Origin of the sequence: Lysinibacillus sp. NPDC094177, assembly GCF_050279145.1 — a bacterium.
Taxonomy (GTDB): domain Bacteria; phylum Bacillota; class Bacilli; order Bacillales_A; family Planococcaceae; genus Lysinibacillus.
Window position 1 is genome coordinate 315236 of the sequence record NZ_JBNNTW010000005.1, and the last position, 56452, is coordinate 371687.

A 56452-nucleotide genomic window follows, 5' to 3' on the forward strand; every position below is an offset into this window, starting at 1 on the left:
CCAGTGTTCGTAATCGTTAACGTTTTCGTTTCTTGTGTACCACCCGTATAACCAGCTGTCAGCGCCGTAAACGTTTGATTGCTAATTGCACCAATCATGTAAGTATGCGCTACTGTCGTAAAGCTTTGATTACTACCATAGCTTGTACCTACAGAGTTTGTCGCATACGCTCGGTAATAGTACGTTGTATTTGGACTTAATCCACTTAGGCCAGCAATAAAAGCACCAGTTGTCCCAGTTTCCGTTCTTTTACTATTACTTGTCGTCGGATTAGTAGTCGTTGCATATACAATTCCACGTTCTGTAATCGTTGCCCCTCCATCTGCTGTAACATCTCCACCAACAGTTGCCCCTGTTGTTGTCAAATTAGATGTGATTGTACTTGTAGTAACTGTAGGGGCACTAGCAGGACTAGCTGTCGTCACCGACTTCATTGTATACGTACTTTTATTTCCCGCTGCATCTTTTACAATGATATTAAAATAATAAGTTGTACTTGGTGATAAACCCTTTACATCAAGCGTTGCTAAATCTTTCGAAAACCCACTTCCTAATGCTGTACCGTTTGCTTCGATATTGCTAACTGTATTAATATTATTACTGCTAGATTGATAGACACGATACTCTAAATCACTTTGAGCAGTAATATTATCCGTTGCTTTCGTCCAGTCTAACTTAGTGCCAGTCGTGCTGACATTTGAAACACTAATCGTTCCGTTTGAAATTGTAGGTGGTATAGAATCTGGAGCAGTAGCACTCACATTGGCAATTGTGATGTTTTCAAAATTCAAGTTTGATGGTTGTGTATTATTATCATTAATAGCTGCATCAAATTGCCATGTAATTTCTAAAGATGCGACCCCGTTGTAATTAAATTCAGTACCTCCATTTAAAAGCGTGCTCAATTTATAGATGTCACCATTTCCAGAAATCTCTGTGTTACTAGAAATTGTGTGTGATCCAAGAGTACCTCCATTCGTATCTTTTACAACTAAGGAAAGCTTATTAAATGTGAGTTTAGTAAGGTCTTGAAAAAGACTTATTCCTAAGTCCTTAAAAGTGAATGTTTTACAAACATTCACTCCTTCAGCCTTAATAATCAAAGTTTGCTGAGCCTTGTCCGTAAAATTAGTTGTATATAACTGTGTTGTACCTGGGTCAACTGAAAAACCATTGCTTATAACAAACTTATTCGAAAAAGTTGCAAAACCTGTACCTGCACTGTTATTAGCTCCAACTGTACCACCGAAATCATACGTACCATCAGCAGTTCCATTCGCATCAGCCTTTACTTCTATGGCAGGAGCATAACCAATCGAAGCCATGGTAAAAATTATTACCAGTAAAATATGAAAATAAAATCTCATTTTTTCACGATAAGTTTTAACTCCAATCTTGTCTTTTTTCAAAGTTTTGGATAGATTCACAGTTCCACCCTTTCAAAATTCTTTTTAACCTCTAGGTGGAAACTCACCCTGTAAGCAAATAATATAATTCATCGCCAAGAAGGGCTGCATATTATTATGCGGTTGACTTCCACCTGTCAACCCTAAAGCTTGCAGGTTCATTTGTACATTTGGATTGGTATCATATAACGATGGCTGCTTAGGTGGTCTCCCAGCTCCTACCCCCTCTGCCCAAAGACAATCAGTCGGATCTCCCGATGTTCCAGCTCCTTGTATAGCTTTTGGTGTATGAGTATGAGCAGGTATTTGTGACTGCAAAAGAGTCACAGTTTGTGCACCAACCACTTGGCCAACCTGTCGTGGCGTTAATCCTGTTCCTTCCCCTTGATTCATTGGTGCTGACCCTATCAAATTCGGTAACGCAAAGGTTGTCCTACCATCCCCTCCATATTGGACACCTAATATCGAAAATAGAGCTGGATTTTGCTGAATATTCATCAATTGACCGTTACAAAACGCCCAACCACTTGGCGCAAAGTTCCCTGAAAAAATTCTTATTTCACCAGTATATGCGTCTGCCATTCGTACCACCTCCTTTTTCTTAATTTCTTGATGGATAGATACCTTGAATAGCAATACAAAAACGTATAGCTAAATAAGGTTGCATATTATTATGTGCTTGTCCGCCCCCAGCAATAGATAATGTGGCTGGATTCATAGTTACGGTCGTACCAGTTGCATATAAGTTATCCTTCTCGGCCCATACATTCTCTTGAGGAGAAGTTACACTTGCAGGGCTAGATGAGCCATGAACTTGATGATTATGTTGAGGCATTTCACTCGTTGTTAAAGTATGGGTCTCTTTACCCTCCTTTTTTCCTAATGGGAATGAAGGACTACTAACATGGATTGGTACGCGGCCACGTAAATCTGGTAAAGCAAATGTATTTACACCATCCCCTCCATAAACCGTACCTAACAGCGAGTATAATGCTTGATACTGTCTAATAGGGAGCAATTGCCCTTCACAAGATAACCAGCCTCTTGGTGCATAATGAATCGAAAATAATCGAACTTCGCCTAAATATGGTTCTGCCATTTAAATCCACCTCTATTCTTAAATTTATGGCTGGGGAGGAAAATATCCATTTAACGAAATAATGAAAGAAATAGCTACCGATGGCATCATATTGTCATGTGGTTGATTGCCACCCACAACTGAGTTAGTATTTGCGTTCATTACAACTGGCGTTAAAGGATTCCCAGCTCCATCTTTATCATTTGAATAGTTCGAATATCCGCTCGTTGTTGCCCACAACATATTACTTGGCGATGATGTACTTCCTAAAGCAGTAGTAGCTTGAACAGTGTGTGTATGAATTGGCATTTGATTCGTAGTTAACTTAACCGTCTCTGTACCACCTACATCACCTAAATTGTACTGCGGACTAACATGAATAGGGACACGCCCCCTTAAATCTGGTAACTTGAAAGTATTTTGGCCATCCCCTCCATATATCGTTCCTAATAAAACAAACAGCGCTTCATTTTCTGAAATTTCAAGTTCTTTACCATCGCATAAAGCCCAGCCTTGTGGAGCATAGTTTCCAGCAAACATACGGATTTCTCCTAAATACGACTCACTCATTTATTTTCACCTCCTTTGAATTTAATAGAAAATTCAATCTTTTTACAAGATGACTCAAACCTCATAGCAATATAAGGGACGATTTCTCCTGTAACGAAAAATCCACATCGTTCATAAAGACGCCTAGCAGGATTGTCCTGTAACACATGCAGTGTAACAGACATTTTCTGATTAACTGCATAACTTTGTAATTGTTTTAATAACTCAGTACCGTAGCCTTTTCCTCTAAAATCAGGTAATAAAGAAATATCTATTAAATGAATATTCCCACTTTTGTTTTCGATCATCACCCTACCAATTTGCAATCCCTCATGATAAATAATTTCATGCTTTGCTTGTGGGAAATTGTGTTGATAAGATCTCTTTTGTGCTTCGTATTGCATATGTAACAGCGCATGCAACTGCTGTTCATCTAGTGCCAACATTGAAAATTCATCTTTACGCGTAGTAATAAATAACTCAAAAAGAAACGCATCATCTTTGGATACAACATTTCTAGTCTGCAACATAATACATCACCATTTCATCAAATAGTTTTAGTAATCAAACCTATCATACATGTTGAACAACTAAATTGGCTCGACACCAAAATCTGCACTTGACAGCACTTTCTACAACAGTCGGACCCTTTCCTAGGAGCGTCCCTTGAGCCTCCTCGTCACTTACGCTCCTGCGGGTTCTAAAGTTGTTCGTTAATCCCCAAGGAGTCGCCGCCTTTCGTTCCATGTACTTACATAGTTTTTAAGTCAAGTACATGTTTTGGTAAAGAGCCACTAATTTTATATATTTTATTTAATTTTTTCTAAATAAAATGCAAGTATTTCTTTCCCACAAAATGCGCATTCGATTGGTAGAGCACAAAGAAACTGACACGTAAAACCAACGAAGATAAGCATTAGTTGATTGTTTTTATATGTCCTTCAGTGTGCAGAAATTTTTGTAAATCCTTCATCATATGAGTGTCAGCTCTTCTTTTTGTCTAAATTTTTATATTTTTATATTTTTATATTTTTATATTTTTATATTTTTATATTTTTATATAAGTATAAAACAAAAAAGTTAAATTTAGGTTATTTTTTTAAAAATTAGTACCAAGACCTATGCGTTATCTCGAAAGCGAGTCTTCAGGATAATGGCCCGTTTGTTGAATTGTCATAATCCATCTTGTCAATGCAATTGTATCAAACCTTTTTACAAAATATCGGGCTTTATTACAAATGATCAATCTTTATTAAAGGCTCTTTTCATAATGATTGTTGTTTCTCAAATAAATATTGAATATGTTACTTCTCACTCCGTTTATTCAATAAGATATATTTAATCTTTTTAATAACATTTGAAAGATATGAATAAGCCAACGTGCTAAAGGTGTGCTAAATGGAAGAAAAATAAATGCATAAATTGTTCCCCAAACTAATACATCTGTATACGTTCGAAGTCCTCCACGAACAATATACTCCCCAAATAAAGCACCTATTGTTCCACTGTATAACGTTACGGAAAACGCTGAAACGAAACTTATCAGCCATAGGTTTTTATTAGTTGGTTTCTCTCGACTTACAAAGTAAATCCCTAATATCAAGAAAGTGAGTGCGAACGAAACGATTGTGGCAAAATACAGCCACGCTTCCCCAAATAAAGAGGTAGTACCTCCAGCCAACATTTGCGCGAACAACATAAACCCAAAAGAAATAGCAATCGATAATCCCATACCAAATGTAACTCCTATAAAAACCCCCTTTATAATTTCCATAAATCTCCACATTTTTGAAAACTTCCCTATAATTATACGTTATTAAATGTTCCATTGTTAGAATAACAACAATCCTTGAGAAAACAGCCAAACAAAAAGACAGATATAATCTATAAAACGCGGATGAGACTCCCCCTTCATTATTTGTACTAATTTATGTACACATCCCTCAACATAAATAGTAAAATCATATCATTACACTTAAAGGAGAGCATGTATGAAAAAACATAAGTTCATATTGTTCACGACACTATTTTTTATCTTGTTACTAAGCGGTTGCAGCGAGAATAAGAATGAGAATGAGAATGAGAATGAGAACAAGAAAAAAGCAATAGAAGAAAATACTACTGACCAAATAAAACAAGAAATCCCAGAACCCTACACAAAAGCAATAACAGCCATTAATAATAAAAATTTTACATTAGCTAACACATATTTAGATTTAGTTATTAAGGACTTCCCAGATAGCGAATACATACTTCCGAGTCAAATACTAAAAGGCTCAATGCAAATTTCCCAATACTTGGTTGCTAGCGACCTTTTGGATATTTTCACTTCAAGTGCAGAACCCGATAGTCCACTGTTTGATGATGAAGATAGAGAAACATTACAAAGCCATTTAAATACACTACAAGATATTTTTGATAAATTTTCAGAAGAACAGAAAACAACATTCAACTATATAGCTCAGACATTTGATGTAAAAAAAGATTATAGTGATTACTTTAAAGATATTGAGGGGTTTTTAGGGGATAGCGAATATCCGGACACGCTTTCCTTCTTTGAAGAAGTTGGCTATCCAGTCCCTACCAACTCTGAAGTAAGGGAATTTACAGATACGCTATACGATCTTTATGTTTGCACCGTGATAAACAAAATCATTAACGATGGCGAAAAGCTAAACGCTGAACAGCTTAACTATAATTATCTGTTCTTTTTTTCTAACGTCGGAATGACATTAAAAGAAACGAACCCTGAAGTAGCAAATACTTTACTCAATTTTATTTTAGATATAACATCTGACGACCCTTACAACGAATACAGAATTTCCATAGAGGAAATAATGGAGAAATCAACTAATACCGTCAGCAAAAATGAGAATTCCGGCTCAAAACAGGACAATACTCAATCGAAAACTACGGAGGATTCAAAGTACGACCCATTCGAATGGGGTACCGGGATTAAAGAGGAATTCGAAAATGAAATGATTCAAAATGAATACGTCGATTCAAAGGATAACCTTTTTTATAAAAATGGCTATATCGGAGAAGACAATCAAGGCTACTATGAGGCTTTTACAATTGACGATAACGGAGAAGAACGATACATCGTTGTCGTTAATGTAAAAACAGGTTGGTATCACGGCTAACTTATATTCATAGTTCATTTCATTATTTCACCTATAGTGCACCGGGTCTATGATGATAAAGCAACAAGGGAGTGTGCTGGTTGCAAAAGTTTAACATGTCAATTACGCAACATTCAAGACCATGGCCCAAATGTTTAGCGTGTTGAGAATGCTGCCAAAGCACCCCAGTTTTTCCCCTCATAAGGCAGCTAAATGCGCCTGAAGTTTACTTATTTGCAAGATACCTCGAAAAGTAACAATCTTTGAGAAAACAGCCTTATTAAAAGACGACAATTATTAGTATTCATCGTGAAACTGCCCTTTCTAGGAACACTATTTAAATGATAAAAAAAAGAATTAATTAATAAAAATTATTCAAATATAGGATGCACCGAAGTCTGCTCAGCTAATTGTATGCGTTATGCGAATAGTTACACTTAACCTTTATGCGGCTTAGTGCAAAACCAGTCACGAAGCGACTTAGTAATACTTTTTCTTGTGTAGAAAATGTGTAGAAACTTTTCACTCCCTATCCTTTTCTAACGGATTCTCAAAAAAGAAAAAGCGCCTCAAACCCTTGATATTAAAGGATTTGAAGCGCTTTTCAATTGGTTCAAACTTGTTCTTTCTGAACCTTGATATGTCCCATTAAATAGTCTCTCAAAAGTAGTGACTAATACTGATTCACTGTTGTTGAATTCAGCTGGGGATTCTTGTCTATAATTTTCGTTTTTCTCTATCTTACAAACAGGTATTCCATATAAATTTGCTTGTGTACAAACTTGTTCAACTAATTGATTATCTGGACATAAATAGACCACTGGTTCTTTAATCTCTTGGGCTTTTGAATAGAGCATAAGTAATCCAATTAAAGTTTTCCCCGCCCCTGTATCCATCAGACCTACTATATCTCTATATTTCTTTGTTAGGTAATAACTCGGTCTTTACGTTTTTTAACACTATTGCAATCGGGTCGTCAACAAGCACTTCAACTGGTACTTCAACAAGCTCCTTACCTATTCTTTTATTTTGAATATGGAAAACGTGAACTTCTCGTTCTAATATTCCAATACCAGTACCCTTAGTCAAAATTATGATTAACTCATTTTTTCCATCTTTATTGATGTCCTCATAGATAATTTGAGGTGACCAAGTAGGACTGGTTGTATTCATCCAATAAGGTCTTGTAAGAACACCGCCTTGAAAATAAATTTTAAAATCTGTATATACTCCATTCATCTTTTTAGTATAAAGGGTAACATCTGCTTTATCAGACTTTGCAATTTCATCATATTCATTTATCATTGCTTTAGTATTTGTTAAAACAGTAAAAAGGGAAATAGCAATAATTAACATAAGAACTTTTTTCATAAGAAAAGCACCTCATATTCAGTGTTCTCTATAACTGACTGTTTATTCCACTAAACTGCGCCGTTAGCTTAATAGGAGTAGCACCAACAAAACGCGAATTTCGTACGCAAAATTTCATAAAGAAAAAGCCGATACCCTATATGCTAATAAGAGATCGGCTTCTTACTGTTAAATTGTCTGTAGTGGTCGTAGAGAGACTAATGGCACAATTTCTTTATTTTAAATGATCAATCTTTATTGCAAAACCTAATGAGTAACTTTTCTATTCATTAATCCAATCAATTAATTCTCTATCAAAAGTATCTGGTTCTTCAAACATTGGATTATGGCCACTTTTTTCAAAAATGACCTTCTTCACTTTTTCATATGAATAATCAATTACATCCCAGAGCGAAATAGGAGCGACTAAATAATCATACCTTCCTAACCCTACAAAAATAGGTTTATCTACATGAGCCATAGATTGGATTAGATTTCGTTCAGCAAAAGCTACACCCCAAAGATAATCAATAACCTCCATATTTGTATATACGTCATCCCACATATAAGCAGCATCGAACGTATAATCATAAAAGCTATGTGCTCCCATGCGAATACACATATGCACAAATCGTCTTTCAGGATCATTGTGAATATCATTCTCTAAACATGCAATATCATGCTCAAATTGCTTTGTACGCTCAGCACTGGCAGTTTCGTTAAAAAATGAAAAGCTTTGCTGCTGTCTCTCTTGACTGTTTGTTGGTGCTGAATTTAATAAAATGACCTTCTGAACATACTGAGGATATTTTTCGGCATATGCCAAGGCCATAAATGCATGTCCAGAATGTCCTAAAATGATAAAATCCTCAAGCTTTAGCAATTGTCTTGCTGTTTCTATATCCTCGACAATCTTATCTAAAGTATAATCTTCTTTCTTTAAAGAGCGTGGAGACTTCACAAAACCTTTATGATCTAAAAAGATAAATTGAAAATGTTTATATAAATTTTCCGAGAACAAATGTGGATAATATACACAGCTACCCACTACCAATATCGGCTGACCTTGTCCCTTAACACAATATTTTAATTCAAATCCTTCACTAAAGATGCTTTGATAATTACTCATAATAATAGTCCTCTTTTCTTTTTATATAGAAGAGCTATTAACGTTATGCTCTTCTTCCTATCACTCCCTTTCTTTTTTACATTCCCGTGTTTTCTCCATAGAACGCTCCAGCATTTTAACTCACCTCTATTATTATTTTCTATGTATATATAAAAGTTGAATTTTTAAAATAGGAACTTATTTTCCAAGTATACAATAATGGTAGAAAAATTAGAAAGATAGAGGATACAAGAAAATAGATTAGCGATTATAACACATCATTACATTAAGAGAGAGTGGTCAATTGGAAGAAGCGAATCAATTTATGGTGGCACTTGTTCAAGAAGAGCCTGAAAATGGATACTACTAATTATTGTCGCAAAGATATCATCCCCACTTTTCATCCAAAATGCTTGTTATATACGAGCAATATGATAAAATAGGAACGTGCATTCGCTCTCTCTTAATTTTTTCACGGGAATATTTTTTCATTAAAATAAATTGGGTGCGAGAATATATCTTAGAATATAATATTTAATGTCGGATAATCTGTTTCTTTTTACAGTTCGACTCTACCAGAGTTTGGTTAAATTAAAGATATTAATCTTAATATGAGATACAAATCTAAAGAGCATGTTTTGAAAAAAAATTGATCAAAACATGCTCTTATTTGAATGTGGTAGATTAACTTCTTAAAATTTGATTATTTTTGAAATCCTTATTGTACTCACCACGTTTCTGCAATAAGAACCCCTGAATTTTCCTAAATAGAATATTGTAAAGAAATTACTGTATTTTTATATTGATTGCATCCGTTTGATACCATTATATTTCTCATTGGAATATTGTCAATTTGAGTCATCCCTAAATAAGATATAGCTTTAAATTCATTTTTAAATCTGTATAATCCTATTGAATGTAAGTTCTTTCCCAATCCTGTCCCCAGAAAATTAGGATGAATGCCTATCCAAAAAATGCGTCCTTCATTATCTGTATTTGGTTCTATATGAGAAAAAACTACACCAACAGGTTCATTGTTAACTATATACACTGTAAACATGTCCTTTACTTGAGACGGGAGTTCGGTCCTCATTCCAGTTAAAAACTTTTCTGCATCAATAAAACTTGTACCCATCACATCAGATAAAAAAGAGATAGAGTTATTCTCAGAAAATGACCATACTTCATAATCTGGTATTGAAACATTTAATGGTGACATTAAAGATCTCTTATATACAACCCTTTCACCAACAATTTCCATTTTAGTCCAATTTAAGCTTTCAAATAGAATTTTAGGACACTCAAACCTAAATTTTTCAGTCTACTACTTTGTAATTGATCTAAAAGTTCATTTATAAGCACATCTATTTGAGAAGCAAGACGAAGTCTATCTCTAAAATTTCTAAAATAATTACACGATCACTTTTTATGTAATGTACGCCAACTCTTTGTAACTGTTGAAGCAGTTTATCAACGAGTTTTCACCTCTTTTTATTTATAAAATTTTTCACTTTGCATCAATTTCCCTCTTCCATTATCCTGTACCGTTAGTAATCCCTCTATAAAATAATATTTTTGGAGGAATGTATTTTGTTCATGTCAAAAGAATAATTACTTACTGACTTTTGGGATAATATTTATTTCTTCTATATGCATATCTTCTTTAGTTTTATTACAGAAGCCAATTGGAGAGTAGTTGTATAGGTGGCGGGGTTGCGGAACAATCTAAAATCGTTCCATGCAAAGATCTCAAATATGGGTCTTAGTCTAAGCCTCTTCATTAATTAAACATATGCTTTACTATAACCTAAGAAGTGAGATAAAAAGTGATAAATCCAATGCATTTCAATATAGGACATCAAATGTTTCTTGGTTTTAATCCCTAACTTTCCCTTGTTTTGAAAACAAATGGTTTACCTGTTTTCCTAGTTACAAAGGAATAGGAGGATTCCGTGATGGTTCATGCCGTTCAAGGAGCCAGTTAAACAATTCTGATAGATGCTTTATAATATACAACGATAACAATTAAGTATTTACATAAAAGAAAAGCTCCGACGGAACCCACCCCCAGCTGACCTTCACTTCTCTTTCAAACTTGGACTTCGATAGGAACGACACAGAAAAAGTTAACTAGTAAGAACTAGTTAACTTTATATCCAGACGCATTCAATAGTCCATTGAAAAACATTAAGTTACATACTCTTCAGATAGTGAAAAATCACCTGAAGTTTTTAAAAAAATAAGTCATTCCAAAAGGAGTTACTGCCCGTGCGTCGCCGGTTTCTTGAAGTATGACGCACCCTACTCGTGCGTCGCTGGATTCGCGAAGTACGACGTACCCTGCTCGTGCGTCGTTGGATTCGCGATGTACGGCGTCTCCTGCTCGTGCGTCGTTCGTTTCGTGAAGTACGACGTACCCTGCTCGTGCGTCGCTGGATTCGCGAAGTACGACGTTTCCTGCACGTGCGTCGTTCGTTACTAATAGGATCCTGGTGCATGAAGTGACCTAACCCTGAGTTGTTAGCTATTTCTACTGCCTTCTGTATAAATAACATATTCAAACCTCCTTTCATCTTTAATAGAGAAAGAAGGTAGATTCCTTTTTCAAAAAAATCAAACCCATACCTCTGCCCTTTTCTTTCCCTTATCGTAATATATGAGGTTGTACTAAGGATGTTAGAGATAATCGCATAGTTTTCGAAAGCAAATTATAGACTCTATATCTTTTTGTGGAATCTTACATTTTTGTTTTATACGAATAATTTAAAAATGAAAGGAAAGATTTCGCGTGGATAACGGCATAATAATACCTGAATATCAGCTTTTTATTCATCCTTTAGATTTAAGCGAACTTCGTAAAGATATATGGTGTGACGATCCTATCTCTGCCAAGCTAACGATTAACAAAAGAAAGTATGATATTGATATCGTCTATCGTGGCTCCCATATCCGGGATTTTCGAAAGAAGTCGTATCACATTTTGTTTAATAAGCCAAGTACCTATAGAAATGCCAAAGAAATTCATATCAACGCAGAATATAAAGATCCTTCTCTATTAAGAAATAAACTATCGCTCGATTTTTTCAATGAAATAGGGTGCTTATCGCCAAAATCCCAATTTGTAAATTTGAAATTGAATGGGAAAAATGAGGGGCTTTATTTGGAATTAGAATCAGTGGATGAGTATTTCCTTAAGAATCGGCAACTACCGCAAGGACCAATATTCTATGCGGTTGATGGCGATGCTAACTTTTCGTTGATGAGTGATCTTGATAAAGAAGTAAAGAAATCACTTAAAGCTGGCTATGAACTAAAATATGGGACAGAACAAGATGAATTTCATTTGCAAAAAATAATTCTTGAAATTAATACCATTTCAAAAGCTGAATTTGAAAATGCAATTGTGAAATATCTCAATGTTGATCAGTATATTAGTTGGTTGGCTGGCGTTATTTTCACCCAGAATTTTGATGGTTTTGTTCATAATTACGCATTATACCAGAATAGTGAAACTAGGCTATTCGAAGTCATCCCGTGGGATTACGATGCAACATGGGGAAGGGATGTAAACGGGAAAGGGATGGAAGAAGATTATTTACGAATCGAAGGATTTAATACGCTTACCGCAAGAATTCTCGACGTAAAAACATTCCGACGTCAATACAAAAACTTGCTAAAGATTATTTTAAATAATCAATTTAATGTAGACTATTTGAAACCGAAAATACAAGGTATGCATGATTTAATAAGACCTTATGTTCAAAAAGATCCATATAAAAAAGACGATATCCATTTATTTGATAAGGAACCAGAGTATATATTGGATTATATTGAAGCACGGGCGAAATATATAAAAAGGAAATTAGATTCATTAGATTAAAGTTATTGAATCATCTTACAAAACCCTCTTTCCATGTGGTAAGGGGGTTGTTTGTCGTTTGAATTAGCACACTATTTTCTGTACTGTAAATATAGTAAAATCGTTAAAGTGGTATTCTTATGGGTCTTTTCATTTCAGTTATAGTTCATCAGCTAAGCGATTTACTTATTGATATAAGCTTCAAAAGCAAAATACAGAATAAATGTAGTTGATTAACCATAATTCTTTAATTGTCCATACAAAATAAAATATGAGTAGAAACCCTATCATTGTTTTTATATCATTATTTTTCACTTTTACTTTCTAAACTTTGATTCCATTTCATCCTCCTAAAATCTGATCATTTATTATGGAAGAACCCACCTTATATAATATGACACCTTCATTTCATTGACAGAAAATATGAAATAACGGCTGCTTTAAAAGCACCCGTCATTTATACTATAGTTTATAGTGCCTTAGAAGCCTGCTGAATTAATGCAGCTACCATTTTATCCATTTGTGCAAAACGATCGTCTTTTGTTTGACCATTTACATATCGATAATAGATTTGCTGACATATTACAGCTAATTTAAAGTAGGCAAATGTAATATAATAATCGATGGCTGAAACATCCCGCCCGCTTTTCTCTGCATAGCGGTTAATGAATTCCTGACGTGTGTAAAACCCTGGTAAAGTCGTTATTGGTGGTTCTCCAAATGCGTATAAAAGCATTTTGGGATCATCTGCATGCATCCAGTAGCTCATGGCCACGCCTAAATCTGCTAATGGGTCCCCTACAGTTGTCATCTCTAAATCAAAAAGTCCAATCATCTCAGAGTAATCACTTGAAAACATAGCGTTATTAAGCTTGTAGTCATAATGAATAATGGTTGCTTCGTGATTAGAAGGTACATGATCCTTTAACCACTTTGTCAATGCCTCTACTTCAACATGCTCTGCCGTTTTCGCTTTGTCATAGCGCTCAATCCATCCATGTACTTGCCGTTCCATAAATCCTTCTGGCTTCACCATATCCTTTAATTGCGTTTCTTTATATGGAATTGCATGAAGAGCTACAAGTGAATCGACCATCTTTTCCGAAATGAGACGAGCTAATTCCTCCGTATTTTCAGTACCAGGTGGGAAATGCGTGTCCAGTACTATCCCCTTTTTTCGTTCCATCAGGAAGAAATCACTGCCGATAATATCTCGATCATCAACGTACACATAAGGTTTCGGTAAAGCGGATAAAAATGGATGCAATGCAGATAAAATGGTGAATTCACGTTTCATGTCATGCGCTTTTTTGGCGACTGGTCCATGCGGAGGTCGACGAAGAACAATTTCAAATTCACCTACTTTTAGGCAGTAAGTCAAATTTGAATGTCCAGCATTAAACTGCGAAATTTCTAGCTTCCCCTCTGGTAACTCTGGAAATTGGTTCTTTAAAAATGACTGTAATTTCACTTCATCAATACGTTCACTTGCCCTTACTTGTATCGTATCCATTGTACCCCTCCTATCAATTATGCCTCGGCATAATTGTTGCTGACGCTTCGTTTTCGCTACAAAAGACATTGGCTAAAAGAAGTTAAACGATTGAGCTCATACCGCCATCTACAACTATGACATCCCCCGTAATATAATCTGAGGCAGCTGCGGCTAAAAATAATGCTACGCCTTTTAAGTCATTTTCAGATCCTAAACGCTTTAACGGAGTCACTCCCATTAAATAATCTTGTCCACGCTCAATTAAGACTTTTGACATTTTTGTTAGGAAAAATCCTGGGGCAATCGCATTCACATTGACGCCATATGGCCCCCATTTTACGGCTAAATCTTTCGTTAGAGTGATGACTGCGCCTTTACTTGCGTTATAGCCAATTGTATCCATGAAATCAGGTAATGTACCACCAAGCCCTGCAACCGAAGCGATATTGATAATTTTCCCACTCTTTTGTTCTAGCATTATTTTGCCAACAGCTTGGCTCATTAAAAATGTACCATTTACGTTAACGTCAAAGACTTTTTGCCAAGCCTCATAAGGCATTTCAACAGCAGGAGTACCCCAAGACGCCCCACTGTTATTTACTAAAATATCAATTTTGCCGAATGACTCCAGTGTTTTTGACACAACGTTCGCTACGTCCTCTGGCTTTGTAACGTCACATGTAAGAGCTAATGTTTGTACACCTAATTCAGCTAATTCTGCGGCTACCTCTTCGCATGCCTCGACCTTCCTTGAGCACAGTACAATGTTAGCACCTGCTTCAGCAAAGCCTTGTGCAATTTGGGCTCCAAGACCACGCCCTCCCCCTGTTACGATGGCAGTCTTCCCCTTTAAGCTAAATAAATCTAGTACTGTCATTTAACCAGCTCCTCATGTTTTTTAGCATGCTTTTTCAGCTCCAGCTTTGCAACAGTGTTACGATGCACTTCATCCGGCCCATCTGCTAATCGTAATGTTCGAGAATTTGCCCATTGTGCCGCAAGCGTCGTATCAGGACCTACCCCAGAAGCACCGAATGCTTGAATTGCTCGGTCAATCACTCTTAATGCCATATTCGGCGCCACTACTTTAATCATGGCAATTTCTGCCTTTGCCTCTTTATTCCCTACTGTGTCCATCATATACGCTGCTTTTAGCGTTAACAGTCTTGCCTGCTCAATATCAATACGGGACTCCGCAATACGCTCACGTATCACACCTTGTTCTGCAAGTGGCCGATGGAACGCACGTCGCTCCTGTACACGCACACACATTTCCTCTAATGCACGTTCGGCAGCTCCAATAAGACGCATACAATGATGGATTCGACCAGGGCCCAAACGACCTTGCGCAATTGCAAAGCCTTTTCCTTCTCCCCACACTATATTTTCAACAGGTACTCGAACATTAGTAAACGTCAACTCACCGTGTCCTTCTGGTGCGTGATCATAGCCAAATGCAGTAAGCATACGCTCTATTTTTACTCCAGGAGTATCCATCGGCACGAGTATCATCGACTGTTGTTCGTGGATAGGTGCTGTAGAATCTTTATGTTTCCCCATAAAAATTGCGATTTTACAGCGAGGATCCCCAGCTCCTGTTGTCCACCACTTATGTCCATTCAAAATATAATAATCGCCATCACGTTCAATACTTGCCTCAATATTTGTTGCATCACTTGACGCGACTGCAGGCTCAGTCATTGCAAAGCAGGAACGTATTTCTCCACGTAATAATGGCTCTAGCCACTGTTTTTTCTGCTGTTCTGAGCCGTAACGCACAAGCACCTCCATATTTCCCGTATCTGGCGCATTGCAATTAAACACTTCAGGAGCCAGTAAAGAGCGTCCCATAATTTCACATAAAGGTGCATATTCTAAATTCGTCAAACCTGCACCATATTTGCTATCTGGCAAAAATAAATTCCATAAGCCCGCTTCTTTTGCCTTGTGCTTTAATTCCTCTATAATTGGTGGAATCGCTCCCCAACGATCCTCCATTGCCTCTACTTGTGCAGCAAACACTGCCTCATTTGGATAAATGTACTGCTCCATAAAATTTGTCAGCTTCTCTTGAAGTTCTACTACTTTTTCGCTATAAGAAAAGTTCATAAAAAAGCCCCCCTTTGTTTGAACATCGGAATTATAAATGAATGAATATTCATTTTTATTCTTACATTAAATGTTACCGCTATAGTTCTTGTAAATCAATGTCTATTAAATGAAAATTTGAATTATAAAGAAAATTCATACTTAAGACAGTGTATTGAAAAGATAGAAAATCACATTACAATAAAAAAACACAAGTCAAAACACTATTTCACCATAATAAGTATCATCAAATCTGAAAAGCATTTTTTAGTAATAATTAAATGACTTGATGTTTTCATAGCCGCTTTTCAGTACTTCTGTAGCTCATCACCCTATACTTTTTAACAAACATCATCCACAACTTTTGGTGATAAGCTACATCTTTGTAAAATTAGTAAATTAGGTAAAGAAACGATTAATAGGATAAAAAAAGAGTAACTTCTCAATCAAAAAAGTTACTCTATCAATCAAATTAATCTATAATTTTATTTTTATGTCTATTAGCTAACTTCATAGCGAGGAATTGGGGAAATAAATTCAATACACTCACAATTACTAATAGTTGAGAAGGTGAAAATGGTTTAAAATATCCACGATCCCACCCTATTCCTAACGTATCCTCTATTCTACCGAAAAAGTAAAAAGAAATTAGAGCTGATACAATATTACCAATAGTAAAAGGAATTGAGTTGCATAGAAATTTCCCAAGAAAAGCTAGAATTGAAGTCCCTACAATCATTAGTAAATAGCCAAGCAGTGAACGGTTAGCAAAATCTTGGTACATTGAAAAATAAACAAAAGGAAAACAGTATAAACAGACTATTAGAATACCCATTACTATTTTTCTCATATGTCACCTCTCTTATAAATAGAACATAATATTGGACAGCATAAGACTATTAATTAGATTGCTTTGTTCAACCTTGCATGTTTTAAGCTTTCCGTAATCTAAAGTGTTTTGCCTATTTCCATAATATCAGTCAGCAATTGGCGAATGGCCAAAGGTAAATGACGATTTTTTAAGTACACCAAATAAACGTTTCGTCGTAAATTGGGACAATCTATTTCTTTTTGTACAATAGTTTTAGCGGTAGGACCTTTTAAATAATTTTCAGGTAGAATGGTAATCCCTAAATTTTCACGAACGAGAGATACAGCCGTTTCAAAGCGTTCAATTTCAAATTGGATATTAATGTTTTGGTCAGCCTTTTCAAATGCATCTAGAATATCATGTCTCGTTTGAAAGCCCTCTGTACTAATAATAAATGGCTCATCACTTAAATCGGCGATTGTCAGCTTCTCTTTTTCCACTAATGGGTGATTTAATGGTAAAACGGCTACAAGTCGTTCTTCATATAAGCTCTTAACTTCGAGATCCTCATCATCTATTATCTGATTTGTAATTATTAAATGTGTTTTATAGCTTTTGAGCGATTTTTTGACACGCTTACTTCCTAAAATATCCACTAGATGAAACATCATTTGTGGATACTCCTTTTTATACTCTGTAATGACTTTTGGTAGCCAATGCTTAATCGATTCCATTACGCCTATCGTTACTTCGCTTGTGCCACGTACAATTACCTCATCCATTTCTATTTTTAATACTTCCATGTTTTTCAATATAACTTTTGCTCGTCCATATAAAAGCTCACCTGCTTCTGTTAATTGAAGATTTCTCGTATTCCTTTCAAGTAACGGTGAACCGATTTCTTGCTCTAATTTTTTAATTGCAGTACTTAGAGAAGGCTGAGAAATATGTAGTTTTTCAGCTGCCTTCGAGAAATTCATTTGCTCCGTAACTGCTATAAAATATTGCAATTGTTTAAAATCCATAACATCATCCCCCCTCATTTATAGTTTAAAACTATAGATTAATAACAATTATATATTAGCATTTATAATTATGCGAATATATAATTTATTCATAACAATATTTGCACTACAATAATATTGGAAATGGAGTTGATAAAGATATGTATACAATGACAGATCAGAAACAATGGAAAGGCCGTATAGATTCAACTACTAATACGAGTAGTTTTCGTTTACATCAAAAAGTGAAAAGAATTCCTATTAATGATGTAAGCGCTTCAGATAATAAGCAAGCCGCAATTGTTGGCTTTATTTGTGATGAAGGTGTACGTCGTAATCAGGGACGTGTAGGGGCAGCGAGTGGACCTAATGCTCTGCGTGAAGCATTATCTAGCTTACCTTGGACATTTAATGATGAACAGCAGATTTTAGATGTTGGCAACGTTCTTTGCCTTAACCATGCGCTAGAAGAAGCACAGCGTGAACTCGGCGAAATTGTCAAAACATTGCTAAATAAAAAATTACAATGCGTCGTACTTGGCGGTGGACACGAAACACTATACGGACATTATTTGGGCGTTCGTGCAGCGTTACCTAAAGATGCGAAAATCGGAATAGTCAATATCGACGCTCATTTCGATTTACGATCATTTGATGAGCAACCATCTTCTGGCACAATGTTCCGTCAGATTTTAGAGCAGGATCCACATGCAGATTACTTTGTTCTTGGCATACAACGCTTTGGTAATACGAAAGAGCTATTCGATAAAGCCAATGAATTGCATGTGAAGTATGTGTTAGAAGATAATATGACGCCAGAAAATGAAGCGCATATCATGCATGATCTTCAGCAATTTATGGATAATCATGATTATATTCTTTTAACACTATGTATGGATGTACTAGACGCTGCATGTGCGCCGGGTGTTAGTGCCCCATCACCGTTTGGACTAGATCCAAAGACTGTACGCACGATACTTCAAAAAGTAACTTCGCACCCAAATACACATTCTTTTGATATTTGTGAGGTAAATCCATCACTGGATGAGAACGGACGGACAGTTAAATTAGGTGCTTATTTTGTTTATGAAGTACTAAATCACTTACTTAGGAGACAAGGTACATGATCGAAATTAATCAAATTACAACAGTATTTCTAGCAGTTGCGCTATTCGCATTGGGCGGCTGGCTCATCAATAAAATCGGTTTTTTAAAGCGTTTTTGTATACCAGCACCTGTTGTTGGTGGCTTACTTTTCGCCGCATTGGCGACTATTCTAAAGACAACTGGCGTAGTAGAATTTTCGCTTGATACGTCATTACAAAGCTTGTTTATGATTACTTTCTTCACAACAATTGGTTTAGGGGCAAGCTTTAAACTTGTAAAGCTTGGTGGAAAATTATTAATTATTTATTGGCTGGCTTGCGGTTTCCTAGCATTAATGCAAAATGTTATCGGTGTATCCCTTGCATCGCTAATGGGTATTCAACCGTTAATCGGTATGATGGCTGGTGCTGTTTCTATGGAAGGTGGTCATGGTGCAGCAGCAGCATTTGGACAAACTTTAGAAGACTTAGGTATTTCATCAGCCATGACAATCGGTGCAGCAGCGGCTACATGTGGTTTAGTTGCTGGTGGTTTAATCGGTGGTCCTATTGTAAAGTACTTAGTTGGTAAATATAATTTAACGCCAGATGTACAAGAAACTGAAGAAATTGATTTTGAAAATAAAAATGAACAAATTACATCCGATTCATTCTTTACACAAGTATTATTAATTACGTTCTGTATGGCAGTAGGTACATATGTTGGAACATTATTCTCAGAAGCTACTGGCTTCGTACTACCTGGCTATGTTGGTTCAATGTTTGTAGCTGTATTAGTACGTAATATTATGGATAAAGTAAAACCTGAAGCGGTTAATATGAAAAGCATTTCTTTAATAGGTGATGTGACATTAGGTATCTTCCTTTCAATGGCACTCATGAGTATTAAATTATGGGAAATTGCTGATTTAGCACTTCCACTATTCATCATTGTTTTCGCACAAGTATTCTTCATTGTCGTATTTAGTATTTTTGTATTGTTTAAAATCCTTGGAAAAAATTACGATGCTGCGGTTATGGTTGCCGGTTTTGCCGGACACGGTTTAGGGGCAACTCCAAATGCGATGGCCAATATGTCAGCAGTTGTGCAACGTTTCGGACCATCTAAAAAAGCTTTTCTTGTAGTACCAATTGTAGGAGCGTTTTTAATCGACGTATTTGGTATTCCAATTATTATTACGACTATTAATCTATTCAAATAATAAATAAGGCCATGCAATTGTCTTTATTAGACAGTTGCACGGCCTTATTTTATTGGCTTATAGATTATTGTAATATTTCACTAACAGTTACAAATTCGTAGCCTTGCTTTTGCAAGTACAGAATTACGTTTTCTAAACCATTTGCTGTCGTTTGATGAATATCATGCATTAAAATAATGCTGCCATCTTTCACTGACGCTTTCACATACGCTAAAATTTTATCAGCATTGCGATGCTTCCAATCTAGCGTATCGATTGACCATAGAATAGAAGGCATCGTAATGACAGAACGAACTTTATCATTCGTTGCACCATATGGTGGGCGGAAAACTGTTGGATATTGACCGATTGCTGCATAAATAGCATTGCTAGTTCGATCAACCTCTTGTTTAACATTTGCTGTCGATAAGGCTGTTAACTTTGCATGGTCCCATGTATGATTGCCTATTTCATGGCCAGCCTCATAAATTTGCTTGACGATCGCTGAATTTCGAGAGACATTGTTCCCAACCATAAAAAATGTAGCCTTTGCATCATATTTCTTTAAAGTCGCTAAAACTTGTGGGGTAACTTTTGCATCTGGCCCATCATCAAATGTTAAAGCCACACGCTTCTTTTGCCCTTTCGCTACTGGTACACCTTTATTGTATACTTTGTTATCAAGTATTTGGATATTGGCCAGCTCTGAAGCTTTAACATAGCCTTTTTGTTCACCTGCTTCTACATAGGACCAGCCTGCTAGCGTTGTATATTGCTGAACCTCTGTTTTATTGGCAAGCGTACCAAGAACCTCGCCACTTGGGCTAGCAGTTATACGAAGCACAGCGCCATTAGCAGCATTTACTCGTTTTTTTGTCGCAACAGGTTTCTTTAAAGAATTCGTTGCAACATAACCTGTTTGATGTCCATATTGAACAAATGACCAACCACCAGGCGCTGATCCATAAACAAAAATAAGAGTGTTTTCATTCAGCTGCCCTGTTTTTTGTGCACTTGGACTAGGATATGTAAATAAAGTTGTTCCATCTTTTTTCGTTACTACATATTTTTCGGATGTTAGGCTCACTAATGCTGCCGTTTCGACATATCCCTCTAGCTGTTGCACTTTAATTCGAGTCCATTCATCACTTACTGGTGTAGCTGTTACATAACTACCCTTCGCTATTTGACCGATTACCGCACTTTCTACGGAAGGTTCTACATAAACTGTTGTGTTATTAGCTACTGATTGAATAACGGGTGTACCCTCAGCATTTGCAGAAGTATTACCTACAAATACAAAACTGATTAAAAATGTCAAAATAATAGCATAAGGTAAAAGTTTTTTCATTGTTCTACACCGACCTTTTCATCACAGGATGTCTTTTCTCATATGTTTTTTTCTATAAAAGTATAGGATTCGACTCTAATTATAGAATAATAGATTCTACCAGGAAATAGTAGGAATCAACTAGTTTTTGTGAATAAAAATTTCATTATTAACGTTTTATGGTTGCTAGGATTAACGGCATATTATTGAATTGTTTACAGGTGCTTTTTAAAAAAATCTTTCACCTTTTCTTCATCCAAAATTCCCTGTATAGCGTGGGCAATAGCTGATGAAATCCAATTATTTAATGAGCATTTAGCACCTCCCCTCTTAAATCAAAATGATCGATTGTATTCCCAAGCATGAATACCGTGTTAGCTTTTTGCCGACCTTCATTTATCAAAGGCTCCCAAGACGCCTTTTTAGAGTACATTTGCAGTGCACCTTATTCATAAGACGGTTGAAACGATTAAAAAGTTATTATTTTTTTCATATTTTTTCCTCCTATAGCGCATCGTACGCTGTAAGAGCATCCTCAATATGGAATGGTGGTGTCCAAACTTGCCCATTCGCATTAGTCGTCACAAAAATATATCGTTTACCATCTTTTTCGATAATAGAGGCTAAGCAAAGACCAGCTTCAGGTGTGTAGCCCGTTTTTCCTCCCAATATTGTACCTTCCCCACCTGGTATTTTCGTTAGAAGCGAACTTGTGATCGTTAATTCATTTGGTACATGAGTAATATAGCTTTTTGAAGTCATAATTTGATAAAAGGTAGGATTTTCAATAGCGTAACGAAATAACTTACTAATATCACGTACACTGGAAACATGCGCGGGATCATGTAATCCACTGGCATTCACAAAATGGGTATCGTTCATCCCTAATTCATGTGCTTTATTATTCATTAATGTTACAAATGCTTCTTCACTATCTGCAATCGCATCGGCAAGTGTTCCTGTAGCATCCGCCCCAGAAGCAAGCAGTGTGCCATATAATAAGTCCTCTATCGTTACAAAATCTCCTGCCTTAAAGCCAGCCATGGAAGCATTTTGAGCAGTAAATTTAGAAATCGTTTGTGGTTTAACGATTGTTTTCTTCTGCAGATCAGTAGTCATTTCAATGGCAACAATCGCTGTCATAATTTTCGTTAATGATGCAGGATAAATAATGTCATCTGCATTTTTTTCGTATAATACTTCTCCTTTTTCATTCAGCAACAAAGCATTTTTACTATGTAACGAAGGTAGCTCTATTTGCGTTTGTTCCGGTGTTCTATTTGTATAATAAAAAAAGAATGCAGCCGCACATATAAAACAAAATAAGACAAATTTTTTCATAAAAAACGCCTCCCATTCATTATAATAGGAGGCATTTATGAATATTCCTGCAGGCAATTTATGAAGAAATTCTTAAGGTTGATTTTTATTAATAAGGCTGTATTAAATTTTAATGTTGACTTTTATATTAAAAATTTAGGTTTATCTAATTGGTTCCATGAATTTTATATTAATAATGCCATTTTGAATATTGGCTTAGATTTTTATTAAGATAAATCTTCTAAACCCCAATCATTATAAGTGTATTTTTCGTCATTAGATATAGGTTTATAATCCTTACAAAAATCAAGAAGTTTCCGACTTCTTGTATGAAAAGATATATCATGTTTAGAGAAGATTTTAACGACTTCATCCCGATTTTGAGGGGTTATTTCTTTTAAGCAATACACCTCATTTTCTAAATCTCCGAATGGATTGAAATTACCGTGTCGGCAAGATTGACAACAAGCAATAGCTATGTTGTTTGAAAGTTCTTTCTGTAAAAACTTTATTGCATATTCAATAGAGTCGGATAACTTAGATTGGATGAGGTGATTATTCATTGAAACTTCGAAATGAATGTTTTGAAATTCGTCTTTATCTGTTTGTTCGTAAAGGATTTTTGTTGGTATGACGGAGATTTCTCCATCAATTATATAATTTACGTTTAAAGTATCTACTTTCAATGAAATACCTCCTATTCAACTGTACTTTTAAACAGATATAGATAGCGTTGCAACCTTTGTATTTACCGAACCTAACAACGTGTTTAGATGCACTATGAGGACATTCATCCTATTTTAAAACGAGCTTCCCTTATTTCATTTATTAAGCGATTACCAACAGGAGGACGAAGGTTCAAGATAGCGTTTTACCCATTGATAGACTTGTTCTTTTCTTATTTGCGGTAATTTGTCTATATGTCTTATTAAATTGCTAAACGTTTTACTCAGCTTCAAACGCTCCAAACGTTCGTTCATTTAGAGATTATAGCAAGAAGCTGAATGGGTTTAAAATATCAACATTCTACTTTACAGAGCCATTAATAAAAATCATCGAAATCCGAACAAATTCTCGTTATGGTTTTATTCTCTAATTTGAAAAATACATCCTGGGATACTTCTAGCTTCAGTGCATCTTCCTTTTTTAAATCCGCATATACTCCTCGTAAAATACGACCTGTTAGACCATGTGAGATAACAATCACTTTCGGTATATGTTGAATGTCTTCTAGCCAAGCACTTAGTCTGTTCACTACCGAGTCATAAGCCTCTCCATTAGGCGCATTAAAATACCAGTTGTACACGTCTGTGTTATGAAAAAGGTTTGGCCAAGAACTTTCAATTTCTTTCGTTGTTAACCCAGCCCACTGTCCCACTGCAACCTCGGTTAAACGATCGTCTTTTTTAACATTCTTCAAATCATATCCAATTGTTTCACAAATTATTTCCGTGCTTTGCATGGCTCTTCCTAATGGACTCGAAAAAATTTTCCATTCATTAGAATTTCCAATTAAACTTTTCAACATTTGTGCATTTTGCTGTACTTGATGTACACCCATTTCTGTTAAGGGTGAATCGAGCTCTCCTTGGTATCGTCCTTGTGTATTAAATTCTGTTTCACCATGACGAAGTAAGTATAACGTTTGATTCAATTTTGCTTCCCTCCCTAGTTATTCCTACTATTAAAATAACAGAATAATATAGACAAATCCCAAAAACAAACATAATGGACTGTAAAGCCAAGTATCGTACCTAGCAAACTGAGAGTGTTTTATTTTTTTAAAAAATCCAACATACTTAAAATCACCGACTGCCCGAATAATGAAAATGAAAGCACAGACAATACTTCCGATTTTAGATAAACCATTTGCTTGTAATCCTTGCAAATAACCTCCTTGAACAACAATAATGACACTAGCCAGTAGAATAAGAATGGCAACTAACAATGTCCCCCATATTCTCGGAGTAAAGGCCGGTTTCTGCTCTCCCTCTTTTACAGGAATAGCAACAGCAGAACCCCAACTACCTCCAAAAGCCCAATAGATATGCAACAAACTGATCAACCACAGAAGCCCTACAGCTACAAATATTAAAAGAAATTTCATTAATTCGCCCCCCATGTCGTAACTCCAGCCAAAACATACTATACCGTATGTTAAAGTAAAAATTTTGTCCCTTCAGGTTTTATAACCATATTAGGGACGTTTATTATCAAGTCAGGTTATGGATTAGAAAAATATAGATTTATTTATTGACCGATAAAAGGATTTTTTGTTGATATTATGCTAATGTATGCCCATTTTTAACTGATTGTAGCGGAAATCAGCGTCTTCGAATTAATTCCAATGGATCAAAATGGTTAATCAACACACCTGTTATCGTGTATTAAAAGCTCAAGCATTCTATCAATATCAAAATTAGGATTTGCTTCGAACCTTGTCATCCATCCTACATACGTTAAATAGGAAAGTCTCGCTCGATCTATTGATTCAGTCTCGTCTATGCCGATTTTTTGATACAATTTTGCAACACAAGATATTCTCTGTTCTTCAATATCCACTAAACGGGCTGCCACAACCGGGTCATATTTAGCCCAAGTATAGATGCCAATCTCCATTTTTTTATCTCGATTAAAACTAATCTGTAATAGCTGTTCTAATGAGGCATCCTGTTGCTCCATACTTTGAACAATTAGCTTTGTTGCATGTATTTCCCAATAGTCGAGCATAGAATCTAACAGCTCTTGATGGTCACGAAAATAGTGATAAAAGCTCCCTTTGCTTATTTTTAGCAATCGAGCAAGTGCTTCGATGCGAACTTTATGTATTCCTTCATCAGCTAATTGTTGTAATCCTGCTTTTATCCAATCTTCTCTCGTTAATTGCATGTCATCTCTCCAGTAAAATACGGTAGCGTATGTTTTAAGTTGGATTAGGCTCATCACCGTAACGTGTGGTTGATTTCCGTTCCGGCTGAGCGCTTTGCCGCTGACGCTTCGCTTTCGCGCAGAGCAGAGCTTCCTGGGGGCGTCCGATGAGCCGCTTCACTCGCGTTGCTCGCTCCAGGGTCTCATCTGTGACGCTGATCCCCAAGGAGTCGCCCAGCATCCACTCCAATCAACTTATATATAGGGCATATATTATTAAAAATGTCATCCCAACTTTTGGTGATGATCCTTAGATTATAATTATTTTCATTTTTTGTCAATTATTCATTCTGATTATTTTTATGAACTTTAATGTTGTTGTTAATCGTAACATTGATCGTAATCACCCTTGGTAAAATACAAGCACATACTAAAATTATCGACACAAGTTTTTTCATTATTATTCCTCTTTCCTATTTATTCTCAGGAAAAGCCAAGGTTTTTAAGTTACCTTGGCCTTTGTTCATACCATCTAAAATGTATTATCAAATAGACTTTCTGCAATGCCTAATAAAATATCTTTCTCTGTAAACTCCATTAATTCTTCTCTCGTAATGTCCTTCTGTTGAATTAGACGGTTAGATTGAATGGTCACGAGCTTTTCAAATAAGTTTCGGATATAACGACCGTTTGAAAAGTTTGGAATTGATTCGACTGGAATTTGATGCAATTGCTCCTTCATATGGTGTGCAAATACGTCACCGTACTGGTAATCATTATTTTTACATAGCATGGCAAAAATATCATAAAGCTCATCCGTGCTAAAATTATCAAACTGTACAAAATGATTGAAGCGGGATTTAAAACCTGGATTTGCTAGCAGAAATTCATCCATAAGCTCTGTATAACCAGCAACAATGATAACTAAATCATCCCGTAAATCTTCCATCGCCTTTAAAAGGCTATCAATCGCTTCTTTTCCAAATGCGTCTTGTTTGTCATTGATGAGTGAATATGCTTCATCAATAAAAAGCACACCGCCTTTTGCTTTATTCACGGCTTCCTGGACCTTTAATGCCGTCTGGCCAACATATCCTGCTACTAAGCCTGCTCGATCTGTTTCCACAAAATGCCCACTTGAAAGTACACCAAGATGTTTATATATTTGGCCTATGATACGCGCCACTGTTGTTTTTCCAGTACCTGGATTTCCAGAAAACACTAAATGATATGTTATTGGGAAACTTGTTAAACCATGGTCGACACGCAAACTTTGAATTTTAATGAAATTAATAAGATTATGTAATTCCTTTTTGGCATTTGGGAGTCCTACAAGACCATCAAGCTGCTTCTGTAATTTTTCAATCTCTCGCTCTATTTCTGGTGTTATTCGTAAACGTTCACCGTTAATAAATTCACCGCTATAAATAATTTTCCCTTCTTCATTAAAATAATCTCCTCGACCGTGCATTTCTCCATTTACAAGTTCTCCGATATAGGAAGCCTGTCCATTAGCATAATAAAGAGTACCATGCCCTGTCATAGCATCCTCTTTAAATTGCCCCTCCGATTCAAGCGCACCTTGTCTGGAATAGTTCTTACCTTTTCCATGCTTCATATCCTCAAAAAAATAGCCCTCATACTGAAGGGATGTTACAGCATTTGCTAGCTCCTCTGCACTTGGCGATTCTGGTGCATAGTAAAGCTTTCCTGCACCTTGCATATGATTCCATATAAAATCACCTTCATATTGTAAAAAACCACTTGGATAGTATTGTTTTCCCTTGCCTTTCTTCATGCCATGGACAAAATCACCCTCATATTGTGGCTGATTTAAATGCGGATACTGTGCACGAAGCTCTTCAAATGGGGCCATAACATCTTCCTCATAATACAAAATCCCGTAACCTTCCATTAAATCATTACGAAAGTGTCCCTCGTAATATGCCTGACCATCCTTATATAAAATACCATTACCTTGTTTTTTATTTTGAATAAATTCGCCCTGATAAATCATTTGTCCTTTTAAATACATGATGCCGTTACCTTGCTTCATATGTTTGGCGAATTCTCCCTCAAATAACAGCTCACCTTCTTGGTCAAATAGCGTCCCCTTTCCATCATAAATGTCATGACCAAAGTCATTTTTCTTCACACCGCCACGATACATTAATGTACCATCTGGATACAATATCTCTTTTTCTTCATAATTATGTGTCATTTGATTGCCATCCTTTACCCATTCAGTATATGCTCAATTATAGCGTGGAAAAGAATACATATGTGTGAATTTTTAGAATTCAGTGGGTTTAACATTAAAAAAAGAAGGTAAAAATCCGCTTCGACTAACTTTAATGCGAATTTTTACCTTCTTTTTTAGAATAGTTTTTATTTTTGGTTGTTTTCGAAAAAATTGTTGCTATTCAACTAACGGCGCAGGATAGTTAAACAAAAACAATTGTATTATTATGGTAAAGTTAATTAAAAGGGAGGGCTTTCAACATGAATTTTTCTGGGGATACGGCCGATAAGGTAGAAGCGTTGTTTGTGTTAATACCTATTTTGTTTTGTTAGTAGTATTGATAAGAAATGTTAAATTGAAAAAATAGGAGTGGGAAGAATGCCTTTTATTACAGTTAAGTTGGCTAAAGGTAGAACTATTGAGCAAAAACAACAATTTGTAGAAGCTGTTACAAATGAGGCAGTTAATACATTAAATGTAAGAAAAGAATGGGTAACTGTGATATTCGATGAATATGAAAGAGAAAATTGGGCTTCAGATGGTCAGCTACATTCGATAAAATTTGGGGAAGGTTTTGGTAAGCAGGACACTAAATGAAAATTTCTTCTCCAACTATAGGGGCTTTAGTTAAATTTTGATTCAAGAAAATAAAAACCTAAAAGACAGAATTTTTCTACACTTTTGTAGATTAAATCTGCCTTTTTGTTTTAACGGCAACAATCTTTGAGAAATCATCCTTATTTTTAAATATAAAGATAATTTTGCTGCATCGATTGAATCGTATCAATAATCTCTTCTCTAAGCTCAATTGGCTCTAACACTTCAATGTTTGCTCCTTGGCTCAGCAGCCACATTTTTATACCATGTCCAAAAACTTCTGCTTCAAATAAATATTGCCCATCTTTATTAGATAATATTTTTGCTGTTGGTAAGCGATCTATTACAGCTTGCGGAGATGTTCCTTTAAAGATAAACTTCATACGCATCAGTTCGCCAGCGTGCATAAACTGAATACGTTTGCGAAATTCTCCTTCTTGAAAACGTTCGGCATATGGTATTTGAAATTTTTTATCAAGCTCAAGAAAATGTTGTATTCGGTCGACTCTATAGACAATGGGCAAATCCTTTTCGTGTTTATTATCATAAGCAATTAAATAAAAGTAGTATTCTGCGAAAATGACGGCGAGTGGTTTTAAAATCTTTTCTGTAGGAGTTGTTTCGCCTTCACGTAAATAATCAATTTTAATGATTTTCTTTTTTTGAACCGCCTCTGAAAGATCCCAAATTAAATGCAATAGAGACTTTTTATGATTTAAATCTACGTACAAATGCTTTTCGTTTAAAATAATATTGTGAATAAACTCTTGCTTATCGGCTGCAACAATTGAAATAAGCTTATCTATAATATCGCTCATTTCCGATTTCAGCAGTGCTCTTGATTCGATAAGAATTTTAACAATCGCTAAAACTTGCTCCTTCGATAAAATACTTTCCCCTTTATTTGTCAGTCTGTACACATTTTCTGTTCGCACATATTCTAAATGGCTATCCAATTTAGCTTTTTCGAGATACGCTCGAATTTCATTCAAATCCCGTTGTATGGTTTTTTCACCAACATTATGTGTAAATGCTTCTTGCTTTTTGTTAATCCCTTGACCATCCATCAGTCTGTCAAACATCGAAATGACGCGATAGCCTTTGTTTTGTTGTGAATCTACCATATATCCCACTCTCTCTTCAAAGTTACTTCTCTATTATACAAAAAGAGTTGGACACTATTAGTCCTTTTAACTACAAAATTTCTATTTTATTGGTATAATTGACACTACATACTATACTTTTGTTATAATTCACTTTATTTTTACAGTTAATTCCGCATTGGTAGATAAAAAGGACTTCAACCTTGGTGATTGAAGTCCTTGATTATTATGTCAACGAAATTAAGGTTTCACAAAATGAAGTCTGACTCTTAGGCAAAGCTAGGGGTTGATCTCCGTTGCGGCTGGGCGCTTTTATCGCTGCCGCTTCGCTTTCGCGCAGAGCAAATCTTCCTGGGAGCGTCCAGCCTCCACTCCAATCAACCACTTCATATAGAATCAATTGTGATAAAGAGAAATTTTAACATTATATATATGCGAAAGTGAGTAGCCAGAAACTGAAATTACTCTCATTTAAGCATTCACAAAATTTCATTGACCATTTGATTTTTCAACACAATTAAAAATCTTGTTGATTAAACAGCGAATTATTCTTTTACTCTTACCGCTGTTCCATATGCTAATACTTCTGATGTGCCATCCATAACGGATGAAGTAGAAAACCTTACCCCAACAATTGCACTTGCCCCTAGTCGTCTTGCTTCTTCCTCCATATCTTTCGTAGCAAGTTCTCGAGATCGAACAAGCATTTCTGCATACTCCTTCATCTCTCCTCCGACAATATTGCGAAGACCAGCCATCATATCGCGACCAATATTTCTTGATTGTACCGAATTACCTTTTACTAAACCTATAGTTTCTACAATTTCTTTTCCCGCTACAATATCTGTTGTTGATAGTAACATACAATACTCCTCCTATTTTTTATATTTTTGAACGGCTTTAACAGCTTCAGCAATGGAAGTTGTAATCACTCCAGTGCGCTTAATCAAGCCAATAACGAATAAATTGCGATAAACAAACTGATTTTCAATTCCGTCCCGTACAAGTGCCTCTATTTTCATCATATTGTCTCGGCCTTGTTGACGAACATCTGTAAATACGCCTACGATTGGTCGATTTAGCATCGCAAATGCACCAATCTCTGCTGCCACACCTGAGTCAATCTCAACGCCATCTAAAACGGCTACTAATACATCACTATTTTGTAGCATCTCTAAATCTGCTTGCGCAATTGCCAAACTATCTGCATATGCCGTTTTATCATTTATCGCATCATTCTCCTGTGGCACATATAATTCAATACCGGGTACTGCCTCTCTAATCGCCGCAGCGAGTTGCTCGTTAACTAAACGATCTCCTAAAGAAAATAATCCATTTGCTAAGTATGCCTTCATAATAAAACTCCTATTCCAATATTTTTTCAAACACTATTTTATGTCGATCTTTTTTATCTATAAAAGTTGAGATAATATCGAATCCGTGTTTAAGATTTGTGATGAGCATTGCTTTTCGTTCATTTCTACCATATGTACGAACTTTTTTAAATCCATGTGCCTGTAGATATTCATGCTGCCGCTTCATTAATTGACTGGCAATTCCTTGACCACGCTTCTTTTCATGAACACCACCTAACCAGCTATAAAAAACACCATCCGGATGTGTGTAGCCTAGTTTAAAGCCTATGATATCTTTATTTTCTACTGCTAGTAAACAAATGAGTCCTTCTTTACTTTCAAGTTTTTCTAGTGGGAGATTTGCTCCATCAAATACATGTGCATGAATTTCCTGTAATTGCTTCAACCAATCATACGGCACGCCTTCAATTGTAACGATATGAATTTTCATCACCCCTATCCATATTGTCATTAATTATAGCAGAAAAGGTTTAACGATAAGGTTATTGCAGTATGATTAGTTTTCTGGAAAAAGTTTTAATCAAAGTTGAAGAAAACTTCTAGCTACCTCTATACTTACCTTCTTCCTCTTATTCTAAAGAGATTTTCATTTTTCCCTAAGACAAAGTTTTTCCATCATCAGTTATTTTATAATCTGCTTTGTTAAAAAGTGTGATTGTTTCTATATCATGTTCAGAAACACTTTCAGTTATTGAATTGGTGGCTTTATAAAGTAAGGGATATGACTCTTTGTAAACCGTAACGGCTAATACTACTGTGTCGTGATATTCAGGATATAAATACTGATGAATAGCATAATTTCCTTTTAATGATGGGTCTGGTCTGAAATAGGAATTAAGCTTTTCGAACCCAACATCATGAATAACCAAATTGATATAGAAAACATTGTCACTAAAAAAATGCTAAACGAAAGTATCCTATTCTTAAACGTGGCAGCAAAAAAGCATATGAAGCCCATTATTATATCTGTAGACCATGCTAGATCCCATAAGTTCGATTCCAAAGTTCTTGAAAAGATGACAAAATCAAATACTTTAGTTAGAACAAACATTGTGATTCTCAACATTAGATAAAGAAGTGAAAGAGTTAGTAAATACAGACAAATTATTTCTTTCAAGGTAGATACTATGATTTTCAACCTCACTTACCTCCATGTTAATCAATATTGAGCTTAATCATTTTCAAGCCTAATCGTCAAGCTGGTGCACGGCCGCACGTACAAAGTTAATATCTTTAGATTTACTAACCCCTGCTCAATCCATATGTATCCCCCTATAATTAATCCTATCTCATTCCATTCAGCAACTTTTCACGTTTCTATTAATAAAAAAAATCTCCCACTTTTATACGAACCCAAAATCACATCATTTGGATATGCTGTTCGTTTTTAGCGGGAGACTATTTTCTATCATCCGATTGTTTCTACAATGTTTCCTTGCTGATCTTTAATATATGTTTTTTTAATTAGGATTGAAAGCCCCGGTATAGAGGATAATTCAAATTCTTTTTCTTGCGGCATTAAGCATTGATTGAGTTCCATAACAGCCGTTTCATTTAAAGTTATGGTCACATCCGTTTCCTCCATGCTGTAACCACATTTTTCTCCTGGCTCAAATACAACTCGAATTTCTCGACCAACTAGAGTCAAGCTTCTCCCTTTTAATATCCGTCCGCGTAATAGTTTGCCGATTATTCCCGCTTGCTTTGCTCCTAGCGTTAACTTATTTGGCTGCTTGCTGAACAATCCCTTTTTCCCCTGCTCCCAAGCTAGTTGGTCCACAAATAAATAGCCGGTATTAGAGCCTTCTTCCACCATTCCTTTTTCTACCGCTTCGGCAATAGATGAAATCTGTAAAAGAGATGCACGAGATAAATCAGTCACATAGTTCGGGATATACTCTAAACCTGCATTTAGCACTCCAATTGTATTCCAAGTTTGCATGGCCTCGAGCTCATCGCCTGTAATACCTACCATTTGAATAAACTCCAGTTGTCCATTTGGTGTCTCAATAGCAGACAACTCGGAATCTAACGTAAATGCAAGCGCCGTTAAAAGCGTGTCAGCACCTTGGCAGATTGGACCGTTTGCATCCAAATAATCACCTGATCTAAAAACATTGCCACTGTCAAAAACATATCTTCCCATGTTTTGTAGCAAATTTAACGCCCACGCTGGTGGCTCTTCCTCATCTTCATTTCGGGCAAGGCGAAATGTTAACTCAAACCCATATCCGCTGTAGTCAGCGTCTTCCGATTCTTTTTCATATAACTCAGAAAATCCATAAGTTACAAAATGCCAGTGTGGAACTGGTGTCTCACTCTTATAAGCACTGATTCCTTCAAGCGGATCTTCGCCTCCTAATAAATATGGAATAACGGTTCCATAATGCTTCGGCTCCTGATCACCGTAAACTTTTAATAGTTCCTGATCAATCGCATCCCAGCCAGATGCATTTACTTCTTCGCTCATAATAACGCCTCCTATGTATTTTTCGATTTTCGAGCATTTACCTTAATTTACGGACTCGTTTCTTTGGTCTTTCGCTCTTCAAGGCTACCAACATGCCGTTTTCATCTAATGCCCGATTATTCGTTATATATGTTTTTAATTTAATTATGATTTCTACTATAAAGTATATAATATACTCAAAAGAGAATAATACCCAACTTGACTACCTTTAATTTTATAACAGAATAGATTTATTTTCATGAATCGGTGATGGACATCGAGTAAATTATCAGGACTTAAGCATCACGTCCAACAACATTATTTAGTGACACAGATCTACATCGACCTAAAATATGGAGCCTCGGTGGATATCTAAATGCGCCAAGGCGTTATAATAGCGAGGGTAAAAAATATCTGAATAATTCGAGGTTTCTCCTTAACCGTATAACATTGCTGGTGAACGTACACTTTGTAAATAGTCTGCAAGCTTTCCAGCAAATACTTTTTCTAAATAAGGCAATTTTGTGATGCAATGAGGTGTCATTAATGCTGGGTTTTGACAAACTTTCAGCCCACCAACCTTTAAAAGTGTCGCCACAAATTGTGAGCAAAAATAAGCACGCTCTCTTCGAACCTCCTTTTGCATCATAACACCAAAGAGCCCAATAAAATTATATTTATAGCGATCGCGATTCCAATACATATAACGTACGATTTTCATCATCTCTAAGTATTGATAGTGAGATATTTTACAACGATAAATTACACAATCAGCGGTTTCAAATAGCCCTCTGTCTGCATCTTCTTGCAAAAAACCCCCACTTAAAGGATTGTTTAGTTGTCTACGTCCAAAGCTATACATTTCAAAAAGCTCCTCATCAAAAGCAATGGACGCATGATTCATCTCTTTTCCAGTATACATGCCTATAGCTTTTGATAATAATGTACCTGTTTTTGTTAATACTATGTAAATGGTGTATGCCATTTCCTCACCTACTTCAATATTCTCTCCTACTACCAATACGTATTAAATATTCAAATGGTTTCATTAATTTCCTTTATTTATAAGTATATAAAATAATATTGAATTTTTTCTTAGCAGAAACTTAAGATTTTCTTAATTTTTCAGGAACCACATCCGCTTCATGTCACCACCTTCAGAGGTAGGAGCCTTCTGTTAACTGCCGTTGCGCTTTCGTTACAAAAAACATTTGCTGAATGAGGATAAATCAATTGATTGTAGAATCTATTTTTCTGCTACCTTCATTTATATGATTTTATTTGTATTCTTATGTAGAGGAAATTGCAGTATAGTCTTTTAATTTCGTCCTTCCTTAGTGTTTATAGGAGCTTCAAGGATAAATAATATTTTTTTATTTAACACTTACATTACATAATTAGCGTTCGGATTTTTGTGATTTGTATATTTATTTCACACTGTACATAAGGAAGCGAAAGGAGAATAATGATGGAATTTCGTTTAGAATTATTTGTTAAAGATTTACATAAATAGAACTAATGTTCCTATTTTAACAAGAGAAATTTCATTTTTTTCTTAACTTTGACCTACTAAAAGAGAACAAGTTTTTATGATTTCTTTGATAGTTTGCCTTGTGTTTAAATGCTCATCAAAGATAGCTGTTGTTATTTTTAGTTTGCCCTATTATGTGATATAATCCCTTTACTGACTAACCTAAGTAAGTCAAAATTGAGCTGTAGCGATGCCGTACGCTACAGCTTGTTTTGTAATGAAAAAGGGCTCACTCAAATCATTCTCCTCTTAGCGGATTTTTACTTTCCAAATACTCCTTGGCTAGTTCTTGGTTTTTGTATATGGCCATACCCGTTTTCAATTTGTTAAAGCCGATCTTTTCGTAAAAAGGTTCATTTCCTGTTGTTGCAATTAATTGAATACAAGAAACAGCTTCTAATTGGTAAATGATGTCCTCCAAAAGGGTTCTAGCAATCCCTCTTCCTTGATAATCTTTATGTACTACAACATCATATATAGCTGCATTGAATACACCATCTGAAAGAGCTCTCGCAAAACCTATAATTCGCTTATCTTTTACTGCGAAAACTTGGTGTGTACTTGCATTGAAAACTTTTTTTATGATCCGTTCGTCATGTTTCATCCATCCTACCGATTGATAAACTTCTTTTAACATTGTTAGCTCGTTTTCCTCTACCTTATATTTAAGTAAAACCATTTTTCATTCCCCCAATTTGTTTGTCATTTCTTTAAATATATACGTGTTGGTTAAGAAAGTTCACTATCAAATTGAAGTTGAATACATATCATTTTTAAACTAAGTCTATTGACGAACGTTTGTTCCTATATTAAAATTATAAAAAAGGAGGAAATTTCATGCAAAAAACGAACACCATTGAATTAGTACATTTCTCTGAAGAGTATGTGGATAGATTGAATGATTTTGAGCTTCCGGAAGAACAAAGTCAGTTTACTGCCCTTCCAAAAGAGATTTCCATAGAAATGGTTGGACAATATCCGATTGTTATTCTGAGTGACCATGTACCCGTAGGATTTTTTGTTCTGCACGCAACAGAACGAGTAAAAGAGTACTCTAATAATCCAAAAGCTATGCTACTTACTGCATTATCTATTGACCATAAACAACAAGGAAATGGGTACGCCAAAAAAGGGATGCTGGCACTGTCTGAATTTATGAAAAGAAAATTTAAAGATTGTAATGAAGTTGTTTTAGTCGTTAATCATAAAAATACTCCAGCTCAAAATTTGTATTTAAAAGTTGGCTTTGTCGATAACGGGGAAAGAAGAATGGGACGTATTGGCGAGCAAATTGTTATGAACCTAACCATCTAATAGATTTTAAAAATCACTCGTCATGACATGGGTGATTTTTTCTGTTGGTCCCTTACTTGTGGGCATCAGGATACAAGGAATTTGAACCTACACATATGATCGCCATTACTGATAGACTGTTTTGACAATCCACTATTTAAAGAAGAAAATGTCAATGAAATGTGTAAGGATTATATACTATTTTGGATGTTCTAATTGAATTATTCCACTCCATATCAAATATTTGAGTTCCTCCACTTAGTTTACATAATATATTTATTTAATCACCCCTCTATTTGGCAAGTTCTCGTGAAAAGTGCTAGAAATCAACGTCTAAAGATGATTTCTAGTGCTTTTTAAAGTTCTGACTAGTTTTGTCCCTTAAATAAAAAACCTATAACATTTTTAAGTTCAAAATAGGAGTAAGCAACATGACAAACGAAAACTTAATTATCGAATTGCTACAAGAAATGAAGCAAGAACAACAAAAGATGAACCAACGCCTAGATAAAATTGAACAGCGTCTTGATAGAGTAGATCAGAATATCAATTTCTTAGCCGCAGAAATTGGGAAGCTAAAGATGGTTAATCACAGACAAGCAATGCATGAAAAAGCCGAACCTGCATAGCAAAAACTTGAAGTAAATGGACCTATGCCAGATAAGATCTTAAAGAACTCAGTACAGGAGATTGGCAGCTTGGAACATTTAGAAGAACTATGGAATAATGTCCTGATTCGAGTTGAACAAATAATTTCTAAAGCAAGCTTCGAAACGTGGCTTAAGTCTACAAAATTACTGTCCTACAATGATAGTGACTCAACTGTGACGATTACTTCGCCAAATTCGTTTGCTCGAGACTGGCTTGAGAATCATTATGTGCATTTGATTAAAGGTATATTTACGGAGCTTACAGGTGAAGACCTACTTATTAACTTTGTTGTTCAAAAAGACCAGGACTCCTACGATTTCAATTTACCGACGAAACAAGCTAGCCAAGCAAAAAGGTAAGAGTTGAAAGTGAAGCTACTATCTATAGAAGATTTTAACTCATATGAAAAGATGCTAAGGAGATTGTTTTAATATTTGAGTGGCCAATCACAGAGAATAAGAATCCTAAAACGTGAGGAGCTAATAAGCTCCTTTCTCCTACTCAAATGGACAAAAGATGGAAGACGTTGTGTACGTTATCCTGAAATCATTACATAATTAATAATGGTGAGAGATATAAAATGGAGGTAAAACCAAAGGAAAAATTTTGGTTTATAAAGATAGAGCGAGTGGTATTGTTATGACGGATGGTGGTTTTAACTTTTTATTATAAGAATTTAGCTACCACCAAAGCCGCAATACAATAAATATCTATTGGAATCAATAAGAGGCATCCTATCATCCAGTTTAATTTTATATATACGTTAGGTGGTATTAGTTTCAATGCTATTTTTGTATTTCCAAGGAGTTCATTATTTTTTCGTACCTCTTCAGAAATATTTTCAAACTTCAGTTCTGCTTGAGTTAAATTAGGATTATGTAAATCAGCCTCTAAAAACGCGTATTGAGGATTTAAAATCGACAAATTTCACACTCCTTCGCATCATCCTAATTCCTTAATAAATCAATTAAAAGCTAAATTGCATGTGGCATTTTGTCTATTATATTCTCAAGATAGTAACAACATGTGTGTATGCACTATTAAGTTACAAAATTTCACAATGAGTACAATCAACATGTCGATTATTGACGTAAAATTTTAAAGGTTTTTTTTGTTTTAATAATTAAAATCAAAATGCCTTTTAAGCTTCCAACAAAAAATTAATATCACCTTTTTAGAAGAAAGCCCAGAATAGTTACTTCAATGATCCTCAAAATATCCTGCCCCGTTAGTAAAAGAAGCGCGTGTAGTTATAAAAGGTGAATACCCATCATTTGGGCATGCGTTAAAGATGCAATGGAAGAGGATATCATTCCCCACGACTTCACTAGAAATACGGCGTTAAATTTCACAGTAGCTGTTAAAAAAGCGAATGAAAAACACTGTTTAGTTCTTTATCCAAATATTTTTCCATTAGACTACCTTTTTGTTGCTTTAAAATAAAGTTTGATCAAAAATTCTTCACAAGCCAGCATTTTACGATAAATAAAAAGAATCCATTTTGAAAAAAGATTGATCAAAATGGATTCTTATCCCTCAAATTTAAGATTGGTTTTTATAAAAAAAGATCGATTATTTTCTACCAATAGGCTTTGGATCTACATGTTTTTCTGGTTGCTCTGGCCCTTCAGGTGTTGGCTCTATTGCTACTGGTAAGGATTTCCGTCTTTTAGAACAAAAGCAGTTTTACTTTCCACACCTGTAGCAGATATAGACTTTATACCATATGTGTATACTTTACTATTATTTGCAATAGTGTCTACATAAATAGTATTACCTTGTGTGTTATAAACCACGTCTACTATATTTTTAACGTCTTCATATGATCCTTCTTTTGTTCCATCAAATCGGTATATTACATATTTCCTTGGTTGAGTACTATTTTCATCTGTAATAGTAAGCTTCATGCCGAAAGACTCTTTACTCAATTTAACATCAGTTGGACATAAAGGTATTGCAGAGCCTTTCCAATAAATTGTAGGTGTTAAAGCTTTATAATTGTATAGTTGCTGATTTAGATAAGAAGCATATCCAAGAGCGTTATTGTTAATACTTCTTAGAGAAAAATGCATCTGTCCTTGAGCATTTTTATTTGCTCTGTTGGCGATTATTTGGCTGATAAGTTCCGTCTTATTATTCCATGCAGTATCAGAATCATTTCCAACTTTATGATTGGCCATGCCAATATATAAATTAACAGGATGGACTTTTGCGTACGTTTGAACTTCTCTTCCCCACCAATCTAATAAAACAGAGTAATTTGCTGCTTTATAATTTCTGGACCAATAGATTTGAGGAGCAATATAATCGATACTTCCATCTTTAATCCACTGTCTTGTATCAGCATAAAGATCATCGTAGTTACTCATTCCATTCGTGTTACTACCAGTAGAATCTTGCCCTTTGTTTCGCCAAATTCCAAACGGAGATATTCCATATTGAACATGAGGTTTAATTGCCTTAATGCTTGCATAAACCTTTTTTACTAATTGATTAACATTATTTCTGCGCCAGTCTTCAATGTTCTTGAATGAGCCACCATACTTTTTAAAAGTTTGTTGATCTTGAAAAGTCTCTCCTTTTATTTTATAAGGATAGAAGTAATCATCCATATGTACAGCGTCGATATCATAGTTGCTTACTAATTCTTCTATGGTTGATAATAAGTAATTTTGAACTTCCGGCAAACCAGGATCTAAATAGTATTGTTTACCGTATTTCACTACCCAATTAGAATGTTTACGGGCTACATTATCGGCAGCAAGATTAGACAAAGATTGCGAAGGCATAGTGACCCTATATGGGTTTACCCAAGCATGAAGTTCTAATCCTCGCTTATGTGCTTCGTCCAGCATTATTTGCAATGGATCAAAACCCGGATTGGTCCCTTGTGTCTTGCCTGTTATATACGATGACCATGGAGCAAGCTTAGACGGGTACAGTGCATCATTTAATGGCTTAACTTGAAAAATAACTGTATTAAAGTTATCAGCTTTTAATTTGTCTAAGGTACTTTGAACCCATTGAGTATATTGGGTTTTACTCATACCTGCCTTCATATCAATATTAGATACTGTTGCAATCCAGGCTGCACGCATTTCATTTTGAGGTAGTGAATTAGCTGTAGCCTTTTGATTTGTAAAAACAGGGATAAGTAAAAGTAAAACAAAAAAAGTTACTAAGCACTTTCCAAAAAAATTTTTAAACATAAATAATGAATCTCTCCTTTTAATTCTCAGCTATTAAAACCTAGCTGTTACTATAACCTAAGTAAATACCATATCAGCGCCTATTCTATAAAAGTAGGAACTGATTTAATCCTTCCAAAAAGTGTCTTACAGTAATTAGGTCTGTAGCATTTTGTCGGCAGGACCCTCTATTGGTAATTTCAATTGTTTGCGAAGCTCGTTGGAAAATTTTATTTCTTCGCTCATTATATAATACCACAAATCCCCAATTATTCTCCCTTCACCGGTAATTTCCATTTATTTAAATTCTTGACGCCAATTTTATGAGAGCGTTGAATAGCAATCATTTGGTCAATTGTTAAGTTCGTTTGATAAAGTGGACCATACGGTGGAAGGATTGGAAGAAATTCTTCACAAGATAAACATCAGTTTTAATATAAATGTCCAATAAAAAAATCATCTCAAAGGATAACTAAAGAGATGATTTTTATCAAACTTTATTACAAATTATCAATCTTTATTATAAACGATCAATCTTTTTTACAAAGCTACACTTTAGCAAAATCTATACACCTTCTTAATGTTGGATCGTTTATGTTTTCATCAGTTGTACTTGGATTTAAGCAAATAAAAACTACCTTTTCTTTATCTGGTTCCCAAACTCTTGTAAGAGAATACCTATATGTCCTCATTTTTAGGAATATAGTTATGATTACCACTAATTTTATTTGTTAACCATGTACTGGCTTGTTTAGCTATCATTCTTTCAAAATCATTAATTGTGGAACTATTAACTTCAGAAAATATGTTAAGGATGTCTTGCCAGGTTAAAATACCAATTCCTCTCAGTTTGGATAGTTCAGAATTACGATGTTTAAGGTCTTTCATTAATCTATTAATGGAGTTATTATATTCATTTATAATTGAGAGTCCATTAGGAGAATATTTTTCATTTAATATTAGTAATGAAAAATAAAAGTCTTTCCCCTTTACATATTCTAAACCAACATCAATATTACGAATTACTTGATTTCGTTCTGAATCATGAGTAGTTTTCATACTAATATCACTTTTGTATTTTGCTTCTATAAACCAAACAAATTCGTCAGATTCTATAATAATATCAATTTCCGATTGACCTTCTGGTACAGGGAGACTTTTAGGGGGATTTAATTTTTCCCATAAACGGATATCTATAAACTCAAGTTTATACCTGATTTCTTTTCGAAAAGATTTTTTAAATAACTGTGCTAGCCAGCTTTTTGGATCAATTTGTTCAAAACTCCGAAATACATTCCAGGTAATAGCGTCTTCACTATTTTCACTTTTTAACTGCTCAAGTTTCATCTCTCTCCAGCGTTTAAATTCAGAATTATATTTATCAATAATCAATGAGTCTTTATAATCTGTATTTAGTAAAACCCCACTCTTTGATTTTTCTACCACGTTTCTTCCCCCTAACGATATCCATTATTTTCTAAAACGATTATACATCATTAATACTCAATAAAAAAACACAACTATAAATTTTTAATTATAGTTGTGCCTTATAATTAGGTTAATTCATCTCCAATCACACAACAGCTTCGGAATGATTTGAAAATCGCACGACGGAAAGCTTGTCATATAAAAATAAGGCTTAGTTTCCAGTTTTTCGTCTTCACGGCAATTCGGGAGCGAGCGGTATAGAATACTTCACCTCTGAAAAGTTTTTGATTAGCAATTCTTCTTTTAGCATTTGTCCCGTTACTTTATCGATCGTCTTTCGCCAAATTTCATTTTGACGATAGTTTTTCCCGTCTCTTTTTAAAAATTGATGGTTTTTTTCTTCAATATGGTAAGAGTAAGGCATTTCTTCATTAGCAAAAATAGCGCCTTTTAAATGTTTATCTGTTACCCAAACCTTTATTTGAAAAGATTGGGATGTCGGATTATAAAATCGTAAATCTATATAATTGTAAAAAACACTTGCACCACTTCCAAATGGAAGCGTTCGCCCCGAATCAGGAAATGGGTCGAAACTATGATGATGTCTTTCCGTAACAATAAGAGGTGTGTGTAGTGCCATCCAATACAGTAGATTGGCGAGCTGACAAATTCCACCGCCAATGCCCGTCTTTACTTCTCCCATTGCGAGCTGCATGCCTTCAATATAGCCTTTTGCCTCAGTCGTTTTCCCTACTAGTTGCCAAAAAGAAAAAGTTTCGCCAGGCTTAATGATTACGTCATCGATTTCACTCGTAGCAATTTTTAAATTGGTTATTTTATTTTCTTGTAATTTAGGATCACTGTTTCCTAATTTTCTTTTCAGCAATGATTGATGTTTTTTACAAGTATAGGGAAATGTAGTTGATAACTCTTTATGCGTGGCAAATCGTTTTCTTTCTTTTATATTTGCTAAAGACCGAAAAAGTCTTTTTTGTTCTATTCGTATGTGATAGAAGATTGGATGAAGTTCAGATAGTCTCAATACTATTTTCCTTCCTATTTTTAAACTAGAAAGTAATTAACTTTCTAGTTATGGATATGCTTTTTTAGTTGAATTCTTTCCACATGGATTTTTAATACATCCATCTTACTTCTTGGTATAAATGAGCATCTGACTCATTCAAATGCGAATTTTCTTAATTAATACCCTTTCGTTAATGCCACAGAACGTCCTGATTGAGAATAAGCCGTCATTATTCAGCCAGTTGAATAAACGATGGAATCGAAAAAAATGGCTGCTTATTTCAGGATCGATTTTAACGACTACTATAATAGGCATTGCATTATTTTCTTTGTTATTTTATTACACAAAGCCAATTCCTTACTCAGCAGATTTATTTAAAATTTAAGAAACAGCAGATGGAACGCTTATCTTTAATTATCTTGGAGAAAGTCATGCAGGTTCACATATGACACATCCTTTAGAAATTGAAATAGATGGAGAAGTAAAAAATATTAGCTTTATATATTATGTTGAATTAATCGCTAACTCTTCAATTAGAGATAACTTAATAAAATCGGACGGTAAGGTTTTCAAAGCTTCTGATCAATTTACTTTGCCATACAGTCAATATACGGACGCTATTTAATATGGAGAATTTGGTCTTGACAAAGTAACGAAAGAAAGAAAGCAAACATGGGAAAAGCTTCTACAACAAATGACGTTGATTTGGGAGAGATAAAGAAGAACTGATTTGTATGTCACAGTTAGTTTAGTAGTAGATAATCTTTTAAAGGGATTGCTTCATAATAAATACCAAAAAGAGAAATTGCGCTGTGCAATTTCTCTTTTTGCTTGAACTGAAATTAATTATAACTCATCCTCGGTAACTTCATTTATTACCATTACCACTGCCATTTCCGTTTCCATTGCCATTTCCGTTTCCATTTCCGTTTCCATTTCCATTTCCGTTTCCATTTCCATTTCCGTTTCCATTTCCGTTTCCGTTTCCGTTTCCGTTGTCATTGTCATTCCCTGGCTTTACAACCAACACATCAAATGTTAGTGTGTGCTCACCATACGTTACTGTAATCGTCGTATTACCTTGCCCTTTTCCTTTTACAGCCCCTTCTTTTACAGTAGCTATTTTATCATTCGCTACTTCGTAGGTTGCAAGCTTTGTAACATCTTTTTCTGTTGTTTTACCATCAAAAGTAGTTACTTCAGTAATCTTAACTGCAACTTCTTTACCTATTCTAGTTTCAACCTGAGCTTGGTCGATTTCTAGTGTTACTATTGGTTCTTTTACAACAGGTGCTTTAACTGTCACATTTACAGTAACTTTATTATCACCGTATGAAATAGTAATTGTAGTCGTACCCTCACCTACTGCAGTTACTAATCCATTTACTATTGTTGCAACATTTTCATCTCCAACAACATAAGTAGCTTTTGAAGTTACGTCTTTCTCTGTTGCCTCACCTTCTGCAGGCGTTGACGTTTCTGTTACCGTAAGTTGTGCAGTTTCTCCAACTGTTAGGTCTAGCTTAGTTGGATTTACAGAAAGTGCTACTACTGGTTCTACTACTTCTTTTTCATATATCTTCGCTTCACCAACATTCCCGGCAGCGTCTTTAATTATTACTGATACAGCATTTGTTTCTGCTGTTACTGGGAATGTGAAGCTACCGTCTTGATTTAATTCAAAAGCAACTGGCGCTTGTACTTCGCCATTTACCGTCGAAATATAGGAAGCTTTTAATTTATCATTTAAATTGTAATTTAAACCGTATAAATATAACTCTTCATTGTAGTCGATATACTTATCTGTTACCTGTCCTGTAGCGACACCTTTAGCTACTGAACCAGTAATTTCTGGTTTAGTCGTTTTCACGACAATTGGCCCAACATAATCGGAAACTACTCCTGATGCTGCAAGACCGGTGAAGTCAATTGTATACAGACCATCTGGAATCGTTGTGGCAGGTTTTGATCCCCATGGTTTGTACTGCCCACCAATCTTCAGCGTATAAGAGCCTTTTCCTAGCGCTGTACCTGCATGTAGATAACCAATGTAGCCGTCTCCGTATTCTCCACCTTCAGGATTCATAATATCCCAAAGCTCGATAAAGTTAGTTGTTACATCTCCAGTTAATGTGAAGGAAAGTACAGCTGAGTCTTTCACTCCATCTCCGTTAAAGGATAGGTCTGTTTCTGTAATCTTAAAATCTTTAAGTTCAGTTACTGCCGTGCCACCAAAGTCAGCTGCGAATGGTAATGAAATTTCTGTATCTCCACCGCTGATGTAAATATACCCTTGTATTTCAGAGCCTTTTGGTGCAGTAGCTTGTGAAGCAGTTAATGTAATATTTAAAACTTGCTCACCAACTAGATTAAATGTCGGCTGATCTACTGTAACAGTTGCATCACCAAATGTTTTTGTCACATCAATTGATACGTTATAATTGCCGCCGTTCCCTTTAATATCTTTTACTAAAACTTGTTTCGTTACAGAAATATCTCGGTCTTTAAGTGATTGTGGACCGAAAGTAACTGTACCTTTCAAGTTTTCTACTACTGCACCAGTTCCATCTAAAATTGCGCTATCAAGTGCATAGGCAAGAATTTCCGGATGAGCTGCTGCATAAGCGTTTACGCGCCCTGCACCCTGAGAAAACACATCGTATTTTGTTTTATCTATAACCTTTGCTGTATTAGAAAGCGCCACTTTTACATCGAACGCGTTCCAATCAGGATTTGCTTGTTTAATTAATGCAACAATACCTGCAATATGCGGTGTTGCCATAGAAGTTCCTGTTTTACGACCATATGCTTCCCCATAATCTGCATCAGGGAAATCTTTTTTATACATTGGAATCGTTGACATAATGTTTGTTCCAGGTGCACTTACATCTGGTTTAATATCAAAGTTTGGTGTAGATGGTCCACGTGAACTTGAATCGTTTACATCATCCCCCAGTGTCTTTGTAGAAGCAAATTTACTAAAGCTTACTTTTCCGGCTCCGCCTGCTAATGCAGCGCGAATTGCAGCGCCATCCGTTTGGGACATATCAAATGTTGGCAAAAACTCAAATGAATCACCAAGGAATGCGCCTGAAATGTTCGGTGCATTCGTTCCACCAGCAAAGTTATGAATAATTGTTGCGACTGCTCCTTTTGCCTTTGCATTCGCAATTTTATCAACGAATGCGATACTGCCACGAGAAATCAAAGCCACTTTACCTTTTACATTAATTCCTTCATAGTCTTTTACTTCCCCGTTTCCAGGAACAGCAACTAGGTCAAATTCTCCTTGAAGCTGCGTTGCTAAATTTTTCGCAAAAGTCGTTCCCATTAATGGAAGCTGTTTTGTTAAGTTGTAGTTGCCAACTGTAACATTCACTTCCCCGTTATACATTGTTTCAGGATTTGATGTGTTACCAACAGCAATTCCTAAACGAGCGGTTGCAGGCGTGCCCATTGTTCCGCGATTTGGACCATCGTTCCCTGTTGCAATTACTCCGATTGTTCCAGCCATCATTGCATTATTAATAGCAAATGAACCAGCATCCGTTTCAGAGTTAGCTCCTCCGCCAAGTGAAAGGTTGATAACGTCTATTTTTTCTTTTACAGCAGTTTCAATTGCTTTAATAATACCAGATGTAGCTCCACTACCGTACGCCCCAAGAACACGGTAAGCATAAAGGTCTACTTTTGGAGCAATTCCTTTAATACCGAATTCGTTAGCTCCGATTGCTGCAATTGTTCCAGCAACATGTGTACCGTGAGAAGTATAAAACGCGCTTCCCTTTTCATTAAATTCAGGTGTCCCAACTGGACGTTCCGAAGGCGATGTTTCCGATGCATCGTCATCTGTACGAGGCTTCGTGTATGTTGATGAATTTGGAATGAAGTTTTTTCCACCTTTATAAACTCCAGCAAACTCAGGGTGATCTGCATCAATACCAGTATCTAATACTGCTACTTTTATTCCTTGTCCTTCAATTCCTTCCTTCCAAAGCTGTTCGATGCCAAGGAAAGAATTACTTGTATTCATTTGAGCTTCTAATTGATCTTCCTTAATAAGTTCCGATGATTTCATCGTATTATCTTCTGAGGCGTAAACAATTGCATCAGGTTCGATTAATGTAATTCCTTCTACTGTAAGCAGTTTCGGGAGATCATTTGCTTTCACAGTTGCCGCAAAACCGTTTAAAACAGTATCAAATGTATATCCTTGAGTCATCTGAACTTTTTTACTAGCTAACTCTTTTGTAACTTTTGCTTGTTGTGCTTTTACATTTGAACGAACTTCATTTGCTCGGGCATTAGAGAATTTTTGACCTTTGATTTGGCTTATTCCTTGCTCAAGTGCCACAGGCTTTTCAGATAAATGAACGATGACTGCAACATCTTGATTGCCCGATATATTTTGTAAGCTTTCGTGAAGAGTTGGTCCATCTTTAGACAAGCTTAGCTGTTCAGCGATAGCCGCTTTTTGTTGAATTATACTTTCACTTTGACTATCCTGCTTGAATGGTTTCGATTCTTCAGCACTAGCACTCGACAATGGAACCAATAGAGAAAGCACCATAACGAAAGCTAGAATACTACTTAAAAACTTCATAAAATTAAACCTTTTCAAATCTCATTTCCCCCTCTGCTTTTAATTGTCACACTTTTTGGATCAGTGCGATATTTCCAATTTATCATACAGGGACCGATACGAATATATTAATATCTGAATATTCAAAAATATTGATAATTAGTATCAGTTTATCAAATATAGATTAAATCTATCTTCCTAGTAATTTAATGAAAAAGTAGAACTTTCAAATGAGGAATGACTTACAGTAATTCATTAATTTTTTCAATTAATCCTATCAAGGCAGCAGTTGTAGGTACAGTCGGGGGTGTAGTTGCTTATAGAAAATTAGGAGGACAGTAAGAGGAGGGATTGGAGGGGAGTCGGTTTATTACGTGATCCGGGAAATTAAAATAACTGGCGATTATTTTTTTAAAAAACCGCCAGCTAATAGGTTGTGGTGAATCATATCAAAAGCGAATAGTGTTATTGTTAATAAATGATACAATGCCTAAAAAATTGTCCATGCAGGCGATGCTTACTTTTGCTACCATGAATTTGAAGAAGCTAGCAACTTGGACATGATAGGCAACTTAAGAGAGCTCTTATGCTTGAAGCGTCTGTTTTATTGGGTAGTAGATTACCATTTTTAAACAGAATGAGATAAGAAAAAATGACAAAAGGAATCGAGTATGAACTTCTCGATTCCTTTTGTCGACAGTGTGAAACATAATTTAATTCCTTTTCTGTCGTTCCAAAGACTTCATCTACCTCTTTAGCGAAGACTTGGAATATACAGTCTCTCTCTTGTTCCTCTGAAGCAATACCTGTCGCTGCACCTTCAGGAAGTTTCCCCCTAAATCCGCATAATCCTAGCGCTACCCCTTACTCGATTTCAAAGGGTGCAGTTTATACCTGTCATTTGTTATTTCTTATATGATTAATCAACAACTTTTCCACTTGTGATTTAAGAGCTTGATTTGCATAACGGAGTACTACATCATTACCTGCAGTAGCAACTTGCACGTCACTAAAGTATTCATCTACTGGTTGCCAACCTACTACTCGTATACGTTTTTGCGCAAGTTCCCGTTTGAGGTTAAAATATTCTTGTCTTAGATCCTTTAGCAATGAATCCATCATTGGGAGAAATACCGTTTTCATTTTAAACTGCTCTAATCTACAATAGTCAACCTGCAATGATTTAACTGCTAGTTCAAACAAAAGATACTTATGAAGTAATTGTCTTTCGTCGGCTTTAATCATAATAATCAGCATCCAATTGAGCTGATTGAATACTTTGGATTGGAATACTTTTCGTTTTAAGTAGTGTTTCAAGTATGAGTTCATTAGTATTAATCGATTTGATTATTCCAGTCCACTGTGTGATTTTGTAGTCTTTCCACTCTTCTAATTTTATGTCCACTTGCTGATTAAAAGCTTGATCGATTGTATTCTGTAGTTCTTCCAGTTCCCACTCAGTCAATTCTCTTGGCTGTTCTATGCGCTCTTGTTTGTACTCTCTAAGAAGCTCCAAATGCTCCGGCAACATCATCGATGCCCATTTAATATTACCTCTGTCTTGTATCATTAATAAATCACTCCTACGCTAAATGACCACCAACTAAGCGATCTCGATTAATAGCTGTACCAGCTTTGGTGAAAGAAACTGCTCTTAATATTGAGGTAGCTCCAAACCTGTTGCGTATTGCATCCATTGTAGGACCGATTATTTGACGCTGTGGCTTACGTTCATCAAATAAATCCAATTGAATGCTATGCTCTCTTTCCAGGTTGGATATTCTAACTGATAACTGACGGGCAGGCTCTCCTGCAAAGTGTTCATCTAGTAATTCAATACAAGTTTTATACATCACAAGTGTTTCGCTCGTTGGTACTGCAATCGTTTTAGATCGATGGAATCCTTTGGTCATAGCATTTCGACTATATGAAAGACCAATACTAATTGTACGGCCAACATACCCTGCATCCCGTGTTCGCTTCATTACGTCCTCACACATTTCAAGTAGCACTACAGAGATTTCTTTACGTGTGTGGTAATCCCTCATCAGCATTTGGCCCTTCCCAAAACTTAAAGCTCCGTTTGTTATTAACGGCTCCCCTAATTTGGATAGATCTACTCCCCATGCATGGTAATAGAGTTGATTGCCCATTACACCAAAGCGCTTTTCTAATTCTTTTGGATCTGTATTAGCCAAACTACCAACTGTTTGTATTCCCATAGCATTTAGATTTGCTTCCATTCGTTTTCCTATACCCCACATTTCGGATAGAGGTCGTACAGGCCACAATTTCTTTGGAATATCCTCATAAGTCCATTTGGCAAAACCAGTTTTCTTTGCTTCAAGGTCTAAAGCTAATTTGGCTATTAACATATTTGGTCCCATACCTACTGCGCTAGGTACATTAAATTGGTCAAGTATAGCCCTTTGTATTTCCTTAGCCGTTTCTTCAGGTGAACCCCAAAGCTTTTCAGTGCCGGTTAAATCAACAAAACTTTCGTCTACACTATACACATGTATAGCATCAACTGGGACGTAATTAGAGATCAATTTTGTAATCGTCATCGACATTTGAATAAAGAAACTCATTTTAGGCTCAAACAATCTAATGTCAGGATGTTTAGGTATTTCATAACGACGACTACCTGTTTTGATACTAAATTTTTCTTTCATTAAGGGGGATGCAGCAAGCACTACGCTACCTGGTTGGTCAAAATTTGCTACTACTGCAATTGGAGTTTTTAAAACATCTAGCCCATGTAACATCGCTACGCAGCTGGCGTAAAAACATTTCATGTCGATACACATAATAGGTCTATTGGGCATACCCTCATAATTCATATAACTTCACGTCCCTTACTAACAAAAGGAATAACGACTAGAACATTACTGATTAAAAAAGTACGTTTTGCACATCTTGTAAAACAAAATGCTTGAAATAAATCACCAACAATTTTAATGACTTTTATACGCCTTTTTGTTACGGAACCATCTTTCGCTACATATATCATGTTCACTAATTGATTGCGTTGCATAGCTTTAATCAGTTGCTCTCTCACCTTAGTTTCCTCCCACTATCTCTCAAAATGCCTTAAATTGACTAATCACTTTATATAGATATTTTATTGGCACAATGATTTCCCCTTTACCTATCATATGTAAGAACATTTGTTTGTATACATATTAGAACAAACGTTTGCTTTTATCAAGATTAAATTTTTGGAAATAAAAAAAGACCGGGTACTCAAAAATGAGCACGGACTTATCCCTGTCAAGTAGACAGCTGTAGCTGCTAGCCTTATGAAGCGTTGTATCTATATTCGAACACGTAAAATTTTTTTCACAGCTCACAGAAATCCCCTTTAGAGGATACAACAAAACGCTCTTTCAAGATATTGAAATAAAGGGGAATATAGTATATATTAGGCTCTCTTGCTATAATTATAGGAAACAAATCACAAACAACCAACTTCAAAACTTAATCCCTCATTTCCCAAAAAAATTTTTACTACGAATAAATGGAGGCTAAAATATGAGTAACATTAGAATAAAAGGAATCTCTATTTAAAATTATCGTTCATTTTGGGAAAAAAAATATAGTATTTCCAAAAGAAGATTATAAAAAACCTATTGCAATTGTTGGTTATAATAATGCTGGAAAAACGAATTTTTTAAACGCATTATTATTTGGTATTACCGAGAGATACATTAACAAGAGTACTTTTACTAGAGATGATTTTCATAATAGAAATTTTAATAATGTACCTAAAATAATAGCTGGTGTAGAAAGTAGTGTAGAATCAAAAATTGATGGTAAAGATGCCGATTTAACAGGCTATCATTTTCTTAATATTGAATTGGATGGCACAGAAATAGAAAGTGCAAAAATTGAATCCTTCACAGATCAAGATAAACAAAATAAAAATTGGAATGCATATGGAGCCTCAAAATATTATAAGATTTTCTATATAAATTTTCATGAAATCAAAAAGGAAATATCTACAAAAAAAGACGAGTTGGGGAAATCTAACATCATTTCTCGCAAAACATATTAAAAGTATTGTTGATTCGGATAAAGATATGCTAAAGAAAAAAAATACTTTTAAAGATGAAGTAAAAGAATCTACTGGAAATATTCTCGAAAATTCTAAATTAGCTACTTTTATAGAAAAGATTCAGTCAAACTATTCAAAAAATCTCAGGAATAACAATTGTAATATTGAGTTTGGCTTGCCAGAATATGAAGAAATTTTCTTAGAAATGATATTTAAAATAGGATTAAATGGTGATACTAATAATTTAATTCCCATTGAACTTATCACTAAATCCTTTTGGAGGATTAGTATAAAACTCATAGCTTTTCTTTGTTAATCCTCTTACTGTTTTATTACCATATGCTTGCATGTATATTGCTGCAGAACGCCCTGTGGAATGGTAGGCTAATTGAGTCTCTTTTTCTATAAGGATTACATTAGCGTCCTTAGCCAGTTCATATGCTGCCGATGCACCTGCAATGCCGGCACCAATAATCAAATAATCTCCGGATTGATCCCTCATTAGATATCATCTATCATCCCTTTTATTTTTTTTTAGCGAGAATGTTAAACTTCATTTGAAAAATTGAATTTGTTAGAATGCCAGCTATTAATCCCCAAAAAGCAGCCCCAATACCGAAAAAGGAGATACCTGATATAGTTACTAGAAAAGTAATTAATGCACTTTCCTTTTGAGTACCCTCCATCGCTGATGTTAAGCTACTACTAAGTGAAGCAAATAGAGCCAAACCAGCTATAGCTGCTATAAACTCACTAGGAAGCGCTTGAAAAATCGATGCAATGGCAGCTCCAAACATACCGAAGATTAAATAAAATAATCCACATGAAATACCCGCAATATATCGTTTATTTTTATCTTCATGAGCTTCTTTTCCAGTACAAATTGCAGCAGTAATTGCCGCTAAATTAATAGCATGAGAACCAAATGGTGCAAGTAAAATAGAAAAAATACCCGTTGTTGTAACTAAAGGACTTATTGGAACATTATAGCCATCCGCTCTTAGTACCCCAATGCCAGGAGCATTTTGAGATGCCATCGTTACAATACATAACGGAATGCCAATCCCAATCAACGCATCTAATAAAAATGTAGGAACTGTAAAAATAGGGTTCACTAAAGATAGTTCAATACTTCCCGTCTTTAGATTTCCTGTAAAATAAGTAATCAATAAACCTAAAAACAATGTAATTACAACCGTATAACGTGGTGAAAATCTTTTAAATAGTAGATAACACAGTATCATTGGAAAAACCAATACAGGTAGGTTTTTTAATGATGTGAAAACTTCAACTCCAAAATTCAAAAGAATTCCGGCAAGCATAGCAGTTGTGATGGAATAAGGTATTCGATTCATGATTTTCTCAAATATCCCTGTACATCCTAGGAGTGTAATAATGACAGCTGAAAATATGAACGCTCCTATCGCATCTGTATAGGAATAAATTGACCAGCTTGAAACGAGTAAAACCACTCCTGGTGTAGACCATGCTGTTATAATTGGAGCTTTAAACCAAATACTCAGCAAAATACAGGTTATCCCACTACCTATCGAGATCGCCCATATCCACGAGGACAAATGAGAATCACTTAACTCGGCTACTTTAGCAGCTTGAAAAACAATTACTAAAGGCCCAGCATAAGATACCATTGTGGCTATTAATCCGACAACTACAGATGATATTGATAAATCTTCTTTTAACATTCCCATATTAAAGGAGTGTTTTGAAATCTTTAACACAAAGCAACCCTTCCTCCAGTTTCTGCTTTTATAAATTTATATTCCTTTATCACCTCGCTTTTTTATGTTTTTTATACTAACACAACAACCCATCATTAAAAACCATTTTTTTCCACGTTCGTTTTTCTGTAACTTTTCATAAAAATTTCCTTGTTTTTATAAAATCAAACTTATATTATCCTAAAAAAACAAAAATGAAATATCTCTATTAACATCATTGTTATAGTTTTATATCTAAAGACACTTCTAAATACATAAAATTCACTTAAGGATTAGCTTGTTTCCTCAGATAGAAAAAAATTATTCTAAACATATTTGGAAAGTTGTTTATCTATTTAACTATTTTCAAGTTTTAGAGATAGATACTTTAATTATTTAAATTGTTATCAAGCTATAGCTTTACCGGATTAAAGTATTATTGTGTTTCAAATTTGTCTATTTAAAAGAATAATTTTATTCTTTTCTTATAAAAGATTTTTCTTACAATTAATTGACTTTCGCACTTCGATATAATAGAATTTAACAATTTATTTTTACGGATTACATAATCTGGGTATAGGGATAATTAAGTTTTTTATTTTCGATATAAAAATATAAGAGCCTTGCTACATTTTATTGTAGCAAGGCTCTTATAAGGTGCAAAATGCATACAGTTTGGAAAGGCAGTATAAGCTTTGGTCTAATTAATATACCGGTTAAACTACACGCAGCAAATGAAAGTAGACAGCTGCAAAATAGACTAAGCAACTATAATTTCCGCAACAGAGTTAGTTTTTCAGTGTTACACCAGCAGAACGACAAGGGGAGGTGGGATAAAAGATTCAGCTGGGACATTCATCCGCTTTCCTCTAATGCCTATGATAAATTACTAAACATATCTAGGTTACAATTTAATTTTGATGATTTCGCCACAATTAAATTTCTTAGAATATATTTCACTTTTTTGAAAATCATTATAAAAAAGGAGTTTTGCAATACAGCTTGCGTAAAAGCATTTCATGTCAATACAAAAAATATCCTTATGCGGAAGAATGTCGTAATTCATATCACCTCACGCTTCCGATGTGTAACCGGCAATATTGCTAGAACATTGTTAATAATAAATGTACGCTTTGCCTGCCTCGTAAAGCAAAATGCTGTAAAGGAATCACCCACCATCTTTATGATTTTTACACGCCTTTTCGTAATGACACCAGACTTAGCTACATACATCATGCTAACTACTTGTTGACGTTGCATTGCTTTTATTAACTGTTCTTTCATCTTAGTTGCTCCTTTTCACTAGCTCTGTTATATGCAGTGTGCACACAAAGCTGTTTTCCGAAACAGAACGAATGTTTGTTTTTCTATTATACGTACATTCGTTCTTAATTAGAAGAGGTAATTTTAAGGAATTAGGAGATAAATAAAGTAGGCGTTCGTGTAAGCCTAAAATAGCTTTGTACATATTCTGTGCTTAAGACATGTATTGAAAACTAATTAGAAAGGATGTAATTATTAGCTCAAATATTGACTATACTTCGTCATCAACCCAGTTCACGTTTGATGTAAATGACAGTACTCTTTTTAAAAGAGATGATCGGAATTTTCTAAATATTCTAGGTGTAGAACAATTAAATACGTTAGAAAATATATCTTTGCTCGATATTTTTCTAAGTAAGAATAAGGTGATAGAACCACACTATCATCAAAATGCAGCAGAACTTGTTTATTGTATTTCTGGTGCTGCCATTGTTTCTATATTTAACCCCTTTACAAAAGAGATTAAAAACTATCCTATCGAGCCTGGCCAAGTCGCCAATGTACCGCAAGGATGGTGGCATTATGAAATTGCTACTGAGAATGACACGCATTTACTAGCTATTTTTGATGCTCCAACACCTGAAGTTATTTTAGGTTCAGATATTTTGAAATTTACACCTTCCAATGTTATGGCCCACACTTATTGCTTAGATGAAGCTCAGTGGAAGAAAACAATTGCTCCTATCGTACCATCAACATATATCGGTCCACCTAAAGACTGTAACCGTGTAAAATCAACTGCTGAAAAGCAAAAAGATCCAAAGGAGCAAAAAGATCCTCATCATAAACATAAAAATAAGTATAGACCTTCACAATTTATGAACCCATATCCGCCGTATCAATATCCAAATATGAATCCATATATGAATCCTTATGGCTCAAATCCTTATGGCTCATATTATTAAGTAATAGTAAAAAAACGGAAAATCATTCATTCGAGTGTATGACTCCACATCATAAGCTCTACACCTTTCATCGCATAAAAATAAATAAAAAGGAAAATCTATATTTTAAGTCATAGCTTCGTTATTACTAAAAGAGGTGTAGAAAATGGAATTATTTCCAGTGATCCATACGAATTTTTGGGATGCTGTAATAGCCGTTCCAGCTGTGTTAATTATTACACAGCTCATTAAAGTATTTATGCATGTTCAGCCTAAATATGTTCCCGCAATCGCCCTTGCTATTGGCTTGATTATTTCTATTTTCATTAGCCATAAACATAATCTTATTGCAGGAATATTTATGGGCTTTTTTTATGGTTACGCAGCTATTGGCAACTTTGCTGCATTAAAAACAACCATTAATAGTTTTAAAAGCAAGAAATTAAAGGAATAAACCTTTGGCTCATAGCGTGGAGTTGATTTCCGTTCCGACTGGGTGCTTTCCTGGGGGCGTCCGATGAGCCGCTTCACTCGCTCGCTCCAGGGTCTCGTCTGTGACGCAGATCCCCAAGGAGTCACCCAGCCTCCACTCCAATCAACTTATATACATGTTAGACGTTTTAACAAATGTCATCCCTTAACTTTTAGTTATGAATCCTTATATTGTAAAAAATGATTAAAATTTAATTTATTAACACATCCTAATCTCAAATAAATGAACGAGAACGTGAGTTAGGATGTGTAACTATGGAAATGGTAAATGGAAATCTAGCATCATTACGCTATAAGGAAATTTTTAAGATTTGGACACAGATTGGTGTTAATAATGGCTATATAGCTTCAAATCATGCATTTTTCAAGCACGCTGTTGATAAAAATCTGAAGGCTATTATCGTAGATTTTGTTCAGTGTTTAAAAGAGGAAAATAAACAGCTAACTGTGTTATTAAAGGAAAATGGAGTGCTTGCCCCTTCTACATCAATTGACTACGGAAAGTTGAAAATGAAAAATATACGAGGAAAAAAAGCCATTAATGATACAGAAATCAGCACCATTTTATCGATGAATATAGCTTCTTCACTTATTTCAGTCAGTCAGGCATTAGAAATGTCTGTTAAGAAGAAGCATACTGCAAAATATGGAGAACTTCATATGAGGTATGCCATACTAGGTGCAAAGCTAATACGGCTTAGTAATGACAAAGGTTGGCTACTAGCTCCTGCTACAATTTAATGTTAAAAAGAGGCTGGGACAAAACCCATCTCTAAACTAAAAAGCCGGTGAAATTTTACGATCAGTAAAATTCACCGGCTTTAAATTTTTTTCATAAA

At 35.3% G+C, this 56452-nt stretch carries 53 protein-coding genes and 3 pseudogenes; 12 read left to right on the forward strand and 44 right to left on the reverse strand.

The features are described from left to right. From ACQKNC_RS11370 to ACQKNC_RS11395, 6 genes and pseudogenes are all read right to left on the reverse strand, one after another. A pseudogene (locus ACQKNC_RS11370) lies at nucleotides 1–1427 on the reverse strand (hypothetical protein); the annotation flags it as partial. Between the two features lie 24 nt (nucleotides 1428–1451). Then, the gene (locus ACQKNC_RS11375; protein WP_427424952.1) at nucleotides 1452–1988 is read right to left on the reverse strand and encodes a phage tail protein; all 537 of its coding nucleotides are present in this window, start codon (nucleotides 1986–1988) and stop codon (nucleotides 1452–1454) included. A gap of 19 nt (nucleotides 1989–2007) precedes the next feature. Further along, entirely contained in the window at nucleotides 2008–2505 is a 498-nt protein-coding gene (locus ACQKNC_RS11380) for a phage tail protein (RefSeq protein ID WP_427424953.1), read from the reverse strand. Nucleotides 2506–2529: 24 nt separating this feature from the next. Beyond that, complete coding sequence (locus tag ACQKNC_RS11385; RefSeq protein WP_427424954.1) at nucleotides 2530–3054, reverse strand: phage tail protein; 525 nt, start codon at nucleotides 3052–3054, stop codon at nucleotides 2530–2532. Then, nucleotides 3051–3563, reverse strand: a complete 513-nt coding sequence (locus ACQKNC_RS11390; protein ID WP_427424955.1) for a GNAT family N-acetyltransferase — start codon at nucleotides 3561–3563, stop codon at nucleotides 3051–3053. The genes ACQKNC_RS11385 and ACQKNC_RS11390 overlap by 4 nt, the downstream gene beginning before the upstream one ends. Before the next feature lie 794 nt (nucleotides 3564–4357). Next, nucleotides 4358–4819, reverse strand: a complete 462-nt coding sequence (locus tag ACQKNC_RS11395) for a hypothetical protein (RefSeq protein WP_427424956.1) — start codon at nucleotides 4817–4819, stop codon at nucleotides 4358–4360. Nucleotides 4820–5024: 205 nt separating this feature from the next. On the opposite strand from ACQKNC_RS11395, the gene ACQKNC_RS11400 reads away from it, so the two are divergent. Further along, nucleotides 5025–6176: a hypothetical protein gene (locus ACQKNC_RS11400; RefSeq protein WP_427424957.1), complete on the forward strand. Its 1152-nt coding sequence runs from the start codon at nucleotides 5025–5027 to the stop codon at nucleotides 6174–6176. A 548-nt stretch (nucleotides 6177–6724) separates the two neighbouring features. On the opposite strand, the gene ACQKNC_RS11405 is transcribed toward ACQKNC_RS11400, so the two are convergent. From ACQKNC_RS11405 to ACQKNC_RS11425, 5 genes are all read right to left on the reverse strand, one after another. Then, the gene (locus ACQKNC_RS11405; RefSeq protein ID WP_427424958.1) at nucleotides 6725–7051 is read right to left on the reverse strand and encodes a DEAD/DEAH box helicase family protein; all 327 of its coding nucleotides are present in this window, start codon (nucleotides 7049–7051) and stop codon (nucleotides 6725–6727) included. Nucleotides 7052–7067: 16 nt separating this feature from the next. Beyond that, nucleotides 7068–7526: a hypothetical protein gene (locus ACQKNC_RS11410; protein ID WP_427424959.1), complete on the reverse strand. Its 459-nt coding sequence runs from the start codon at nucleotides 7524–7526 to the stop codon at nucleotides 7068–7070. A 262-nt stretch (nucleotides 7527–7788) separates the two neighbouring features. Further along, nucleotides 7789–8634, reverse strand: a complete 846-nt coding sequence (locus ACQKNC_RS11415; protein WP_427424960.1) for an alpha/beta fold hydrolase — start codon at nucleotides 8632–8634, stop codon at nucleotides 7789–7791. Between the two features lie 742 nt (nucleotides 8635–9376). Further along, on the reverse strand, nucleotides 9377–9832 hold the full coding sequence (locus tag ACQKNC_RS11420) for a GNAT family N-acetyltransferase (RefSeq protein ID WP_427424961.1): 456 nt from the start codon (nucleotides 9830–9832) through the stop codon (nucleotides 9377–9379). A 1012-nt stretch (nucleotides 9833–10844) separates the two neighbouring features. Beyond that, nucleotides 10845–11186 carry a CotG/ExsB N-terminal domain-containing protein gene (locus tag ACQKNC_RS11425; RefSeq protein ID WP_427424962.1) on the reverse strand — a complete coding sequence of 114 codons (342 nt, stop codon included), beginning with the start codon at nucleotides 11184–11186 and terminating at the stop codon, nucleotides 10845–10847. 215 nt (nucleotides 11187–11401) lie between these two features. Between ACQKNC_RS11425 and ACQKNC_RS11430 the strand changes: the two genes are divergently transcribed. Further along, nucleotides 11402–12493 carry a CotH kinase family protein gene (locus ACQKNC_RS11430; RefSeq protein ID WP_427424963.1) on the forward strand — a complete coding sequence of 364 codons (1092 nt, stop codon included), beginning with the start codon at nucleotides 11402–11404 and terminating at the stop codon, nucleotides 12491–12493. A 448-nt stretch (nucleotides 12494–12941) separates the two neighbouring features. On the opposite strand, the gene ACQKNC_RS11435 is transcribed toward ACQKNC_RS11430, so the two are convergent. The 5 genes from ACQKNC_RS11435 to ACQKNC_RS11455 form a co-directional block, all read right to left on the reverse strand. Then, a complete protein-coding gene (locus ACQKNC_RS11435) occupies nucleotides 12942–13985 on the reverse strand; it encodes a phosphotransferase family protein (RefSeq protein WP_427424964.1) in 1044 nt (347 codons plus the stop codon). Nucleotides 13986–14067: 82 nt separating this feature from the next. Further along, nucleotides 14068–14844, reverse strand: coding sequence for an SDR family oxidoreductase (locus ACQKNC_RS11440; RefSeq protein ID WP_427424965.1), 777 nt, complete (start codon nucleotides 14842–14844; stop codon nucleotides 14068–14070). Beyond that, nucleotides 14841–16076, reverse strand: coding sequence for an acyl-CoA dehydrogenase family protein (locus ACQKNC_RS11445; RefSeq protein WP_427424966.1), 1236 nt, complete (start codon nucleotides 16074–16076; stop codon nucleotides 14841–14843). The genes ACQKNC_RS11440 and ACQKNC_RS11445 overlap by 4 nt, the downstream gene beginning before the upstream one ends. A gap of 451 nt (nucleotides 16077–16527) precedes the next feature. Then, nucleotides 16528–16905 carry a hypothetical protein gene (locus tag ACQKNC_RS11450; RefSeq protein ID WP_427424967.1) on the reverse strand — a complete coding sequence of 126 codons (378 nt, stop codon included), beginning with the start codon at nucleotides 16903–16905 and terminating at the stop codon, nucleotides 16528–16530. A 98-nt stretch (nucleotides 16906–17003) separates the two neighbouring features. Then, nucleotides 17004–17891 (reverse strand): LysR family transcriptional regulator, encoded by an 888-nt coding sequence (locus ACQKNC_RS11455; RefSeq protein WP_427424968.1) that lies wholly within the window; start codon nucleotides 17889–17891, stop codon nucleotides 17004–17006. 140 nt (nucleotides 17892–18031) lie between these two features. Between ACQKNC_RS11455 and hutG the strand changes: the two genes are divergently transcribed. Both hutG and gltS read left to right on the forward strand, forming a co-directional pair. After that, a complete protein-coding gene (gene hutG, locus ACQKNC_RS11460) occupies nucleotides 18032–18997 on the forward strand; it encodes a formimidoylglutamase (protein WP_427424970.1) in 966 nt (321 codons plus the stop codon). Next, nucleotides 18994–20178: a sodium/glutamate symporter gene (gltS, locus tag ACQKNC_RS11465; protein WP_427424971.1), complete on the forward strand. Its 1185-nt coding sequence runs from the start codon at nucleotides 18994–18996 to the stop codon at nucleotides 20176–20178. Before hutG ends, gltS begins: the two co-directional genes overlap by 4 nt. Before the next feature lie 64 nt (nucleotides 20179–20242). Here the strand turns inward: gltS and ACQKNC_RS11470 are convergent, their stop codons facing one another. From ACQKNC_RS11470 to ACQKNC_RS11505, 8 genes and pseudogenes are all read right to left on the reverse strand, one after another. Beyond that, nucleotides 20243–21508, reverse strand: coding sequence for a polysaccharide deacetylase family protein (locus ACQKNC_RS11470; RefSeq protein WP_427424972.1), 1266 nt, complete (start codon nucleotides 21506–21508; stop codon nucleotides 20243–20245). 483 nt (nucleotides 21509–21991) lie between these two features. Then, nucleotides 21992–22828, reverse strand: a complete 837-nt coding sequence (locus ACQKNC_RS11475; protein ID WP_427424973.1) for a D-alanyl-D-alanine carboxypeptidase family protein — start codon at nucleotides 22826–22828, stop codon at nucleotides 21992–21994. A 206-nt stretch (nucleotides 22829–23034) separates the two neighbouring features. Further along, nucleotides 23035–23493, reverse strand: a complete 459-nt coding sequence (locus ACQKNC_RS11480; protein WP_427424974.1) for a hypothetical protein — start codon at nucleotides 23491–23493, stop codon at nucleotides 23035–23037. Between the two features lie 58 nt (nucleotides 23494–23551). Then, nucleotides 23552–23760 (reverse strand): annotated as a pseudogene (locus tag ACQKNC_RS11485) (IS1595 family transposase); the annotation flags it as partial. Nucleotides 23761–23849: 89 nt separating this feature from the next. After that, nucleotides 23850–24461 carry a histidine phosphatase family protein gene (locus ACQKNC_RS11490; RefSeq protein WP_427424975.1) on the reverse strand — a complete coding sequence of 204 codons (612 nt, stop codon included), beginning with the start codon at nucleotides 24459–24461 and terminating at the stop codon, nucleotides 23850–23852. Nucleotides 24462–24491: 30 nt separating this feature from the next. After that, nucleotides 24492–24914, reverse strand: coding sequence for a DUF3995 domain-containing protein (locus tag ACQKNC_RS11495; protein ID WP_427424976.1), 423 nt, complete (start codon nucleotides 24912–24914; stop codon nucleotides 24492–24494). 254 nt (nucleotides 24915–25168) lie between these two features. Continuing rightward, nucleotides 25169–25696, reverse strand: a complete 528-nt coding sequence (locus tag ACQKNC_RS11500) for a TetR/AcrR family transcriptional regulator (RefSeq protein WP_427424977.1) — start codon at nucleotides 25694–25696, stop codon at nucleotides 25169–25171. A 511-nt stretch (nucleotides 25697–26207) separates the two neighbouring features. After that, nucleotides 26208–27896, reverse strand: a complete 1689-nt coding sequence (locus ACQKNC_RS11505) for an AAA family ATPase (protein ID WP_427424978.1) — start codon at nucleotides 27894–27896, stop codon at nucleotides 26208–26210. Between the two features lie 399 nt (nucleotides 27897–28295). Between ACQKNC_RS11505 and ACQKNC_RS11510 the strand changes: the two genes are divergently transcribed. Then, nucleotides 28296–28514, forward strand: a complete 219-nt coding sequence (locus ACQKNC_RS11510; protein ID WP_427424979.1) for a tautomerase family protein — start codon at nucleotides 28296–28298, stop codon at nucleotides 28512–28514. 146 nt (nucleotides 28515–28660) lie between these two features. Here ACQKNC_RS11510 and ACQKNC_RS11515 read toward each other — a convergent pair whose 3' ends face one another. From ACQKNC_RS11515 to ACQKNC_RS11545, 7 genes are all read right to left on the reverse strand, one after another. Continuing rightward, nucleotides 28661–29638 carry a helix-turn-helix transcriptional regulator gene (locus ACQKNC_RS11515; protein WP_427424980.1) on the reverse strand — a complete coding sequence of 326 codons (978 nt, stop codon included), beginning with the start codon at nucleotides 29636–29638 and terminating at the stop codon, nucleotides 28661–28663. A 524-nt stretch (nucleotides 29639–30162) separates the two neighbouring features. Next, entirely contained in the window at nucleotides 30163–30480 is a 318-nt protein-coding gene (locus ACQKNC_RS11520) for a YbjQ family protein (protein ID WP_427424981.1), read from the reverse strand. Between the two features lie 12 nt (nucleotides 30481–30492). Next, nucleotides 30493–30972 (reverse strand): nucleoside 2-deoxyribosyltransferase, encoded by a 480-nt coding sequence (locus tag ACQKNC_RS11525; RefSeq protein ID WP_427424982.1) that lies wholly within the window; start codon nucleotides 30970–30972, stop codon nucleotides 30493–30495. 10 nt (nucleotides 30973–30982) lie between these two features. Then, on the reverse strand, nucleotides 30983–31423 hold the full coding sequence (locus tag ACQKNC_RS11530; RefSeq protein ID WP_427424983.1) for a GNAT family N-acetyltransferase: 441 nt from the start codon (nucleotides 31421–31423) through the stop codon (nucleotides 30983–30985). Nucleotides 31424–32401: 978 nt separating this feature from the next. Continuing rightward, nucleotides 32402–33463, reverse strand: coding sequence for a suppressor of fused domain protein (locus tag ACQKNC_RS11535; protein WP_427424984.1), 1062 nt, complete (start codon nucleotides 33461–33463; stop codon nucleotides 32402–32404). A gap of 415 nt (nucleotides 33464–33878) precedes the next feature. After that, on the reverse strand, nucleotides 33879–34427 hold the full coding sequence (locus tag ACQKNC_RS11540; protein ID WP_427424985.1) for a hypothetical protein: 549 nt from the start codon (nucleotides 34425–34427) through the stop codon (nucleotides 33879–33881). A 784-nt stretch (nucleotides 34428–35211) separates the two neighbouring features. Further along, nucleotides 35212–35652 carry a GNAT family N-acetyltransferase gene (locus tag ACQKNC_RS11545; RefSeq protein ID WP_427424986.1) on the reverse strand — a complete coding sequence of 147 codons (441 nt, stop codon included), beginning with the start codon at nucleotides 35650–35652 and terminating at the stop codon, nucleotides 35212–35214. Between the two features lie 158 nt (nucleotides 35653–35810). On the opposite strand from ACQKNC_RS11545, the gene ACQKNC_RS11550 reads away from it, so the two are divergent. From ACQKNC_RS11550 to ACQKNC_RS11560, 3 genes and pseudogenes are all read left to right on the forward strand, one after another. After that, nucleotides 35811–36287, forward strand: coding sequence for a GNAT family N-acetyltransferase (locus tag ACQKNC_RS11550; protein WP_427424987.1), 477 nt, complete (start codon nucleotides 35811–35813; stop codon nucleotides 36285–36287). A gap of 410 nt (nucleotides 36288–36697) precedes the next feature. Beyond that, nucleotides 36698–36895, forward strand: a complete 198-nt coding sequence (locus tag ACQKNC_RS11555) for a hypothetical protein (protein WP_427424988.1) — start codon at nucleotides 36698–36700, stop codon at nucleotides 36893–36895. A gap of 69 nt (nucleotides 36896–36964) precedes the next feature. Beyond that, nucleotides 36965–37246, forward strand: a pseudogene (locus ACQKNC_RS11560) (DnaA N-terminal domain-containing protein); the annotation flags it as partial. Nucleotides 37247–37583: 337 nt separating this feature from the next. Here the strand turns inward: ACQKNC_RS11560 and ACQKNC_RS11565 are convergent. The 5 genes from ACQKNC_RS11565 to ACQKNC_RS11585 all read right to left on the reverse strand — a co-directional run bounded on the left by ACQKNC_RS11565 (nucleotide 37584) and on the right by ACQKNC_RS11585 (nucleotide 42575). Further along, complete coding sequence (locus ACQKNC_RS11565; protein ID WP_427424989.1) at nucleotides 37584–37841, reverse strand: hypothetical protein; 258 nt, start codon at nucleotides 37839–37841, stop codon at nucleotides 37584–37586. A gap of 722 nt (nucleotides 37842–38563) precedes the next feature. Further along, on the reverse strand, nucleotides 38564–40126 hold the full coding sequence (locus ACQKNC_RS11570; RefSeq protein ID WP_427424990.1) for a glycoside hydrolase family 10 protein: 1563 nt from the start codon (nucleotides 40124–40126) through the stop codon (nucleotides 38564–38566). Nucleotides 40127–40653: 527 nt separating this feature from the next. Beyond that, nucleotides 40654–40797, reverse strand: coding sequence for a DUF1643 domain-containing protein (locus ACQKNC_RS11575; RefSeq protein WP_427424991.1), 144 nt, complete (start codon nucleotides 40795–40797; stop codon nucleotides 40654–40656). After that, on the reverse strand, nucleotides 40784–41551 hold the full coding sequence (locus ACQKNC_RS11580; RefSeq protein WP_427424992.1) for a hypothetical protein: 768 nt from the start codon (nucleotides 41549–41551) through the stop codon (nucleotides 40784–40786). Before ACQKNC_RS11580 ends, ACQKNC_RS11575 begins: the two co-directional genes overlap by 14 nt. A 214-nt stretch (nucleotides 41552–41765) precedes the next feature. Next, nucleotides 41766–42575, reverse strand: a complete 810-nt coding sequence (locus ACQKNC_RS11585; protein WP_427424993.1) for a VanW family protein — start codon at nucleotides 42573–42575, stop codon at nucleotides 41766–41768. 427 nt (nucleotides 42576–43002) lie between these two features. On the opposite strand from ACQKNC_RS11585, the gene ACQKNC_RS11590 reads away from it, so the two are divergent. Then, nucleotides 43003–43182: a hypothetical protein gene (locus ACQKNC_RS11590; protein ID WP_427424994.1), complete on the forward strand. Its 180-nt coding sequence runs from the start codon at nucleotides 43003–43005 to the stop codon at nucleotides 43180–43182. A gap of 243 nt (nucleotides 43183–43425) precedes the next feature. Here ACQKNC_RS11590 and ACQKNC_RS11595 read toward each other — a convergent pair whose 3' ends face one another. The 8 genes from ACQKNC_RS11595 to ACQKNC_RS11630 all read right to left on the reverse strand — a co-directional run bounded on the left by ACQKNC_RS11595 (nucleotide 43426) and on the right by ACQKNC_RS11630 (nucleotide 54198). Next, nucleotides 43426–47178 carry a S8 family serine peptidase gene (locus tag ACQKNC_RS11595; RefSeq protein ID WP_427424995.1) on the reverse strand — a complete coding sequence of 1251 codons (3753 nt, stop codon included), beginning with the start codon at nucleotides 47176–47178 and terminating at the stop codon, nucleotides 43426–43428. An 858-nt stretch (nucleotides 47179–48036) separates the two neighbouring features. Next, nucleotides 48037–48384 (reverse strand): aconitate hydratase, encoded by a 348-nt coding sequence (locus ACQKNC_RS11600; protein WP_427424996.1) that lies wholly within the window; start codon nucleotides 48382–48384, stop codon nucleotides 48037–48039. Then, entirely contained in the window at nucleotides 48377–48709 is a 333-nt protein-coding gene (locus ACQKNC_RS11605; protein WP_427424997.1) for a YolD-like family protein, read from the reverse strand. Before ACQKNC_RS11605 ends, ACQKNC_RS11600 begins: the two co-directional genes overlap by 8 nt. 13 nt (nucleotides 48710–48722) lie before the next feature. Beyond that, nucleotides 48723–49982: a DNA polymerase thumb domain-containing protein gene (locus ACQKNC_RS11610; protein ID WP_427424998.1), complete on the reverse strand. Its 1260-nt coding sequence runs from the start codon at nucleotides 49980–49982 to the stop codon at nucleotides 48723–48725. Then, nucleotides 49979–50200 (reverse strand): transcriptional regulator, encoded by a 222-nt coding sequence (locus tag ACQKNC_RS11615; RefSeq protein WP_427424999.1) that lies wholly within the window; start codon nucleotides 50198–50200, stop codon nucleotides 49979–49981. Before ACQKNC_RS11615 ends, ACQKNC_RS11610 begins: the two co-directional genes overlap by 4 nt. A gap of 1240 nt (nucleotides 50201–51440) precedes the next feature. Beyond that, a complete protein-coding gene (locus ACQKNC_RS11620) occupies nucleotides 51441–51698 on the reverse strand; it encodes an FAD-dependent oxidoreductase (RefSeq protein WP_427425000.1) in 258 nt (85 codons plus the stop codon). A 22-nt stretch (nucleotides 51699–51720) separates the two neighbouring features. Further along, on the reverse strand, nucleotides 51721–52935 hold the full coding sequence (locus tag ACQKNC_RS11625; RefSeq protein ID WP_427425001.1) for a benzoate/H(+) symporter BenE family transporter: 1215 nt from the start codon (nucleotides 52933–52935) through the stop codon (nucleotides 51721–51723). Nucleotides 52936–53976: 1041 nt separating this feature from the next. Next, nucleotides 53977–54198: a transcriptional regulator gene (locus ACQKNC_RS11630; protein ID WP_427425002.1), complete on the reverse strand. Its 222-nt coding sequence runs from the start codon at nucleotides 54196–54198 to the stop codon at nucleotides 53977–53979. Nucleotides 54199–54431: 233 nt separating this feature from the next. Here ACQKNC_RS11630 and ACQKNC_RS11635 point away from each other — a divergent pair, with 233 nt between their 5' ends. The 3 genes from ACQKNC_RS11635 to ACQKNC_RS11645 all read left to right on the forward strand — a co-directional run bounded on the left by ACQKNC_RS11635 (nucleotide 54432) and on the right by ACQKNC_RS11645 (nucleotide 56354). Beyond that, nucleotides 54432–55142: a cupin domain-containing protein gene (locus ACQKNC_RS11635; RefSeq protein WP_427425012.1), complete on the forward strand. Its 711-nt coding sequence runs from the start codon at nucleotides 54432–54434 to the stop codon at nucleotides 55140–55142. 145 nt (nucleotides 55143–55287) lie between these two features. Continuing rightward, on the forward strand, nucleotides 55288–55575 hold the full coding sequence (locus ACQKNC_RS11640) for a hypothetical protein (RefSeq protein ID WP_427425003.1): 288 nt from the start codon (nucleotides 55288–55290) through the stop codon (nucleotides 55573–55575). Nucleotides 55576–55868: 293 nt separating this feature from the next. Continuing rightward, nucleotides 55869–56354, forward strand: coding sequence for a DUF3231 family protein (locus ACQKNC_RS11645; RefSeq protein WP_427425004.1), 486 nt, complete (start codon nucleotides 55869–55871; stop codon nucleotides 56352–56354). Nucleotides 56355–56452 lie beyond the last annotated feature (98 nt).

Coding starts and splice junctions, on each gene's coding strand:
- ACQKNC_RS11375 (WP_427424952.1), bottom strand. CDS start 1,988: ATGGCAGACGCATATACTGGTGAAATAAGAATTTTTTCAGGGAACTTT.
- ACQKNC_RS11380 (WP_427424953.1), bottom strand. CDS start 2,505: ATGGCAGAACCATATTTAGGCGAAGTTCGATTATTTTCGATTCATTAT.
- ACQKNC_RS11385 (WP_427424954.1), bottom strand. CDS start 3,054: ATGAGTGAGTCGTATTTAGGAGAAATCCGTATGTTTGCTGGAAACTAT.
- ACQKNC_RS11390 (WP_427424955.1), bottom strand. CDS start 3,563: ATGTTGCAGACTAGAAATGTTGTATCCAAAGATGATGCGTTTCTTTTT.
- ACQKNC_RS11395 (WP_427424956.1), bottom strand. CDS start 4,819: ATGTGGAGATTTATGGAAATTATAAAGGGGGTTTTTATAGGAGTTACA.
- ACQKNC_RS11400 (WP_427424957.1), top strand. CDS start 5,025: ATGAAAAAACATAAGTTCATATTGTTCACGACACTATTTTTTATCTTG.
- ACQKNC_RS11405 (WP_427424958.1), bottom strand. CDS start 7,051: ATGGATACAGGGGCGGGGAAAACTTTAATTGGATTACTTATGCTCTAT.
- ACQKNC_RS11410 (WP_427424959.1), bottom strand. CDS start 7,526: ATGAAAAAAGTTCTTATGTTAATTATTGCTATTTCCCTTTTTACTGTT.
- ACQKNC_RS11415 (WP_427424960.1), bottom strand. CDS start 8,634: ATGAGTAATTATCAAAGCATCTTTAGTGAAGGATTTGAATTAAAATAT.
- ACQKNC_RS11420 (WP_427424961.1), bottom strand. CDS start 9,832: ATGTCACCATTAAATGTTTCAATACCAGATTATGAAGTATGGTCATTT.
- ACQKNC_RS11425 (WP_427424962.1), bottom strand. CDS start 11,186: ATGAAAGGAGGTTTGAATATGTTATTTATACAGAAGGCAGTAGAAATA.
- ACQKNC_RS11435 (WP_427424964.1), bottom strand. CDS start 13,985: ATGGATACGATACAAGTAAGGGCAAGTGAACGTATTGATGAAGTGAAA.
- ACQKNC_RS11440 (WP_427424965.1), bottom strand. CDS start 14,844: ATGACAGTACTAGATTTATTTAGCTTAAAGGGGAAGACTGCCATCGTA.
- ACQKNC_RS11445 (WP_427424966.1), bottom strand. CDS start 16,076: ATGAACTTTTCTTATAGCGAAAAAGTAGTAGAACTTCAAGAGAAGCTG.
- ACQKNC_RS11450 (WP_427424967.1), bottom strand. CDS start 16,905: ATGAGAAAAATAGTAATGGGTATTCTAATAGTCTGTTTATACTGTTTT.
- ACQKNC_RS11455 (WP_427424968.1), bottom strand. CDS start 17,891: ATGGATTTTAAACAATTGCAATATTTTATAGCAGTTACGGAGCAAATG.
- hutG (WP_427424970.1), top strand. CDS start 18,032: ATGTATACAATGACAGATCAGAAACAATGGAAAGGCCGTATAGATTCA.
- gltS (WP_427424971.1), top strand. CDS start 18,994: ATGATCGAAATTAATCAAATTACAACAGTATTTCTAGCAGTTGCGCTA.
- ACQKNC_RS11470 (WP_427424972.1), bottom strand. CDS start 21,508: ATGAAAAAACTTTTACCTTATGCTATTATTTTGACATTTTTAATCAGT.
- ACQKNC_RS11475 (WP_427424973.1), bottom strand. CDS start 22,828: ATGAAAAAATTTGTCTTATTTTGTTTTATATGTGCGGCTGCATTCTTT.
- ACQKNC_RS11495 (WP_427424976.1), bottom strand. CDS start 24,914: ATGAAATTTCTTTTAATATTTGTAGCTGTAGGGCTTCTGTGGTTGATC.
- ACQKNC_RS11500 (WP_427424977.1), bottom strand. CDS start 25,696: ATGCAATTAACGAGAGAAGATTGGATAAAAGCAGGATTACAACAATTA.
- ACQKNC_RS11505 (WP_427424978.1), bottom strand. CDS start 27,896: ATGACACATAATTATGAAGAAAAAGAGATATTGTATCCAGATGGTACA.
- ACQKNC_RS11510 (WP_427424979.1), top strand. CDS start 28,296: ATGCCTTTTATTACAGTTAAGTTGGCTAAAGGTAGAACTATTGAGCAA.
- ACQKNC_RS11515 (WP_427424980.1), bottom strand. CDS start 29,638: ATGGTAGATTCACAACAAAACAAAGGCTATCGCGTCATTTCGATGTTT.
- ACQKNC_RS11520 (WP_427424981.1), bottom strand. CDS start 30,480: ATGTTACTATCAACAACAGATATTGTAGCGGGAAAAGAAATTGTAGAA.
- ACQKNC_RS11525 (WP_427424982.1), bottom strand. CDS start 30,972: ATGAAGGCATACTTAGCAAATGGATTATTTTCTTTAGGAGATCGTTTA.
- ACQKNC_RS11530 (WP_427424983.1), bottom strand. CDS start 31,423: ATGAAAATTCATATCGTTACAATTGAAGGCGTGCCGTATGATTGGTTG.
- ACQKNC_RS11535 (WP_427424984.1), bottom strand. CDS start 33,463: ATGAGCGAAGAAGTAAATGCATCTGGCTGGGATGCGATTGATCAGGAA.
- ACQKNC_RS11540 (WP_427424985.1), bottom strand. CDS start 34,427: ATGGCATACACCATTTACATAGTATTAACAAAAACAGGTACATTATTA.
- ACQKNC_RS11545 (WP_427424986.1), bottom strand. CDS start 35,652: ATGGTTTTACTTAAATATAAGGTAGAGGAAAACGAGCTAACAATGTTA.
- ACQKNC_RS11550 (WP_427424987.1), top strand. CDS start 35,811: ATGCAAAAAACGAACACCATTGAATTAGTACATTTCTCTGAAGAGTAT.
- ACQKNC_RS11555 (WP_427424988.1), top strand. CDS start 36,698: ATGACAAACGAAAACTTAATTATCGAATTGCTACAAGAAATGAAGCAA.
- ACQKNC_RS11570 (WP_427424990.1), bottom strand. CDS start 40,126: ATGTTTAAAAATTTTTTTGGAAAGTGCTTAGTAACTTTTTTTGTTTTA.
- ACQKNC_RS11575 (WP_427424991.1), bottom strand. CDS start 40,797: ATGAGGACATATAGGTATTCTCTTACAAGAGTTTGGGAACCAGATAAA.
- ACQKNC_RS11590 (WP_427424994.1), top strand. CDS start 43,003: ATGACACATCCTTTAGAAATTGAAATAGATGGAGAAGTAAAAAATATT.
- ACQKNC_RS11600 (WP_427424996.1), bottom strand. CDS start 48,384: ATGATTAAAGCCGACGAAAGACAATTACTTCATAAGTATCTTTTGTTT.
- ACQKNC_RS11605 (WP_427424997.1), bottom strand. CDS start 48,709: ATGATACAAGACAGAGGTAATATTAAATGGGCATCGATGATGTTGCCG.
- ACQKNC_RS11610 (WP_427424998.1), bottom strand. CDS start 49,982: ATGAATTATGAGGGTATGCCCAATAGACCTATTATGTGTATCGACATG.
- ACQKNC_RS11620 (WP_427425000.1), bottom strand. CDS start 51,698: ATGAGGGATCAATCCGGAGATTATTTGATTATTGGTGCCGGCATTGCA.
- ACQKNC_RS11630 (WP_427425002.1), bottom strand. CDS start 54,198: ATGAAAGAACAGTTAATAAAAGCAATGCAACGTCAACAAGTAGTTAGC.
- ACQKNC_RS11640 (WP_427425003.1), top strand. CDS start 55,288: ATGGAATTATTTCCAGTGATCCATACGAATTTTTGGGATGCTGTAATA.
- ACQKNC_RS11645 (WP_427425004.1), top strand. CDS start 55,869: ATGGAAATGGTAAATGGAAATCTAGCATCATTACGCTATAAGGAAATT.